Genomic DNA, 57321 nt, shown 5'->3' with positions numbered 1-57321 from the left:
CGGGTAGCTCGCGTAGCGCGCGGGCACCAGTTCACGCAGCCACCTGGCCGCCGAGCGTTCCCAGTCGTAGCTGCCGGGGGCCTTGACCTGGCAGGGCCAGTCGGGACCGAGTCGCGTGGTCGTCAGGGGCATGGTCATCGCTTCCGGGTGTACGGCGTCGTATGGGTCGGACGACGGAGTGGGGCGGCCCCGGCCTAGGGGATGACCGGGGCCGCCCCGAGTGGCCGGGCAGGGGATGCCCGGCCGAACACCCCGGCCGCCGGAGCGGGTAGGTGCCGGCGGCGTGAGGTGTCCGTGCAGGCGCCCCGTGCTGAGCGGCCGGGGCCGTGATCCGTGAGCAGTATTTATATATGCAATCCGGTTTGCAAGACGTATGAAAACATTCATGCGTGCTTTGACGGAGTCGTTCTCCGGCAAGTGGTCTTGGCGGGGTCAGTCCTTGAGGAAGAACTGGTGCTCGTCGGCGACGTGTTCGTACTCGTCGAGCCGGGCCTGCGTCCGCTCCGGATCCGCGTCCGTCATCGCCTGCAGCAGCGCCGCGCACATCACGCCCGGAGCGGCGTAGGAGTCGAACACCAGCCGGGATCCGGTGCCGGTGGCGAAGGTGACGTCGGCCTCGTCCACGATCGGGCCCAGCGCCAGATCGGTGATCAGCGCGACCTTCAGCCCGGCGCTGCGGGCGACCCGTACCGCGGTCAGGGTCTCCTGGGCGTGCCGCGGCATGGAGAACGCCAGCACCCAGCTGCCGCCCGCTTCCCGCGACTGCAGCAGCGCGTCGTAGGCGACGCTGCCGCCCAGCGTCACGAGCCGGACGTCCGGGTGGATACGGCGGGCGGCGTAGGCGAAGTACTCGGCCAGGGAGACGGAGATGCGCAGCCCGAGCACGGTGAGCGGAACGGACGCGGACAGCCGGCGGCCGACCTCGATGAACCGGTCGGCGTCGGCGAAGTCCCGCCGCAGGTTCTCCAGGTTCTCGATCTCGGCGTCCACCGCCGCCTGCAGCTCGTTGCCCCGGACCTCCTCGGCGAGGCCGCCGGAGCGGGTGCCGAGCGTGATCGACTGGAGCCTCTCCCGCAGCGCGGGGTAACCGCTGAAGCCGACCGCCGAGGCGAACCGGGTCACCGAGGGCTGGCTCACCCCCGCCCGCTCCGCGAGATCCGTGATCGACAGGAACGCCGCCTCGGCGATGTGCTCGATCAGGTACTGGGCGATGCGCCGCTGGCCGGGGGAGAGCCGGGGCCGGTCGAACAGCGTGCGGAGCTGGGCCGTCGGGGACACCTCCGGGTCCTGGCCCGCCTTCCCCGAGGTGATCGCGGATGCCTGTGCGCGTGCCTGCTGCGGCGATCGCACCGGTGCGCCTCCTTCGTCTCCCACGGGAGTTCAACATAGCCCACCCACCGTGGTGACCAGGCCGCTCACCGGAGCACACCGGACCTTTCCACCGGGGATACCCGCGCCTCCCGGGGGAACCCGACGGCACAGCGAAGCGCAGACCCCCGACACACCAGGAGCCACCGGACATGACCGTCCCCGAGGAGAACCGGCCGAAGACCCGGGACACCGACGACGTCGTCGAACAGCCGCAGGACAAGGAGACACGCGAGCAGGGCGGCACCGGCCGCACGATGCGCGAGGCACTGGAGGAGGCCGAGATCAAGCCCGACGACTTCCAGGAACGCTAGAGCGCACCCACCGTTCCCCGCCCCGACCACGTCCCGAGCAGGTGAGAGCATGAGCGCCCTGAGCGCGCTGGAAGACGCCCTGGAGAACCGATGGGAGGCGCTGCGGGCGCGACTGTCCGGCCGGGAACCGGTCGAACTCGTCGACGCCCTGCGGCGTGAGTGCGACAGTCACGCCGTGGTGTGCCGGGCGGGCCGGGTGATGGTCCCCAACGCCTACGACGTGGAACTGGCCGCACCCGTGCACGAGGAGCTGACCCGTCGCGGCAGCCGCGTGGGCCAGGCGCTCACCGACCGGCTGGCCCGGCACGCCGCGCGCCACGGCTACGAGTGGGCGGGCCCGCTCGCCGTGCACGTCCGCCGGTCCTCCGAGGTCCCCAACGGCCGCTTCCGCGTGGCGAGCAGCGTCATGCCGCACGTGAGCGCCGCGGGCTTCCGGCGAGCGGGAGACTAGTCCCCGGCCTGGCCCGGCCGACCTCACGCCGGGCCCGGGGCCGGCCGTCGCACAGCGCCCCGGACGGCCGTCGTCCGGCGTGCCGTCCTCCGGGTGTCAGGGCGCCCGGTGCACGACGGCCGGGGCGTGCGCGGCGAGTTCCTCGAGCGGGGTGCCGGTCAGCCGGCACCCCGTCCACTCGTCCAGCAGCTCCGCCCCGAGCGACTCGTAGAACCCGATGGCCGGCTCGTTCCAGTCCAGCACCATCCACTCGAAGCGCTCGAAGCCGTTCTCCCGGCAGATCGCCGCGAGGGCGGCGAGCAGTGCCTTGCCGTGTCCGGAACCCCGGGCGTGCGGACGGACGTAGAGGTCCTCCAGATGGAGGCCGCGCGTGCCGGTCCAGGTCGAGAAGCGCGGGAACCACAGCGCGAACCCGGCGGTCTCGCCGGTGCCGTCGTCCTCCGCGATCAGGACGGACGCGGCGGGGTGCTCCCCGAACAGGGCCCGACGCAGCTGCTCCTCGGTGGCGCGTGCCTGCTCGGCGGCCTTCTCGTAGGCGGCGAGTTCACGGATCATCGCGCGGATGTCGGGAATGTCGTTCACGGTGGCTGTTCTGATCATGCCCCAGAGCCTGCGGCACCGCTCCGGATCGCGTCCAGCCGGTTCCGAGGGCCGGGACGGCCCCGGGCACCGGACGCCCGCCCGTCCTACGCCCCGGCGCCCGCACCCGGCAGGGCGGACCCCGGCACCACGAGGTCGGCCCGGTCCCGTGTCGCGGCCACCAGCGCGGCGTTGCGCTCGTCCGTGCGCAGCACCCACGCCACCGCCTCCTCGTGGCTCTTGCCGAACTCCTCGTGCCGGGCCACCAGTCGCCGCACCCGCTCCTCCCCGTCCAGGTCGCAGAACCACACCTCGTCGAGGTGCGGCCGCACCCGAGCCCAGGCGCCGGTGTCCAGCAGCAGGTAGTTGCCCTCCGTCACCACCAGCCGGGCCGCCGGCGGCACCGGGAGCGCGCCCGCGAGCGGCTGCTCCAGTGTCCGCTCGAAGCCCGGGGCGTACACGACGTCGTCGTCCGTCTCCTCGCGCAGCCGCCGCAGCAGCGCCGCGTACCCGGCCGCGTCGAAGGTGTCCGGGGCGCCCTTGCGGTCGCGGCGGCCGAGGCGGTCGAGTTCGGCGTCGGCGAGATGGAAGCCGTCCATCGGGACGTGCGCGGCCCACGGCTCCCCGGTGCCGTTCAGCTCCCGCACCATCCGCTCCGCGAGCGTGGACTTGCCCGCGCCGGGACTGCCGGCGATGCCGAGGATCGCGCGCCGGCCGCCCCGCGGAAGGGCACGGGCACGGCGGAGGAGGTCGTCGAAGGTCAGTGCCACACGGGAGAGTGTGTCACCCGGGAAGCGGGCGGTCCGCCGCCATGTGGCCCGCGCCACCCACTGTCCGGCCCCGTACCGGGGAACGGTGTCCCGTATGACGGATCCAGGTCTGCCCGATGACATCCTCGCCTGCCTCTTCGACCTCGACGGCGTCGTCACGAAGACGGCCGTCGTCCACGCGGCCGCCTGGAAGGAGATGTTCGACGCCTTCCTCCGCGAACGGGACGGCGACGCCTTCCGGCCCTTCACCGACGCCGACTACGACGAGTACGTCGACGGCCGCCCGCGCGCCGACGGCGTCCGCACCTTCCTCGCCTCCCGAGGCATCGGACTGCCCGACGGCGAACCCGGCGACCCGCCCGACGCCCGCACCGTGCACGGCCTCGGCAACCGCAAGAACGAACTGCTGCTGGAGAGGATCCGCACCGACGGCGTGGAGGCCTACGACGGCACCCTGCGCTACCTCGCCGCGGTCCGCGCCCGCGGGCTGCGCACCGCGATCGTCTCCTCCAGCGCCAACTGCCGTGACGTCCTGCGGTCGATCGGTGCCGAGGACCTCTTCGACGTCCGGATCGACGGTGTGGTCGCCGCCGAACGCGGCCTGCCGGGAAAGCCGAAGCCCGACACCTTCCTCGCCGCCGCGGCGGATCTCGGCGTCGAACCGTCCCGGGCCGCCGTCTTCGAGGACGCGCTGGCCGGCATGGACGCGGGCCGCGCCGGGAACTTCGGATACGTCGTCGGCGTGGACCGGGTGGGCCAGGCCGACGCGCTGTACGCGCACGGCGCCGACCGGGTCGTGACGGACCTCGCCGAACTCGGAGACGACAAGTGATCACACAGCGGGCGTACGCCGTCGAACCGTGGACCGTGCGCGAACACAGCCTGGACCTCGGCGTCCTGGCCCAGAGCGAGTCCGTGTTCGCGCTGTCCAACGGCCACGTCGGCTGGCGCGGCAACCTCGACGAGGGCGAACCGCACGGCCTGCCCGGCTCCTACCTCAACGGCGTCCACGAACTGCACCCCCTGCCCTACGCCGAAGCCGGCTACGGCTACCCGGAGTCGGGCCAGACGGTCATCAACGTCACCAACGGCAAGGTGATCCGGCTGCTGGTCGACGACGAACCGTTCGACCTGCGCTACGGGCGCCTCGTCAGCCACGAGCGGACCCTGGACCTGCGCCGGGGCGTCCTCGAGCGGGTCTGCGAATGGACCTCCCCGGCAGGCTCCACGGTCCGGGTGCGCTCCACCCGGCTGGTCTCCCTCACCCAACGGGCCGTCGCCGCCGTCGCCTACGAGGTCGAGCCCGTCGACAGCCGCACCCGCGTGGTGCTGCAGTCCGAACTCGTCACCAACGAGAGCCTGCCCGGACCGGACGGCGACCCGCGCGCCGCACGCGCCCTGAAGTCCCCGCTGGAACCCGAGGAGGACTTCGCCGAGGACCACCGGCTTCGCCTGGTCCACCGCACCCGGCGCAGCGGCATCAGGGTCGCGGTCGCCGCCGACCACATCGTCGACGGCCCCGAACGCACCACCACCGGCTGCGAGAGCAACACGGACATGGCCCGGCTCACCGTCACCTCCGTCCTGGAGCCGGGACAGCGGCTGCGGGTGGAGAAGCTCGTCGCCCACGGCTGGTCCGGCGCCCGTTCCCGGCCCGCGATGAGCGACCAGGTGGAGGCGGCGCTGGCGGCCGCCGCGCACAGCGGCTGGCAGGGGCTCCTCGACGAACAACGCTCCTACCTCGACGACTTCTGGGCCCGCGCCGACGTCGAGGTCGACGGCGACGAGGAGATCCAGCAGGCCGTCCGCTTCGCCCTCTTCCACGTCCTGCAGGCCGGGGCCCGCGCCGAACGGCGCGCGATACCCGCCAAGGGGCTGACCGGCTCCGGCTACGACGGTCACGCCTTCTGGGACACCGAGGTGTTCGTGCTGCCCCTGCTGATCTGCACCGCGCCGGACGCCGCCGCCGAGGCGCTGCGCTGGCGGCAGACCACCCTTCCCGTCGCCCGCGAGCGCGCCGCCCAACTCGGCCTGCGCGGAGCCGCGTTCCCCTGGCGCACCATCGAGGGCTCGGAGGGCTCCGCATACTGGCCGGCCGGCACCGCCGCCTTCCACGTCAACGCCGACATCGCCGACGCCGTGGTGCGCTACGTCCAGGCCACCGGCGACGAGCGCTTCGAACGCGACACCGGCGTGGAGCTGCTGGTGGAGACCGCCCGCCTCTGGCGCTCCCTCGGCCACCACGACGACCGGGGCGTCTTCCACATCGACGGCGTCACCGGACCGGACGAGTACAGCGCCGTCGCCGACGACAACACGTACACCAACCTCATGGCCCGCGCGAACCTGCTGGCCGCCGCCGACGCCTGCAAACGCCACCCCGACGCCGCGGCGGCCCTCGGCGTCGACGAGGAGGAGAGCGCCGGCTGGCGGGACGCCGCCGAAGCCGTGCACCTCCCTTACAACGACGAACTCGGCGTGCACGAACAGCACGCGGGCTTCACCCGCTACCAGCGCTGGGACTTCGCCGGCACCCGCGCCGACCAGTACCCGCTGATGCTGCACTTCCCCTACTTCGACCTCTACCGCAAACAGGTGATCAAGCAGGCGGACCTGGTGCTGGCGATGCACACCTGCGCCGGCTACTTCGAGGAGGCCTTCGGCGAGGAGCAGATCGCCCGCGACTTCGCCTACTACGAGCCCCTGACCGTACGGGACTCCTCGCTGTCGGCCTGCGTCCAGGCCGTCCTCGCCGCCCGCACCGGCCACCTGGACCTGGCTCACGCCTACACCGCCGAGGCCGCCCTGATGGACCTCGCGGACCTGGAGCACAACACCCGCGACGGACTCCACATCGCCTCCCTGGCCGGCACCTGGACCGCCCTGGTCGCCGGGTTCGGCGGCATGCGCTGGGACGACGGCAGCCTCCGGTTCGCGCCCCGGCCCGCAGGACGGCCGTATCCCGTCCTGCGGGCCCGCCGCACGCGGGTTAGTTTGTCGGTGATCTCCGGAACGCCGGTTTCCCGGAACCCGTCCTTCAGAGCGCAGGGCCCGTGGGACCCGGGACCCGATGACGCGCGGGAATGAGGGACGGACGATGAGCGACGGCACCGGTGCCCTTCTCACCGGCATACGCAAGCGCGAGCGGCGGGCCGGACCGGGCCCGTCACCGCGCGGCGGCACCCGCCCGCTCGCGGTGCTCGCCGTCGTCTTCACCCTCGCCCAACTCGCCCTGGTCCGCCCCGTGCTGGGCCTCGGCTGGGACGAGATCGTCTACACCAGCCAGGTCACCTCCCACCACCCGGCCGCCTTCTTCAGCGCCCCCCGCTCCCGCGGGGTGTCCCTGCTGGTGGCGCCCGTCGCGTCCTGGTCCGAGTCCACCGTCCTGCTGCGCGTCTACCTCGCCCTGCTCTCCGGCCTCGCCCTCTTCCTGGCCCTGCGCTCCTGGCGCGGCCTGTTCCCCGTCCGGGTCCTGGTCACCGCCGGCGCCTTCTTCGCCTCCCTGTGGATCACGCTCTTCTACGGCCCCCAGGCCATGCCCAACTACTGGGTCGCCGTCGGCGCGCTGACCGCCGTCGGCTGCTTCCTGCGCCACCGCGCGGACCCCTCGTCCGGCGCCCCCCTGTGGGGAGTGGCGGCGGGGGCCGCGCTCATGGCCTGGATGCGGCCCACCGACGCCGTCTGGGCGACGCTCCCGCTCCTCCTCCTCGCCCTGGCCGGCCGGCACGGACGGTCCCTGCTCGCCCTCGCCGGCGGTCTGCTGGCGGGAGGGATCCCGTGGGTGGTCGAGGCGTACACCGCGTTCGGCGGCCTGCGGGAGCGGCTCGCCGAGGCCTCCCGCATCCAGGGCGGCCTCGGCCTGGACATCGCCGTCGACGACCAGCTGCGCAGCCTGGGCGGGCGCGCCCTGTGCCGTCCGTGCACGGGCTCGATGCCCCACCCGGTGATCACCCTGTGGTGGTTCGTCCTGCCGCTGCTCGCCGTCCTCGGACTGGTCGTCGCCGTGCGGGCCCGCCGCACCCTGCGGACCGTGGTGCCGCTGGCCTGCGCCACGACCGTCGCCCTGCCCTACCTGTTCATGATCGAGTACGCGGCGCCCCGCTTCCTCCAGCCCGCCTACGCCCTGCTCGCGATCCCGGTCGCCGACGCGCTGTGGTACCTGGTCACGGCACCGCGCGGAAAGTGGCGGCCGGCCGTCAGGACCCTGGTCGCGCTCGGCCTGGCCGGTCACCTCACGGTGCAGCTGACCGTCCTCGTGCACACCGTGGACCGCAATGTCGACAGCCGCCGGGACTGGGCCCGCACGGCCGGTGACCTGCACCGGCTCGGCGTCCGCCCGCCCTGTCTGATCACCGGCCACGAGGCGATCCCCATCGGCTACTACACCGGCTGCTCCTCCGGCGCGACCGCCGGGAACAACGAGAACACCACGGCCGCCGAGATCCTGCGCACCGCCGGCCGCGTTCCGGTCGCCGCCCTCACCGGGCCCGGCGGCACACCGCCCGGCTACGCCCGCTCCTGGCCTGTCCACCGGATCGGCGGCCTGGAGGCCCGTATCGCCCCGGCGCCCGGCCCGCCCGGCTCCGGCTGACGGCGACGGGTTTCCCGCGCACCCGGTCCAGGTAGGAGTCGACTGTCGGTGCGCGAAGAGGCGACGAGGGGGAGGCGGCATGACGCGGAGCGATCACGAAGGGCGGCTGGGGGAGGAGTTCTTCACCCCGGGCGGCTCGTCCTTCACCAAGTTCCTGGCGGCCCACCGCCCCGAACTGCTGAGCACGCCCGCCCTCCCCGAGGGCATTCGTGCCGAGGAGGTCCCGCACGGCACCACGATCCTCGCCCTCACCTACGCCGACGGCGTACTGGTCGCCGGTGACCGCAGGGCCACCATGGGCAACCTGATCGCCCAGCGCGACCTGGAGAAGGTACTGCCCGCCGACGACCACACCGCCGTCGCGATCGCCGGCTCCGTGGGGACCGCCCTCGACATGATGCGGCTCTACCAGGTCGAACTCGCCCACTTCGAGAAGATCGAGGGCGTCCCGATGACCCTCGACGCCAAGGCGACCCGGCTCGCCGCCATGATCCGCCAGAACCTCGCCCAGGCCATGCAGGGCCTGGCCGTTGTCCCGCTGCTCGCCGGCTACGACACCACCGCGCCCGCAGGAGGACGGGGCCGGATCTTCTCCTACGACGTCGCCGGCGGCCGCTACGAGAAGTACGGCTTCCACGCGGAGGGCTCCGGATCCCCGTACGCCAGGGGCGCCCTCAAGAAGCTCCACCGGCCCGGCATGTCCCGCGACGAGGCCGTCCTGGCCGCCCTGGAGGCCCTCTACGACGCCGCCGAGGACGACTCGGCGACCGGCGGCCCCGATCTCTCCCGCCGTATCTTCCCGGTCGTGTCGGTCATCACCGAGGACGGCTACGAACGGCTCGGCGAGACCGGGATCCGACGGCTGAGCCTCGACGTGGTCGAACGGCGTCGCTCCCGCCCGGACGGCCCGAACGCGCCCCTCTGATTCCTCGCGGGGACCCTTCCTGTCATCACACGCACCGAGGTTAGAGATCGCGTCACGGGAAACGCGGATCTGACACCGAGGCGAACGCGCCGACGCAGCACGACAGGGAGGAAACCATGGGCACCGAGCCGATGGGGGACGACGCCTACCAGCCCACCGGGGGCAACGAGGAGCAGGAGGACGCCGCACCGCTCGACATGCAGGACGCCCTCGACGAACGGACCTACGACGACACCCTCGACGAGGGCTACTCCCCGCCGGAGAAACCGCTCGGCGTGACCAAGCACGGCACCACGGCCGCGGAGCAGCACGACGGGGAGAGCCTCGACCAGCGGCTGGCCCAGGAGGTGCCGGAGGCGTCCGAGCCCGTCGGGGACGCGGTGGGCGACCTCCCCGGCGGCGAGGGCGAGCCGGTCGACCCGGAGGCGGGCACCGGCCGCGCCGGACGCCTGGTCGCCCCGGACGAGGGGGTCCGCACGGACACCACCAAGGAGTCCGTCGCCGAGGACGTCGGCGTCGACGCGGGGGCGGCCGGGGCGGAGGAGGCCGCGATGCACGTCGTGGAGGACGGGACGGTGCTCCCGGAGGACCGGGACAGAACCTGACCCAGGCACGCCGTCGCCGGCCCGGTGCGCGAGCGCACCGGGCCGGCGACGGCGTGCCTGTCCGCGCACGGACGTACGCGGGTTCAGGGCAGCATCTTGTCCAGGGCGGCGGGTCCCTCCTCGTCCAGCTTCCGCCTGGCCCACTCGAGGTTGTGCGGGGTGAGGTCCTTGCCCGAGGCGAGGACGATGTCCTCCGCCGACACATCGGTGCCGGTGCGGGCATGGAGCAGGCTGTCCGGGGTAGCGCGGTCCGCGGACCGCCGGGACGCTTCGGGCTGGGACGCGTCGGGCTGGGACGTCGACATCTTCTGGCTCCTCGGGTCCGGATCGCTGGAGCGGCCCCGGTGCTGTCATCGGGTCCGATGTCCACCATTCAACGCGGGAGCCCGCCGTGCATCCGGAACGCTCGCGGCACCGCGGTGAAGGGCCGCTCCTCCTGGCTGCCGGGGTACCTTCCCCGGCCCGCGGGAAACCTGCTCCCCGAGCCGCCTAGAAGGGCGAGAGCGTCAGCCGCAGGCCCGTGGGCGCCGTGTCCTGGATGTACGAGGCGAAGTCGGCCACGTCGTCGAAGGCGAAGCCGTACGCCTTGCCGTCCTCGGTGGCCGTGTGGATCGCCTTGGAGTAGTGGTTGGTGAGCTCGGTCCGGTAGAAGACCGAGGCGTCGGCCGTCGGCTGGTCGGGGTGGCTGAGCAGCGTCGAGCGGTTGAAGCCGGCGCCCAGCACGGCGGCGACCGGGCCGGTCGTGCCGTCGTTGGGGGCGGCGAGGGCGCCGTCGCAGAAGAGGACGTCCCGCGTGGAGGGCTTGCCGAAGGAGACCTGGGCGGGCCCGTCGAAGGTGAACCGCTCGCCGCGCACCCGGCCGGTGAAGGTGCCGGCGTTGGTGGTGACCTTGAGGTCCCGGCCGGTGTAGGTGCTCCACACCTCGTCGATGTACGGGGCGAAGTAGTCCTTGGCGAACAGCCCGGCGTCCAGACCGTGGCCGGGGGCGATGATCCGGGTGTCGTCCACGACGAGCCGGGAGAACGCCTCCACCCGCTTGACGGCGGCGAACGCCGCTGCGCGCCCGCCCTCGCGGACGGTGCCCGTCGTCTGGTCCTTGGCGCCGGTGAGCCGGATGCCCATCGGCACGCTGAACATGTCGACCATGGTCGTGTTGCAGAACATGCCCGAGGAGTTGTACGTGAACTCGGCGCAGTCGTGCAGCACGCCGTAGTTGGGGTCGGAGGTGACCCAGCCGGCCGGGTACTGCAGCGCCGCGTTGCCGTTGCCGTCCGTGACGACCTTGAACTTGAGCTTCGCGCCGAGGGAGACGTAGATCCGGCCGGACATGTACGGCAGGGACAGTTTGGTCTCGCCGCTGCCGGCCAGGTCGATCGCGTAGTCGGTGAAGCCGTCGGGGCCGTTGTCGGAGGCGGCGACCGGGGCGACGGTGCCCTCCGGGGTGACCCTGACCTGACGGCCGTCCACGTTGCCCACGATGTAGAGGTGCACGCTCGCGTTGCCGAAGGAACCGCTGTTGTTGACGATCGTCAGCGGCAGGGCCCCCGCCGCCGCCGTACCGGCCTTCTGCCCGCCGGACTGGTCCGCGAGGGCGTACGGGGCGATCACCGCCGCCGCGGGGATGGCCACGGCGGCTCCGCCGAGGGCGAAGAGGACCTTGCGGCGGCCGAGGTTGCGCTGATGACGGGGGCTCATGTGGGGGATCTCCAGGGTGCTCGTGCGGGTTCCTGACCGCGCCGGCCCGCCGACGTGGGGGAGGAGACCTGGAGAGAGCGCTCTCAGGCGGTACGTCGGGAGCGGCGCGTGCCACCGATGGTAGGGACGGCCGCGGCCCCCGCCAATGGTCCGACTTGTCCATGAAATCGCTCTGACCTGCGGTTACGCAGGGAACTGGCGAGGGCCCCACGATCACTTAACCGGTCTTTAAGGGCCGCTTAAGCCGGCCGGGGCCGAAAGCCACGGAGTGCGTCGGGAGCGCTCCGTTGCGCAGCCGTCCGGCAGGGGTCTGCCGTCAGCGGGCCCCGCCGTCCAGCCGCGCCTCCGCCGCGGCCAGGATCTCCGTCACCCGGAGCGCGAACGCCGCGTCGCAGGGATGGGGGGTGCCGGTACCGGCCGCGGTGAGGAGGGCGTCCGCGGCCCGGGTGAGCGCCGGCACCGCGCCCTCGGAGGCCTCCGGGAGGAAGGTGACGCCCGCCGTGCCCCGGAGCTCGACCATGGCGCCGGCCGCGGCCGGGGGAGCGGTCAGGCTCAGGGTGAGGCTGCTCGACGCGCCGCCCGCGTGGTCGAGGACCAGGTGGACGGTGTCGCCGGGACCGTACGCCGCCGCGGTCACCCGCCGCGGTGCGCCGAGCACCGGGAGCAGGACGGACAGGGCGTGCGGGCCGACGTCCCACAGGGCGCCCTTCTCCCGTCGCCACGCGGAGGCGGCGAAGGGATCGCCGTCGGAGGTGAACACCGCCCCGAGCCACTGCGCGCGCCCGGTGAACCAGCCGCCCACGCGCGCCTGTTCGGCGATCCACGCCTCCGGTTCCGGCTGGAAGCGGGTGGTGAAGAAGACCACGGACGCGACCCCCGCCTCCTCGGCCGCCCCGACCACCGCGCGTCCCTGCGCGACGGTCGGCGCGAGCGGCTTGTCGAGCAGCAGGTGGCACCCGGCCCGCGCCGCGCGCACCGCCAGCTCCGCCTGCACCGCGGGCGGCAGCGCGACGGCGACGGCGTCCACGTCGGCGAAGAGCGCGTCGACGTCGTCGTACGCCCGGGTACCGTGCAGAGCGGCCAGCTCCTCGGCGGCCTCGGGCCGGCGGCCCCACACCCCGGCGAGTTCGAGGTCCGGGTGCCCGCTCAGCGCGGGGGCGTGGGCCGCCCGCGCCCAGGGTCCGGTGCCGAGCAGTCCGATCCGCATCCCGCCGCCTCTCCCGGTGCGGCGACCGCCGCCCGGCCGGTGTCCCGGCGCGCCCCGCCGGCACGCTCCGGTCGGTACGGTGGTCCCCGCCGGAACGTCCTGTCAACGGCCGCTCGCCACGAGGCGCGGGGCTCAGTCCGCGGGCTGGTTGATGTTGACCATCCAGGGGATGCCGAAGCGGTCCGTGCACATCCCGAACACGTCCCCCCACATCTGCTTCTCCAGCGGTACGGCCACCGAGCCGCCGTCGGACAGCTTCTCCCAGTAGCCGCGCAGTTCGGTCTCGTCCTCGCCGCTGACGCTCACGGCGAAGTTGTTCCCCGGGGTGTACGTCATGCCCGGCGGCATGTCGGCGCCCATGAGGGTGAAGCCGGCCGCGCTCGTCAGCATGCCGTGCATGATCTTGTCGGCGTTGTCGGTTCCGGGCCGGCCGAAGTCGCCGTACGTGTTGAGCCGCAGCCGGCCGCCGAAGACCTCCTTGTAGAACTCCAGCGCGTGCCGCGCGTTCCCGTCGAAGCTGAGATACGGGTTGAGGAGCGAGGTCATGATTACCTCCCGGAACGTCCGCGAAGAGCCGGCTGCGCGCAGCGTAACGCCGGGCACCGGCACCCGCGCGGCGGCGGTGCCGAGGGCGGGGCCCCGATTCAGTGCCCCGGCCGCTGAATGCGTTCGCTTTCTTCTATTGGATTTCGGACCGTGCGGGGACCAGGCTGGTACGCGCTTTCCGAGACCGTGAGACGACAGCCGGAAGAGGTCACATGCACACCCGCCGTATCGGTGATGTCGAGGTCGGCGCCGTCGGCCTGGGTGCCATGCCCATGTCGATCGAGGGGCGCCCGGACGAGACCCGCTCCCTGGCCACCCTGCACGCCGCGCTGGACGCCGGCGTCACCCTGATCGACACCGCGGACTCCTATCACCTGCACGCCGGCGAGACCGGCCACAACGAGACCCTGATCGCCAAGGCCCTCGCCTCCCACGACCGGGGCGGCGACGTCCTGGTCGCCACCAAGGGCGGTCATCTGCGCCCCGGCGACGGCAGCTGGACCCAGGACGGCAGCCCCGGGCACCTGAAGCGGGCGTGCGAGGCGTCCCTGCGCCGGCTCGGCGTGGAGGCCATCGGGCTCTACCAGTTCCACCGGCCCGACCCCCGCGTCCCCTACGCCGAGTCCGTCGGCGCGCTGCGCGAACTGCTGGACGAGGGGAAGATCCGCATGGCCGGCATCTCCAACGCCGACCCGGAGCAGATCCGGCAGGCCCGCGAGATCCTCGGCGGCCGGCTGGTCTCCGTGCAGAACAAGTTCTCCCCGGCCTTCCGCTCCAGTGAGCCGGAGCTGCGCCTGTGCGACGAGCTCGGCATCGCGTTCCTGCCCTACAGCCCGTTCGGCGGCATCGCCCGGGCCGGTGAGCTCGCCTCGGCCCACGCCCCGTTCGCACGGGTCGCCCGGGCGCGCGGGGTGAGCGCGTACCAGGTGTGCCTGGCGTGGATGCTCGCCAGGTCGCCGGTCGTCGTCCCCATTCCGGGCGCGAGCCGGCCGGAGTCGGTCCGTGACTCGGCGGGCGCCGCCGACCTCGTCCTGACGGCCGAGGAGATCGCGGAGCTGGACGCCGGCTGAGTCCGCACCCCGCCCGTCCCAGGCGCCGGACGCCGGGGCGGGCACCCGCGCGCCCTGGTGCACTCCTGGCGCACGGGTGTAGAAAGCGCTTGCTGAAGAAAGTCACAGGGGAGGACCACCACCCATGGCGTCGTCGCTGGAAAGACCGCTCGACCACCGCTACCGCGGCGAGCATCCGGTCCGCACCCTCGCCTATCTGTTCCGCGCCGACCGCGGCCGGCTCGCCGCCGCCGTCGGCGTCTTCACGGTCAAGCACAGCCCGGTCTGGCTGCTGCCGCTGATCACCGCGTCCATCATCGACACCGTCGTGCAGCACCAGCCGATATCCCGGCTGTGGACCAGCACCGGCGTCATCATGTTCATCCTGCTGGTCAACTACCCGCTGCACGTGCTGTACGTCCGGCTGCTGTACGGCAGCGTCCGCCGCATGGGCACCGCCCTGCGCTCCGCGCTGTGCACCCGCATGCAGCAGCTCTCCATCGGCTACCACTCCCGCGTCAGCGCCGGCGTGCTCCAGGCCAAGGTCGTCCGGGACGTGGAGACCGTCGAGCAGATGGTGCAGCAGACCGCGGAGAACGGGCTCGGCGCGCTCACCGTCCTCACCGGCGGACTCGTCATCATCGCGGTCCGCACCCCCGAGTTCCTCCCCGTCTTCCTGATCGTCGTGCCCGCCGCCGCCCTGCTCGTCGCCAGGCTGCGGGCCAGACTGCGCACCCACAACGAGCACTTCCGCCACGAGGTGGAGACGCTGTCCTCCCGGGTCACGGAGATGACCCGGCTCATCCCCGTCACCCGCGCCCACGGCCTGGAGGGCAAGGCGCTGCGCCGGATGAACGGCACCCTGAACCGGCTGCTCACCTCCGGGAACCGGCTGGACCTGGTCAACGGCCGGTTCGGCTCGCTGGCCTGGGTCGTCCTCAACGTCGTCGGCGTGAGCGTGCTGGCCGGCGCGGCCCTCATCTCGTACTACGACGTCTGGGGCGTCACCGCCGGCGACGTGGTGATGCTCAGCGCCTTCCTGACCACGCTCACCAACTCCACCACCACGCTCGCGGGACTGGCCCCGGTCATCACCAAGGGCCTGGAGTCCGTCCGCTCGGTCGGCGAGGTCCTCCAGGCCCCCGAACTGGAGGACAACGAGGGCAAGGCGGAGGTCGGCGGAGTGCGCGGCGCGATCACCTTCGAGGGCGTCGGCCACGCGTACGAGAGCGACGGGCGCCCCGCCGTGCGCGACTTCACCCTCGACGTCGCCCCGGGCGAGACCGTCGCGCTCGTCGGCGCCTCCGGGGCGGGCAAGTCCACGGTGCTCAACCTGGTCATCGGCTTCATCCGTCCGACCTCCGGCCGGCTGCTGCTCGACGGCACCGACATGAACGGCCTCGACCTGCGCACCTACCGGCGCTTCCTGTCCGTGGTGCCCCAGGAGTCGATCCTGTTCGACGGCACCGTCCGGGAGAACGTCGCCTACGGCATGGACGACGCCGACGAGGAGACGGTACGGGCCGCGCTGCGCGACGCCAACGCGCTGGAGTTCGTCGACCGGCTGCCCCAGGGCCTCGACACCCTCGTCGGGGAGCGCGGCGCCCGGCTCTCCGGCGGGCAGCGCCAGCGGCTCGCCATCGCCCGCGCGCTGATCCGGGACCCGAAGGTGCTGGTCCTGGACGAGGCGACCTCGGCGCTCGACACCCGCTCGGAGGCGCTGGTGCAGGAAGCCCTCGCCCGGCTGCTGCGCGGACGCACCACGTTCGTCGTGGCGCACCGCCTCTCCACCGTGCGCGGCGCCGACCGGATCGTGGTGATGGCGGACGGCCGCATCCAGGAGATCGGCACCCACGAGGACCTGCTGCGCCGGGGAGGGGCGTACACGGCACTGCACAGCGGCCAGGCGGCCTGACCACCCCGGCACCCACCGCCGGCCGACGGGCTCCGCCACGACCGGGCCCGTGCGGCCTTGGGGGACGGGCGCTTCGCCGTGTCCGGGCCCGTTCGGGTGGCCAGAACCGGAAGGGGGTCCGGGGCGTGGCCCCGGGGACGGGACGGGAAGGGGCGGCGGGGGCGGAAGGCGCTTGGCTTCGTACCGTCGCGGTCAAGATGCGAGTGGTTTCGGTCAATTGTGGCCACATGGGCACATGGGATGAGTGCTTCCGCCTGGTCCGGGCATACGCAGCGAAAACCAGAGAGGGGCGCTTCGTGCTCGGACCGGACCCGAAGGTCGTCAGACGGCTGCTGACGCGGTACGCGACACTGCGGATAGCCCAGGCGGAACGGTATTCGTCGGCGGCGGCGCGCGAACTGGAGGAGGTCGGCGCCACGCTCTGCGGGATGACGGGGGCGTCCCGCGTCCGCGACGCCATCGCGCTGGCGGACGACCTGCTCGACCGGGCGCGGCCCGCGGCCGGCCGGACCCTGGAGGCGGACGGGGAGAGCGGCCTGCCCCTGGCCGTCTGAGCCACCGGCCCGCTCACCCTTTCACCCGCCGCCCGTTGAACGACAAGCGGTACGCGTACGGCGTCGTGCCCACGACCTTGCGGAACCGCTCGCGGAACGCCGTGGGCGAACCGAACCCGGCCTGCCGGGCGATCCGCTCGACCGTGTGGTCGCTGTTCTCCAGCAGGTACTGCGCGCGCCGCACCCGCGCCCGCAGCAGCCACTGCAACGGCGTGGTGCCCGTCTGCTCACGGAACCGGCGGCTGAAGGTGCGCTCGCTCATGCCGGCGCGCGCCGCCATCGCCCCGAGGGTGACCTCGTGCGTCAGGTTGTCCTCGATCCAGTCCAGCAGCGGTTCCAGATCCGACCCACGGGGCACGGGCGGGTGCTCGTGCACGATGAACTGGGCCTGGCCGCCCTCCCGTTCCAGCGGCATCACCGACATCCGGGCGGCGTCCGCGGCCACGGCCGACCCCAGGTCCCGGCGGATCATGTGCAGGCACATGTCCAGCGCCGCGGCGGCGCCGGCCGAGGTGAGGATCTGCCCGTTGTCGACGTAGAGCACGTCCGGCTGCACGTCGACGTCCGGGAAGGCGCGGGCGAGCTGTCCGGCGGCCACCCAGTGCGTGGTGGCGCGCAGCCCGTCCAGCAGCCCGGCCTCCGCCAGCACGAACGCGCCCACGCACACCGAGGCGATCCGGGTGCCCGCCGCGGCCGCCTCGCGCAGCGCCGCGAGCACGGCGGGGGAGGGCGGGGGCGCGCCCTCGGCACGGCCCGGGACGATGATCGTGTCGGCGTCCGCCAGCGCCTGGAGCCCGCGGTCGACGCGCAGGGTGAAACCGCCGTCCGCGAGCACCTCCGGCCGCTCGGCGCACAGCCGGACCCGGTAGGGACGGCGGCCGTCGGGCAGCCGCGTCCAGTCGAAGACCTGCAGGGGCGCCGCCATGTCGAACGGCACCACCCCATCGAGAACCAGGATCGCCACGGAGTGCATGACCGCCACGATAGGCGGATTCCCGCCACCCGCCGGAACCGGGGCGACGGGGAGGTGACGCGGCATGAGCCGAGCTGAGCGGTGTTGGCGGGAACCCGTCGGAACCTGTCGATCCAGCCTCTGGGTGATCACCCGGCGGGCTCCTAACGTGAGCCCGGCACCGCCGATCACACATGGAAAGAGTCCCGGTGACCAAGCTCCTGCTGTCCCTCCACGTCCTGGCCGCCATCGTCGCCGTCGGTCCCGTCACCGTCGCGGCCAGCATGTTCCCGCCGGCCGCGCGCCGCGCCGTCCCGGCGGAGACCGACGGATCCGCCACGGCGGACGTGTCCACCGTCACACTGCTCCACCGTATCTGCGGGGTCTACGCCCGCCTGGGGATCGCGGTGCCCGTCCTCGGCCTCGCCACCGCCCTGGCGATGGGCGTCCTGGACGACGGCTGGCTCGTCACCTCGATCGGCCTCACCGCGGCCGCCGCCGGGGTCCTGCTCGCCTTCGTGCTGCCCCGGCAGGAGGAGATCGTCGAACGGCTGGGCGAGGGCCGGCCCGTCGACCGGCAGGGTACGGTGCGACTCGCCATGTTCACCGGGGTGTTCAACCTGCTGTGGGCGGCCGTCACCGTTCTGATGATCGTCCGCCCCGGCTCCACGACGGGTGCCTGATCGCCCGGTATGCCCGGAGTGTGACGTACTTCCGTAATCCCCGTTCCGTGGTCCGTCGTACCGGGGAATTCCCCCTTGAGGATGGTCGGCCGCCTAGACTCTGCACTCGCGTCCCGCATCGGGGCCGACGAGCAGAAAGGCACGTTGACGGGTGTTCCAGGATTCCCCCATCTACGACCGACTCATCGCGGAGTGCGGCGACGTGCCCGCACAGGTACGCCGCGAGGCCGAACGCGTGAGCAGGGAGCTGGAGCTGGTCATGCGGCCCCTGCAGTCCCCCGGTTACGCCCCCGGCCTCGACCGGCCGCACTCCCCGGGCAACGGCTGGCAGCGCACCGCCCTGCTGCCGGGGCCGCGGCCGCACTGAGCCCCGCGCGGTGACGGTCCCCTCACCGCACCGTGCTGCCCGCCTCGTCGAGCTCGGCGGGTTCGTCGGGAAGGGGGCGGGACAGCCACTCGGCGATGCTCCGGGCGATCGGCTGCCCCGTCTCCACCTCCACGAACCCGAACTGCCCCGACTGGTTGCACTCCAGGAACCACCAGGTCCCGTCGGCGTCCTCGGCGAAGTCGAAAGCGCCGTACGCCAGCTCGGACCGGCGCAGATACGCGCGTACGGCGTCGGCGGTGCGCGCCGGGACCTCGACCGGCTCCCAGGGCGACCCGGGGGCGGCGAAACGCACGTCCACCTCCTCCGGATCCGCGTCCGGCCGCGTCGTCTTGCGGGCCGCCAGCAGCCGCTCGCCCACCGCGGTGAGACGGATGTCGGCCCGCTTGGCGATCCGCCGCTGCAGCAGCGTCGGCCCGAACGCGACCGCGGAGAAGTCCGTGTCCGGCGCCACCCTGCTGGTCGGCACCGCCCGCGGCGGGTCCTGCGGATGCGACCCCGACACCGGCTTGACCACCAGATCCGGGAAGCGCTCGGCGAACTCCCGCGCGGCACGCGGGAACGTGGTGATCAGCGTGGCCGGCACGGGCAGGCCGCAGCGCTGGGCCAGCCGCAGCTGCCACGGCTTGTGGCGGGCCTGCCGGGCCGCGTCCGGATGGTTCATCCAGCGCGCGTCACAGCCGCGCAGCATGCCGTAGAGCGCCTGCGAGGCCTCCTCGGTCAGCCACGCGGACGGCTGCGGCGCGCGCCCGGCCGGCGTGCCGGGCCGGCGCACCCACACGGACCGCAGCCCGCCGATGCTGACCAGTCGCCCGCCGGCGGACAGATGGCCGCGGAAGCGGCCGTGGACGTACTCGCCGGACAGCGAGACACCGTCCGTCAGATCGGCGGGGTCGAGACGCACCACCGGCACACCGGAGCCGTTCAGATGGACGACCACCATGTCGGCGGTCACGTCCTCCTCACCGGTGAGGATCAGCACGGTCATCGTCTACGGTCCGCGTTCAGTCGTCGAAGTGGGTCTTGGAGCCCGCGGTGGACGTCGTCGTCCCCAGCTCGCGCAACAGCGCGTGATCACAGGCTGCGATCCGCCCGTCGCCGAATACGTTCAACTGCAGTCCGGAGTCATACGCGTACGGAGTGGCAACGGCCAACTCCACTGCCGGACGTGCGTAGTTGAGCGCGAACGGTTGCATCGTCTCTCCCTCGTCGGTGCTGCGCCGAGCAGGCAACGGCCCGCTGTGCGCCGTCGCTTGGTCCGCCGACTTCTTTTGGCTTCCAGAGACTTATACGAATCGAACGGGTGGTTGGTTTCCTCACGGAGCGTAATCATCGGCGGGTCGCCCGCGGCCCCGCCGGAGGGGCGCTCCAGGGGCCCGGGCGCCGGAGGAACCCCGCATGGTGCGCAGGGCCAGCAGGAGAACGCCCATGTCGTCCAGCCAGACCGGATCGGGCAGCAGATCGGCCGGCAGCACCAGGTAGAGGACCGCGCCCCAGAACACCCAGCGGGGCCCCGTGGGCAGGCCGGCGTGACGCAACTCACGCCGCGTGCGCACCAGGCGTACCAGGACGGCGACGGCGCCGGCCAGCATCACGGCCGCGAGGGCCGCGGCGACGACGAGCACCACGGTGGTCTTCTCCAACGGACCGCCCTCCTCCTGGGACCCGTGACCCGTGCCGCGGTCTCACCGGCGACACGGCCCGCACTGAGTGGATTCCCGCTCGCGACGCCGGTATGGCGGCCGGGACCGGCCATGCGCGCACACGTCCGATGCCCCGCGAGCTCCGTGCGGAACACCGGATCGCCGCAGGTCACCCCGGTGGCGCAACCGAGTGGCGGTGAAGGACGGGGCGCCCGGAAACGGCCACCGGAGGACGTCACCGCGCTGGAGCGCCCGCCGGACCACCCGCGGGCCGTGGACGAGGCGCCGCGCGCCGCGCGCCACCGGGACCGGCCGGTGGAGGACATCGCCCTCCTTCTTCCGGCCCTCCGCAGCACGCCGAGTGACCTCGCGTCCCGCTCCGACGCGGCGCACCCCATGAACGACGTACCGGAAGCGCCTAGTCGTCCGGCGCGTGCTCCGGCGCCGGCTCCCCGGAGGCGGGGGCGGGACGACGCGCCCTGCCGCCGACCTTGAAGCGCTCCAGAGTACGGATCAGAGGAGACGGCACCCGAGGCGCGGGAGCCTCCCCCGCACCCAGGACCCCGGCGGATTCCCGGTACACGGCCAACGCCTCATGTGCACGCTCCGCCGCCTCCCGGTACAGATCCCGGGACTTCGTCATCGCCTCCAGCGCCTCGGCGTACATCGCCACCAGCGCCCGCTCCCGGACGAGTTCCTCCTCCGTCGTCAGCAGACGCCACTCCTCCCGCAGCGCCGTCAGCGCCTCCTGTGCCCCCTCCGGCAGTACGCGCGGCAGCGCGTCGTACCGGGTCACGGCCTCCACGAGGTCGACCGGTTCCGTGCCGTCCAGGAACACCGCGCGCACGGCGAAGGCACCGGCGTCGTAGCCCTCGGGCGCCGGGCTGCGGGGCAGCACCACCGCGCCCCCGCGCGGAACCTCCACGCCGAACTCCCGCAGCGCCCAGTTCGCCACCCGCAACTGCTGGGGAGCGGCCCGGTGCTCCACCACCCGGTCCCGCAGCCCCGGCGGCAGCCAGCGCGCGAGCGGTACCCGGCCGCGCTCGTCCGTGGTCATCGCCTCATGGACGACGACATGGACGTGCCACGGGTCGCGCACGCAGGCGCGCAGCAGCCGTCGTACGTCCTTGTCGTCCTCGGGCAGCGGATTGATCACGCCCGGCCGCGCTCCCGTCACCGGGTCGGCGTTCCACTCCGGGTCCGGATCCGACGGCCAGAACATGGCGGCCGGGGACGGCCAGGAGGGGTCCCAGGGCTGCTCCGCCTCGGCGACCAGGAGCCAGTCCCGGCCCGCGTCCGTGCCGGGCGCGAGGCACAGCCGGGCGCGCACGGTGACCTCGCCCGCGACGCGCGTCCGGGCTTCGAACACCAGGTCGGGGGCGGTGTCCGGTGCGGGGAGTTCCAGGAAGTCGTCGATGTCCCGGCCGGCCTTGAGCCAGTGCAGGGTGTGCCGGATCGCCGTGTCGGGCGTGGGACCGGCGTGGCGGCCGCGGGCCAGCCAGACGGTGGGAGGCAGGGCGGGGTGGGCTGAGGAGGTCGGCATGGGTCCAGTCGTGAGCGGGGGCACGTGCTTCTGCCAGTATCGTCGTGGCCGGACGGAGGGCCGAGCCGGGGTTCCGCCGGTCGGCGTGTCGTGCGCGGGGTGTGCGCGGCGCGCACCCGGTGACAGCGGTTCACCCGTGGTCCCGGCGGCGGGACCGTGACCATCATGGGTGCCGCGGGCGGGGCCGGCCCGCCATCCGCACCGGGGCCGGCCCCGCCCGCACCCCGCCCCGGCGGTGGTCCGGCGGCAAAAGCCCGGACCCTACCAGCGGCGCACCACCCCTGTCGCATATTCCCCAGGAAAACGCCAAAGCTCTCACCTCGGTCGAGCACACACCGTAGCGTCGACGTCACGTTCGCGGTACAGCCGTGCGAGAAGGGGGATCCGGCGTGCCCGGAATCGACGAGAGCCTGCTGGAAGCCATGCGACTGCCGGGGGTGCGCGGTGCCCTGGTGGTCGACTGGATCAGCGGGCTCGCCCTGGGGGCGGTGGGCGAGGCACCCGGGGAGGACGTGGAGGCCACGGCCGCGGAGACCGCCGAACTGGCCCGCCTGGCCATGGAGAGCGGCACCCTCGCGTCCACCGACGGCGGCGGGGCCGGGACGGGCGGGGAACCGCCCGTCGACGACCTGATCCTCACCACCGCCGACGCGTACCACCTCCTGCGCTTCGTCGTCACGACCTTCGACAGCACGGTGTTCCTGTACCTCTGGCTCGACCGCGCCGACGGCAACCTCGCCCTGGCCCGGATACGGCTGGCCGACATGGCGGACCGGCTGGTGCTCGGATGACCGCGGCGTGCACCGGCGAAACCGCACCGGAACTGCTCGGCACCCTCGCGGCCGACCACGCCACCGGGGCGCTCTCCACGGAGTCCGGGGTCTTCTACCTCTCGGCCGGACGCGTCGTCCACGTCGAGTCCGCGTACAGCCCCGACCTCGGCGACCTGCTCACCCGCAGCGGCGCGGTCGCCCCGGCCGGCTGGTGGGAAGCCGTCGAACGGGCCGGGGCCCGGCACCGCGTCGGCCGCCAGCTGGTCGACAGCGGGCGCCTCACCACCGGCGCGCTGGAACTGTGCCATCTGGGCGCCCTGTTCGACGCGGCGTACTTCGCGCTCGCCCACGACTGCGCCGCGCTCCGCTTCCGCCCCGGAGTCGCGCACTGGTTCGGCGCGGTCCGCCCCGTACCCGTGGCGGCCGTGCTCGGCGAGTCACGGCGCCGCCGCGACCTGCTGCACCGCATCTGGCCCGACCCGGCCGTCGACACCGCCCCGCTCACCCGCGTGCCCGGCACCGACCCCGCCGAACTGCCGCCCCGCCGCGCCCGCACCCTCGCCCAGGTCGACGGCGCCCGCACCGCCGCACAGATCGCCGCGGCCCTCGCCCACCGCACCTTCCACACCCTCGTCGAACTGCGCCGCCTGGCCGCCGGCGGACTGGTCACCCCCGCGCCGCCCCCGCCCGCCACGCCCGTCCACGCCGTCCCCGACGCGGGCGGCGCGGCGTGGGACGAGCCCGACACAGCACTGCTGAGACGGCTCCTGGACGCCTTGGAGGCACTGTGATCCGCGCGCGCCGACAGCGTGCCGAAAGGAGACTGCTCATGGCCGTCGAGACCGACGTGCTGGACGAACTGCGTCGGCTCCGCACCCGTATACCCAAGCTGGCGGGCTCCCTCGCGGCCACCGTCGACGGACTCGTCCTCGCCCACGACGTCCCCGAGACCGAACCGGAGGGGCTGGCCGCGCTCACCGCCGCCGCGCTCGGCGTCGCGTACCGGATGGCGGACGCCGCCGCCCGCGGCGAGTTCCGCGAGCTCCTGGTGCGCGGCAGCCAGGGCTATATCGCCACCTACGCGGCCGGCACCACCGCCGTCCTCACCCTCCTCGCCGACGACCGGGTCAACGTGGGCCGGCTGCACCTGGAGGGCCGGCGCAGCGGCGCCCGGATCGCGGAACTGGTGGACACCCACAGCGGCCCGGGCGGAGGACGGCACGCCGACCGGCTCACGACCCGGGAGACCCCCGCGCCGGCGCCGGACCCGGCCCGGCCCATCGGCACCCTCCCGGTACGGACCCCGCAGCGGCCCGTCCACCGGCCCCGGCCCCAGCCCGGCGGCTGACTCCCGGCTTTCCCCCGGCCGGACGCCTCCGTACGACCCGGCGGCCGGCCCGAATCACCTGTCACGACCGAAAGGACACGTCCCATGGCCAACACCGAGACCTCGCTCAAGGAATGCCTCAGCTCCATCGACGGCGCGACGGCCGCCGCGCTCGTCGACTACACCAGCGGCATGGCCCTCGGCACGCTGGGCGGCGGCAAGGACTTCAACCTGGAGGTCGCCGCCGCCGGCAACACCGACGTCGTGCGGTCCAAGCTGCGCACCATGGAACACCTGGGGCTGAACGAGGAGATCGAGGACATCCTGATCACCCTGAACAGCCAGTACCACCTCATCCGCCTGCTCAAGGGGCGCGGCGGCAACGGCCTCTTCCTGTACCTGGTGCTCGACGGCAGCCGGGCCAACCTGGCCATGGCGCGGCACCAGCTGCGCCGGATCGAGTCCGAGCTCGAGGTCTGATCCGGCAGCCACAGGTCGGGGCCGAAGACCTCGTAGTGGATGGAGCGGGCGGGCACCCCGGCGTCGAGCAGCCCGCCGCGCACGGCGCGCATGAACGGCAGCGGGCCGCACAGGTACACCGTCACGTCCGCCGGGACGTCGATCCCCGCGAGGTCCATCAGGCCGTCGCGGGCGTCGGGCTCCTCCGGGCCGGGACGCTCGTACCAGAAGACCGCCTCCGCGTCGGTCAGCGCGTTCACGGTCTCGCGGGTCTCGGCGCGCAGCGCGTGCTCGGCGGGCGAGCCGTCGGCGTGCAGGACGAGCACCCGCCGGGTGGAGCCGGTGGCGGCCAGCCGGGCGAGCATGCCCAGCATCGGGGTGCAGCCGATGCCCGCCGAGACCAGGACCAGCGGGGTGCCGGCCTCGTCGAGCGCCACGTCGCCGGCGGGTACGGACAGCATCAGCTCGTCCCCGGTGCCGGTCCGTTCGTGCAGCAGGTTGGAGACCTCGCCGTCCGGTGCGCCGTCCGCTCCGGCGACCCGCTTGACGGTGATGCGGCGCAGTTCGTCCCCGGGGTCCGAGGACAGGCTGTACTGGCGGAGCTGGTGCACCCCGTCGGGCATGAGCACCTTCACGCTGACGTACTGGCCCGCGCGGGCCGGCGGGGCGGGCTCGCCGTCGGCGGGGCGCAGCAGGAACGACACCACGTCGTCCGTCTCCTCGTGGCGCTCCACCACCGTCCACGGGCGCCAGATGCCGCCCGCCTCGACACCGGCCTCGTGGTACAGGCGCGCCTCCTGCGCGATGAGGGCGCCGGCCATCAGCCAGTACACCTCGTCCCAGGCGGCGGCGACCTCGGGCGTCACCGCGTCGCCCAGCACCTCGGCGATCGCGCCGAACAGGTACTTGTGCACGATCGTGTACTGGTCGTCGGTGATCCCGACCGCCACGTGCTTGTGGGCGATCCGGGACAGCAGGGCGTCCGGGCGGGTGTCCGGGTCGGCGAGCAGCGCTTGGGCGAAACCGGCTATGGACCCGGCGAGCGCCCGGCGCTGGGCGCCGCTGGCCTGGTTGCCCCGGTTGAACAGGCCGTCCAGCAGTTCGGGCCGGTCACGGAACATCGAGCCGTAGAAACGCGTGGTGATCTCGTCGAGGGCCCCGGCCACGGCGGGCAGGGTGGCCCGCAGTACTGCGGCGGACTCTTCGGACAGCATGAAGTCTCCCAGGGGCGGGACGGGGAAAGCGGGTTGGACCGCGGATCCGGACCGGCGGCAGCACCTGTATAGCAACCCGGCATGCCTGTTTCCCCGGGTAACGGGTCCGCCGGGGGTGACTCGGGACCGTCGTCCCACCGGAAGGGGACCTCCGGCCCCGGAGGGCGACCGGGGACAGGGCCGACCGGCCCGTCCGGCGCGGCGGGCCGCCCGCCCGCCCGCGGTCCCCGCCGGTCCGGCCGCCCGGCCCATGCCGTACCGTCGCCTTTACTGGACCGTTACCGGGGCGCCGGCCGGGTGCGCCGGTCACGGCGTCGGACGAAGGGACGGGAGGCACACGGGTGGCAGGCTCCGAACGGGACGAGGACGCCCGCGTACGGCTACCGCAGCTGAGGCTGGACGAGCTGCTGGAGGAGCTCCAGGCGCGGATCGACGCGGCCCGCGGCACCCGCGACCGGGTGCACAGCCTGCTGGAGGCCGTCCTCTCGGTCGGCCGGGAACTCGACCTGGAGCAGGTGCTGCACAGCATCGTGGAGGCCGCGGCGGCGCTGGTGGACGCGCAGTACGCCGCGCTGGGCGTGATCGGCCCGGACGGCAAGCGGCTGTCCGCCTTCCACACCGTCGGGGTCAGCGAGGAGGAGATCGCCCGCATCGGCCACTACCCCGAGGGCCACGGCATCCTCGGTGAGCTGATCCGCCATCCGGAGCCGCTGCGGGTGGAGAAACTCTCCGACCATCCCGCCTCGTACGGGTTCCCGGCCCACCACCCGCCGATGAACACCTTCCTCGGGGTCCCCATCCGGGTCCGCGACCAGGTCTTCGGCAATCTGTACCTGACCGAGAAGCGGGGCGGGGCGCACTTCGACGAGGAGGACGAGTCGGTCCTGTCCACCCTCGCGGTCGCCGCCGGCGTCGCCATCGACAACGCCCGCCTGTACGAGGAGTCCCGGCTGCGCGAGCGCTGGCTGCGGGCCAACGCCGAGATCACCCACGGCCTGATGTCCGGCAGCGAACGCGGCTCGGCGCTCGCGCTCATCGCGGAACGTGCCCGGGAGATCACCGGGGCCGCCCTCGCCGTGGTCGCGGTGCCCATGGCCGACACCGACTCGCTGACCGTGGAGCTGGCCATCGGGCAGGGCGCGGACACCCACCGCGGGCTCGTCCTGCCCGTCGACGACAGCCTGCTGGGCCGGGCCTTCACCCGTGCCGCCCCCGTCACCAGCGCGGACATCGCGCATGACGACCGGACCTTCCCGGGCCCCCAGCGGTACCCGGCCCTCGGTCCGGCGGTCGCCGTGCCCATCGGGTCGGGCGAGGGGGTGCGGGGCATCGTCCTGCTGGTGCGGGCCGCAGGCCGCAACGCGTTCACGGAGAAGGAGATCGAACCGCTGCAGGGGTTCGCCGCCCAGGCGGCCGTGGCGATGGAGCTGGCGGAACGCCGCCAGGACGCCGAGCAGATCGCCGTGCTCGAGGACCGCGACCGGATCGCCCGCGACCTGCACGACCTGGCGATCCAGCGGCTGTTCGCCACCGGTATGACACTGCAGAGCGCCGGCCGGTTCATCGAGCACAAGGAGGCCTCGGAGCGGGTGCTGCGGGCCGTGGACGACCTGGACGAGACCATCAAGATCATCCGGTCGACCATCTTCGGCCTGCGCTCGCCCGCCGACGAGGGCGCGGGCGGAACCGGCCTGCGGGCCCGCGTCGTACGGGTGGTCGGCGAGGCCGCGTCCGTGCTGGGCTTCCCCCCGAGCGTGCGGATGGAGGGCCTGATCGACACCCACGTCTCCAAGGAGGCCGCCGACCACCTGGTGGCCGTGCTCTCCGAGGCACTGACCAACATCGCCCGGCACGCCCGCGCCGACCGCGCCGAGGTGGTGCTCGAGACCGACGGCCGCGAGGTACGGCTGACGGTCGCGGACAACGGCGTGGGCGTCCCGGCCGGGGGCCGCCGCAGCGGCCTGCGCAACATGGCCGAACGCGCGGAACGGCTGGGCGGCACGTTCGGCATCACCGGCTCCGCCGACGGGGGCACCACACTGCTGTGGCGCGTGCCGGTGGGGGAGCGGTAGGCGGTTCGGGCCCGTCCTCCGGACCGTCCGCTCCGGGGGCGGTGTCCCCCGGCCCGCCACCGTGATGCTCCTTCCGCCGACGGCCGTCCGGGTGTGCCGGGCGTCCGCCGCGGGTACTCCGGTGGTCGGTCGCCGGCCGTGGTGGCCGTCCGTCCACGACCGGTGCGGGTCCCACCGTCGGTGACCGCTCCGGGACGGGCCGCCGCGGCGCGGCACCGCGGCGGCGGCCGCCGGCGGGAGGAGCGTCGCAGTGACGGGCTGGACCTGGGAGCACGAGGGCTACGACCCCGCCGACGAGCGTCTGCGGGAGTCGCTGTGCACCCTGGGCAACGGATACTTCGCGACCCGGGGCGCGCTGCCGGAGTGTTCCGCGGACGAGGTGCACTACCCGGGCACGTACGCGGCCGGCGTCTACAACCGGCTCGTCTCCGAGGTCGCCGGACGGCACGTCGAGAACGAGGACATGGTCAACCTGCCCAACTGGCTGCCGCTGCGCTTCCGGCTCCCCGGCGAGCCCTGGCTCACCCCCGACACCGCCCCCGTGCTCGACCACGGCGAGACCCTGCACCTGTCCTCCGGACTCCTGGAGCGCAGGACGCGGTACGGCCTGGGGGCCGGACGGACGCTCCTGGTGCGCCAGCACCGTTTCGTCCACATGGCCGACCCCCATCTGGCGGGCCTGCGCACCGAGTTCACCGCCGAGGGCTTCTCCGGGCCGCTGGAGACCGAGGCGGCGCTCGACGGCGACGTCACCAACGCCGGGGTGCCACGCTACCGGGATCTGGACGGCCGTCATCTGACCCATGTGCTCACCGGCACGACCTCCGCGGACACGGTGTGGCTGCGCTGCCGCACCCGCACCTCGGACATCCGGATCGCGCTCGCCGCCCGGCTGACGGCACCCGCGCCCGTCACGAACCGGCACGACCGCCCGCGCGCCCTGCAGAGCACCCGGCTGGACCTGGCCGCCGGGGACACCGTCACCGTCGACAAGATCGTCGCCCTGCACACCTCCCGCGACCCCGCGATCAGCGACCCGCTGCACGCCGCCGTCGACCGGGTGGTCCGGGCGGGCGGCTTCGACGAACTGCTCCCGCCGCACCTGACGGCCTGGGCCCAGCTCTGGCGCCGGGCCGAACTGGACGTACCCGGTGAGGCGGGCCGCATCCTGCGGCTGCACCTCTTCCACGTCCTGCAGACCCTCTCCCCGCACACCGCGGACCTGGACGTGGGGGTCCCCGCGCGGGGACTGCACGGCGAGGCGTACCGGGGGCACGTCTTCTGGGACGAGCTGTTCGTCCTGCCGTACCTCAACCTGCACTTCCCCGAGATCTCCCGCGCGCTGCTGCACCACCGCCACCGGCGTCTGGAGCGCGCCCGCACCGCCGCCCGGGACGCCGGGCGCCACGGCGCGATGTACCCCTGGCAGAGCGGCAGCGACGGCCGGGAGGAGACCCAGCAGCTGCACCTCAACCCCCGCTCCGGCCGCTGGCTGCCCGACCACTCCCGCCTCCAGCACCACGTCGGATCGGCGATCGCGTACAACGTCTGGCAGTACTGCGAGGCCAGCGGCGACCAGGAGTTCCTGCACACCAAGGGCGCCGAGATGCTGCTGAACATCTCCCGCTTCTGGGCGGACTCCGCCACCTTCGACGACCGTCTGGGCCGCTACCGCATCAAGGGCGTGGTCGGCCCCGACGAGTACCACGACGCCTACCCGGACGCCACCGAACCGGGCCTCGACGACAACGCGTACACGAATGTCACGGCCGCCTGGGTGCTCGCCCGCACCCTGGACGTGCTGCGCGGCCTGCCCGAGCCGCGCCGCCGCGAACTCGCCGAGCGGACCGGACTGGACGCGAGGGAACTGGAGAAGTGGGAGGAGGTCTCCCGCACCCTCCACGTCCCCCTCCACCACGGCGTCATCAGCCAGTTCGAGGGGTACGGGGAACTCGCCGAACTCGACTGGCGGGGCTACCGGCGCCGCTACGGCGACATCCGGCGCCTGGACCGGCTGCTGGAGGCCGAGGGCGACACCGTCAACCGGTACCAGGCCTCCAAGCAGGCGGACGTCCTGATGCTGGGCTACCTCTTCTCACCCGCCGAACTCCGGGGGATCTTCCGCAGACTGGGGACGATCCTGGACGAACGGACCTGGCGGCGCACGGTCGACCACTACCTGCACCGCACCAGCCACGGCTCCACCCTCAGCGGCCTGGTCCACGGCTGGGTGCTGGCCCGCGCCCGGCGCGCGGACGCCTGGAAGTTCTGCCAGGAGGCCCTCCAGGCGGACATCGCCGACATCCAGGGCGGCACCACCGGGGAGGGCATCCACCTCGGCGCCATGGCCGGCACCCTCGACCTGGTGCAGCGCGGACTGACCGGTCTGGAGACCCGCGGCGGAGCCCTGTGGCTCGACCCGGTACCCCTGCCCGAACTCTCCTCCTACGGCTTCACCCTGCGCTACCACGGCCACTGGGGTGTCCGGCTGCGGCTGGAGCACGGCCTGCTGGAGATCGCCGTGCCCTCCTCCGGCCGCTCCCCGATCGAGGTCCACCTCCCGGACCGCACGGTCCGCCTCCAGCCCGGCGAGACGGAGCGCCTGGCCCTCCCGGACTGACACACGTGCGCCCGTCCGGTCCGGGGAACGGACCGGACGGGCGCACGGGGGATGAGCCCTCGCGGGGCAGGGGGTCAGGCGCCGCTCTCGCGGAGCATGTCCTCGCGCTCCACGATCTTCACGCGCTCACGGCCCTGCGGCTCGCCCAGCGCCTTCTCCGCGGCGTCCAGGCGGTACCAGCCGTCCCAGGTGGTGAAGCGGATGCCGCGCTCGGCGAGGAACGCGTCCACGGCCTCCGGGGCGGGCGAGCCGGGGGTCTGGAGCCGGCCGGCCGCGTGGTCCGCCAGCAGATTGCCCACCGTCTCGTTGGCGTCGCCCTTGGTGTGGCCGATCAGGCCCACCGGACCGCGCCGGATCCAGCCGGTGACGTACGTGGAGTCCAGGTGCTCGCCGGTCTCCTGGATGACGCGGCCGCCCTCGTCCGGGACCGTGCCGGAGCCGAGGTCCCACGGCAGCTTGGGGAGCTTGTCGGAGAGGTAGCCCACCGCCCGGTAGACCGCGCTGACGTCCCAGTCCTTGAACTCGCCGGTCCCCCTGACGTTGCCGGTCCCGTCGAGTTCGGTGCGCTCGGTGCGCAGACCGACGACCTTGCCGTCCTCACCGAGGATCTCGGTGGGCGACTCGAAGAAGTGCAGGAACAGCTTGTGCGGACGGTCGCCGACATCGCGGATCGCCCAGTTCTCCAGGGTCTTGGCGACCATGTCGGCCTGCTTGTTGCCGCGCCGGGTGGCGATCGAGCCCTCGTCGTAGTCGATGTCCTCGGGGTCGACGATCACCTCGATGTTGGGGGAGTGGTCCAGCTCCCGCAGCTCCATCGGGCTGAACTTCGCCTGCGCCGGGCCGCGGCGGCCGAAGACGTGGACCTCCAGCGCCTTGTTGGCCTTCAGACCCTCGTACACGTTCGCCGGGATCTCGGTGGGCAGCAGCTCGTCGGCCGTCTTGGCCAGGATGCGGGCCACGTCGAGGGCGACGTTGCCGACGCCGAGCACGGCGACCTTCTCGGCGTCGAGGGGCCAGGTGCGCGGCACGTCCGGGTGGCCGTCGTACCAGGAGACGAAGTCGGCGGCGCCGTAGGAGCCGTCGAGGTCGATGCCCGGCACGTCCAGCGCACGGTCGGCCATGGCGCCGGTGGCGAAGATCACACCGTCGTAGAACGCGCGCAGATCGTCGAGGTGGAGGTCGGTGCCGTAGTCGACGTTGCCGAACAGACGGATCTGCGGCTTGTCGAGCACCTGGTGCAGGGCCGTGATGATGCCCTTGATCCGCGGGTGGTCGGGGGCGACGCCGTACCGGATCAGTCCGAACGGCGCGGGCATCCGCTCGAAGATGTCGATGGACACGCCCGGTTCGGCGGCCACGTCGGACTTGAGCAGGGCGTCGGCGGCGTAGATCCCGGCGGGGCCGGATCCGACGATGGCTACCCGCAGGGGGCGGGGCATGGTCAGGTTCCCTTCGAGCGATGACAGGCGACTCGGTCGGAAGCCTAGACTGAGGCATGCCTTACCTGGTACGCGGGTCCGGTCTATGGGCTCATAAGCCTCTCTTATGAGGTTTCCCCGCATATCCTTATGGCTTACGGGACGGGCTGTTCCGTCCAGATGACCTTGCCGGCGGGAAGGTAGCGGGTGCCCCAGCGTTCGGCGAGCTGGGCCACCAGGAACAGGCCGCGCCCACCCTCGTCCGTCATGGCCGCGTACCGCAGATGGGGCGAGGTGCTGCTGCTGTCGTACACCTCACAGATCAGGTTGCGGTCGTACAGCATCCGCACCTGGATGGGGGTGCCGCCGTGGCGGAGCGCGTTGGTGACCAGCTCGCTCAGGATCAGCTCCGTGCCGAACGTCAGCTCGTCCAGCCCCCACTCGGCCAGCTTCCGGGTGACCGCCGCCCGCACCTCGCCGACGGCCGCCGGGTCCGGCGGCACCGGCCACTGGGCGATCCGGCCGGCGGGCAGCGCCCGCGTCCGCGCCACGAGCAGCGCGATGTCGTCACCGGCCCGCGCCGGACGCCGGGACTCCAGTACGACCCTGCAGGTGTCCTCGGGGGAGCCGCCGGACCGGGACAGCGCCTCGCGCAGCCGCTCCAGGCCGACGTCGATGTCGTGCCCGCGGTCCTCGACCAGCCCGTCGGTGTACAGGACGAGCCGGCTGCCCTCCGGCAGTTCCAGCTCGGCCGACTCGAACGGCAGACCGCCCAGCCCCAGCGGGGGACCGGCGGGCACGTCCCAGAACTCCACCCCGCCGTCCGGGCGGACCACGGCCGGCGGCGGATGGCCCGCCCGGGCCACGGTGCAGCGCCGGGAGACCGGGTCGTAGACCGCGTACAGACAGGTCGCCCCCGTCACCGGCGCACTCTGCTCGTCCTGCGCCTCGTCCTGGTCGATGCGCCCGACCAGCTCGTCGAGCAGGGCCAGGAGCTCGTCGGGCGGGAGGTCGAGGGCGGAGAAGTTGTGCACCGCCGTGCGCAGCCGCCCCATCGTGGCCGCCGCGTGCAGGCCGTGGCCGACGACGTCGCCGACCACGAGCGCCACCCGGGCACCGGACAGCGGCAGCACGTCGAACCAGTCCCCGCCCACCCCGGCCTGCGCGGGAAGGTAGCGGTAGGCGATCTCCAGGGCGTTCTGCTCGGGCAGGGTGCGCGGCAGCAGACTCCGCTGGAGCGTCACCGCCATGCTGTGCTCACGCGTGTAACGGCGGGCGTTGTCGATGGAGACCGCGGCCCGCGCGACCAGCTCCTCCGCGAGCGCCAGCTCCTCGGTGTCGAACGGCTCCGCCTTCCGCGAACGCCAGAAGCTGACCACCCCGAGCACCAGCGCCCCGGCCCGCAGCGGCACGGTGATCAGCGAATGGATGCCGTACTCCATGACCTGCCCGGAGCGCTCCACGTCCTGTGCGTGCCAGCCGGGCGCCTCGACGAGCCGGGGCTCCAGGACCGGCCGGCCGGTGGCGAGGCTGACGCCCTGCGGGGACGACGCGACGAACCGGATCTGCGCGCCCTTGGCGTAGAGCGGGGCGTCCGCGCCGATTCCCGCCGACGCCGCGCGGCGCAGTACGCCGGCCGCGTCGGGGTGGCCGCCGGCCAGCACCGACTCGAACAGGTCCACCGTGGCGAAGTCGGCGAACCGCGGCACGGCCAGCTCGGCGAGCTCCTCGGCCGTGCGGGTGACGTCCAGGCTCGTCCCGATGCCCACTCCCGCGTCGTACAGCATGTTGAGCCGCTCGCGTGACTCCTCCGCCCGGCCGGACAGGGCGCGCAGCTCGGTGGAGTCGCGGACCGTGGCCACGCTGCCGGGCGGGCCGCCCGCCCGGTCGGTGGGACGCTGGTTGACCGCCAGCAGCCGGTCGGCCACCAGGTGCACCTCGTCCGTGGCGACGCGGCCCGAGGACAGCAGCTCGGCGGTGCCGGGGTCCAGGCCGATGTCCGGTACGGGCCGGCCCTCGGCGTCCTCGGGCAGGCCGAGCAGCCGGCGCGCCTCGTCGTTGGCGAGCATGAGCGTCCCGTCCCCGTCGACGATGATCACCCCTTCGCGCACCGCGTGCAGCACCGCGTCGTGGTGTTCGTACATCCGGGTCATCTCGCGCGGGCCCAGGCCATGGGTCTGGCGCAGCAGCCGTCTGCTCACCAGGGCCGCGCCGCCGGTCGCCAGGGCGAGCGCGGCGAGCGCCGCGCTCAGGACGAGGGGAAGCTGGTCCTCCGCGGCCCCGCCGACGTGCTCGGTCGTGATGCCGGCCGACACCAGGCCCACCACCTCGCCGTCGGCGTCCTCCACCGGCACCACCGCCTGCACCAGCTGTCCGATGGTGCCCTCGATCTCCTCCACCACCGGCTCGCCGGCCAGCGCGGGCCCGGTGGTGCCGACGAACTTCTCGCCGATGCGGTCCGGTCTGGGATGCGTGTAGCGGATGCCGTCGGTGTTCATGACGACGATGAAGTCGACGTTCGCCTGTTCGCGGGCCGCCTCGGCACGCGGCTGGAGCACGGCCGTGGGGTCGGGGGAGTCCAGCGCCTCGGTCAGGCCCGGCGCGTTCGCGAAGGTCTCCGCGACGGCGAGCGAGCGGTTGCGGGCCTCCTGCGTGCTGTCCCGCCGCACCTGGAGCACCAGCGCCACGACGGCGGCCACCACCAGCAGCAGCACGATCACCAGGTACAGCACGAACACCTGTCCGGCGACGCTGCGCCCGCTCAGCACCGACCGCAGTCCCGCCGCCGGATGCCACCGGGAGCGGCCGTCTGCGTCCCGCCGGCGCCGGACGGACGCCGCGGCACCGGGCCGCAGGGACGACCGGGGCCGGGAGCGACCCATGAGTCGGACCATGTGCCATGTCTACACTGCCGCGCCACGCGAGGCGAGGGGCGGCACCCGCCCGACCGGCGGGTCGTCACCTTTCCGTCACGGCTTCCCCGGGTCGCGCGCGGCCGTCCCCCGGTGACCGCGCGCGACCCTCCCCCGGCGCGCGACTCGTCCCCCGAAGGTCGCGCGCGTTCTTCGGCCGGGCCACCCGGGGCCGCCCGGCCTCGCCGGCTCAGTCGGCCAGGGCGCGGGCCAGTTCCGTGGTGGCACGGGCGATCTCGGTGTCCGGCTCGGCCAGCAGCCGGTTCAGGTCGCCGCGCCGGGCGCGCACCGCCTGCCGGGCGGCCCGCTCCCACACCACCGGGTTCTCCCGGCGGCTGAGCAGCTTGGGGTACGCGGCGGCGGTGCTCTCCCACTGCCGGGCGTCGGCGATGGCCTTGAGCAGCTGGATGATCCCGGCCCGGCAGGTGACGTGCGGAAGCTGGGCCAGCTCCCAGAGGAAGGGGACCGTGGCGGCGGTCGCCTGTTCCGTGACGAAGCCGTACTGGCAGATCCGTTTCCGCAGATCCTCCAGGGCGGCGCGGGCGGTGCCGGCGTCCCCCCAGGCGATGCCGTTCAGCAGCAGGGGGATGGCCGCCGCCGAGCCGGTGGAGTCCTGCATGTCGGCCCACGGCACGCGGGACAGTGCGGTGAGGGGCGTGGTTCGTGCCACTTTGGTGGGGGACGTGTGGCGCACAGGGCGCTCGCTGCTCGGCTGTTCCGTAGAAGCGCTGCGCATGGCGTGGGTGCCTTTCCGCGGCAGTCGTGTCGGATGGGAGGTCGGGCCGGCGGCCGGGCCCGTGCCGTTCTGCCCGCCGCAGAGGCGGGGGCGGCGCCGGGGCCGGAGACGGTGAGCGGCGGGTGGGCGGGACCCGGGCCGGGCGTCCGGCGCATCCGCGCGCCGCGGTGCCGCGTGCGTCACGGCGGTGGTGGCCGGGTGGGTCGCACGGGCCGGGTCGTGGGGAATCCGGGGCGCCTCATGGGCGCCGGCGGGCGGGGCCCGGTGCGTGCGGCCGTCCGGCGGCCTCGGAGACGAGCCGGTCGCGGACGCCGGCGGCGACGCGGCCGGGGAAGTGCGTACCGGGTCCCGGGTCCGCGGCGTGGTCCGTACGGCGCTCCCCGGCCCGGTGTCCACGAGGACGGCGTCGCGGCGGTGGCGGCCGGGCGGCCGGGTGTGCGGGGAGTCCCGGGTGGAGGACCGTGTCCGCGCGAGCCCCTTCCGGCCGCGCGCGAGGCGCGGCGCGCCCGGGGCGGACGCGGGGCGGGCCGTCTCCGGTGCCGGGGGCGGCTGTCCGTACGGTGCCGCCGGGAGCGGCCGGTGCGGACCTGCCGTCACCGTGCCGCGGCCACTCGTCGGTAACACGGTGGCGGCCGGCGGCCGGCGTAACGGATGCGCAGGTGATGACACGGCATCTCCCCGATGCGACGTCAGGACGGGGCGCCAGCACAGGGGTTGACGCCGCAGCTATTATCCACGCTGACGGCGCTCGCGTGCAATTGCACGAGAAATTGCGCGAGATTTTTCCCGGCGCGCGGTCCGGCCCCCGGAACCGCGCGCCGGGAGACACGGGAACAGCGAGGAGACAGCGGTGCCAGGAGTGCGCAACGGAGTGCGGGCCAGCCAGTTGGACGCCCGCTGGATCAAGAGCCGGCACAGCAACGCCGAGGGCAACTGCGTCGAGGTGGCCCCGCTGGCCGACGGGGGGATCGCGATGCGCAACTCCCGTGACCCCGACGGCCCCGCCCTCGTCTACACGGCCGCGGAGCTGGCGGCGTTCCTGGCCGGCGCGAAGGACGGCGAGTTCGACCACCTGGTCTGAACACCCGCGACGCACCGGCACCGGCCGTCCGGACCGGTGCCGGTGAAGCGGAGCCCGACTCGCCACTTCCCCGGGGCTTTCGCACGCGGATGCGGTGAGGGGAAGTCAGATGCGATAATGTAAAGCGCCCTTGTGCCGGTCTGCTGGGAGTCAGGATGTCCGCCGCGTCGCATCGAATCTCCCGTCTGGAACCCTATCTGGACAGGCCCGAGCCCGCCCCGACCCTGCTGAAGATGCTGGTCGGCGTGCAACTGGCGGGCTTCCGCGACGACGCCGGACTGTCCCAGGACCAGGCGGCGCGCTCCGTCGGCTTCAGCCCGGCGAAGCTGTCCCGCATCGAGTCCGGCAAGGGCCGCCGCCCGCCGACCGAGGGTGACGTCCGGGCCCTGCTGACGCTGTACGGCACCGACGAGTACGAGGCCTCGGTGCTGCTCAAGCTGCTCCGGCGGGCCGGGGAACCGGGCTGGTGGCAGCGGTACGACAAGCGACTGATGCCCGAGTGGTTCGACCGTCTGGTCGGGCTCCAGGAGGCCGCCGCCACCATTCGCACCTTCGAGATCCAGTACGTCCCCGGACTGCTGCAGACCGCCGCCTACACCCGCGCGGTGGTCGAGCGCGGGCTGCCGAACGCCCCGGCCGGCGAGGTGGGGCGCCGGGTCGAACTGCGCATGCGCCGCGCCGAACTGCTGATGCGCGAGGCCGCGCCGCAGCTCTGGGCCGTCATCGACGAGTCGGTCCTGCTGCGTGTCCTGGGCAGTCCCGCGGTGATGCGCGAGCAGCTCGAGCACCTGGTGACGATGGCCGAGCGGCCCAACGTGACGGTGCAGATCGTTCCGCTGGACGTGACGAACGCGTCGGCGCCCGCCATCCCCGTGACCTATCTGCGCTTCGGCGGGCTCGACCTGCCTGACGTGGTCTACCTGGAGCACATCAGGAGCGCCAACTTCCTGGAGGACCGCGACGAGACGGAGGAGTACCGGATCGCGCTGGACCGCCTCGCCGACGAGGCGCTCAAACCGCGCGACTCGGTGGAACTGCTCCGCAGGACGATCGGGGAGCGCTACGCCGCGGTGTAGCGGCGGGCCCGGACACGCCGACGCCCCCGTGGGACCCGAGCGGTCCGGCGGGGGCGTCGCGGCGTCGGGGGGTTACCGCGGGATCCGGCCCACACCGCCGAACTCGACCCACTCCTGGGTGAGCTGGCGGGGCGCCACCTCGGTGTCCGGGCGCCAGGTGGACACCTCCACCAGGCCCGGCTCCAGGATCTCCAGGCCCTCGAAGTACGACTCGACGTCCTTCTCCTCGCGCACCCGGCCCCAGTTCCCGTGGGTCGCCCGGTCCATGAAGTCGGTGACGGACGCGCGGACCTCCGGGTCCTCGCTGACGAGCTGGCACATCACCATGAAGCTGCCCGGCGCCAGCCGTTCGCGCACCCGGCGGGCCAGGGCGAGCGGGCCGTCGGTGTCACTGTCCGGGATGCAGTGGAAGACCGAGTTGAACAGCACGCACACCGGCTCCGAGAAGTCGATCAGCCGCCGGGTCTCCGGGTGACCGAATATCCCGTCGGTGTCGCGCATGTCGGCCTGGATGACCACGGTGCGCTCGTCCTGCTCCAGCAGGGCGCGGCCGTGCACCAGGACCATCGGGTCGTTGTCGGTGTACACCACGTGGGTGGTCGGGTCGACGCGCTGTGCGACCTGGTGGACGTTCTCCTGGGTGGGCAGGCCGGAACCGTGGTCGATGTACTGCCGTATCCCGTACTCCTGGGTGAGGGTACGGACCACCCGCTGGAGGAAGCGCCGGTTGTTCAGCGCCAGACGCCGGGTGCTGGGCACCACCTTGTCGAGTTCCTCGACCGCGGCGCGGTCCGCCGCGTAGTTGTCCTTGCCGCCCAGGTAGTAGTCGTACATGCGCGCTGCCGTCGGCACGGTCGCGTCGATCTCGGTGGACAGCTGCTTACCGGTGTGCATCGTTCCCCCTGCGGGCGTGCCAACTGGACTGGCTGGACAGGGAGTACATCCTAGGGAGCCGCGGAGGGGCGGTGCCAGCCCGTCGGCGGACGTCACCGGAGGGAATGAGGCGACGCCCGCCCGGAATGACCCTGAGTATCCTGTTGGGTGCCCGGGGTGAGGGCTTGAGCTCCGGGGACGGGGTACTCGCGGAGCGTCGCCGTTTCCCCGTGGAGGTCGGACCTTGGACAGCTCGACGGACCGGATCACCGACCCCTGGGGTCCGCGCACCCCTTACGCGCCCGGCACCCCCTGGCCGGTCCGCACCGACACGCACCTGGCGGAGGGGCTCACGGAGGAGGACGTGGAGCGGTGGGTGCGCTCCGCCTCCCTCCTGCACTCCAACGGCGACGCGCTGGACATCGCGGTGCGCGAGGGGCGCATCGTGGGCGTGCGGGGCCGCGCGGCCGACCGGGTGAACCGCGGCCGGGTCGGCCCCAAGGACCTCTACGGCTGGCAGGCCAACCACTCACCGGACCGGCTGACCAGGCCGCTCGTGCGGGAGAACGGACGGCTGGTGGAGTCGGACTGGGACACCGCCATGGACCGGATCACGGCCCGCACGAAGCACCTGCTGGACGAACGCGGTCCGGGCGCCGTCGGCTTCTACACCACCGGACAGCTCTTCCTGGAGGAGTACTACACCCTCGCCCTCATCGCCCACGCCGGCATCCGCACCAACCACCTCGACGGCAACACCCGCCTGTGCACGGCGACGGCCGCCGAGGCCCTCAAGGAGACCTTCGGCTCCGACGGCCAGCCCGGCTCGTACGAGGACGTCGACCACGCCGACACCATCGCCCTGTTCGGGCACAACGTGGCGGAGACCCAGACCGTGCTGTGGATGCGGATGCTGGACCGGCTGGAGGGATCCGACCCGCCCCGGCTGCTGTGCGTCGACCCCCGGTACACCCCCGTCGCCCGCCGCGCCGACGTCCACCTGGCGCCGCGCCCCGGCACCAACGTCGCGCTGCTCAACGCCCTGCTGCACGAGATCATCCGCACCGGCCGGACCGACCGCGCCTACATCGACGCGCACACCGTCGGCTTCGACGAGCTCGCCGCCCGCGTCGAGGAGTGCACCCCGAAGTGGGCGGCGGGCATCTGCGACGTCCCCGCCGCGCAGATCGAACGGGCGGCGGAGCTCCTCGGCGACGCGCGGCGGCTGCTGTCCACCGTCCTGCAGGGCGTCTACCAGTCCCACCAGGCCTCCGCCGCCGCCGTCCAGGTCAACAACCTGCACCTGATCCGGGGCATGCTGGGCCGCCCCGGCTGCGGCCTGCTGCAGATGAACGGCCAGCCCACCGCCGAGAACACCCGCGAATGCGGCGCCGACGGCGACCTGCCGGGCTTCCGCAACTGGCAGAACGACCAGCACGTGGCGGAGCTCGCCGAGATCTGGAACGTCGAGCCGGACGCCATCCCGCACTACGGCCCGCCCACCCACGCCATGCAGATCTTCCGCTACGCCGAGCAGGGCTCGCTGGGCATGCTGTGGATCACCGGCACCAACCCGGCCGTCTCCCTGCCCGAGCTCGCCAGGATCCGCTCGATCCTCGCCCAGGAGCGGCTGTTCGTGGTGGTGCAGGACCTGTTCCTCACCGAGACCGCCCAGCTCGCCGACGTCGTCCTGCCGGCCGCGACCTGGGGCGAGAAGACCGGCACCTTCACCAACACCGACCGCACCGTGCACCTGTCGGAGAAGGCCGTCGAACCGCCCGGCGAGGCCCGGGCCGACCTCGACATCTTCCTCGACTTCGCCGCCCGCATGGACTTCCGCGACAAGGACGGCGGCCCGCTGATCGGCTGGCGGGACCCGCAGGGCGCGTTCGCCGCCTGGCAGCGGTGCAGCGCCGGGCGCCCCTGCGACTACACCGGACTCGGCTACGACAGGCTGCGGCACGGCAGCGGCATCCAGTGGCCCTGCACAAAGGACGCCCCCGACGGCACCGCCCGCCTCTACACCGACGGCTTCGACCACGCCCACCCCGACCGGTGCGAGAGCTACGGCAAGGACATGGTCACCGGTGCGCCCGTCACCCCGGTCGAGTACCGCTCCCTCAACCCGGACGGCAAGGCGGTGATCAAGGCCGCCGAGTACCTCCCGCCGCACGAGGACGCCTCACCCGAGTACCCCCTCCGGCTGATCACCGGCCGCACCGTGTACCACTTCCACACCCGCACCAAGACCGGCCGCGCGCCCGAGCTGAACGCCGCCGCGCCGGACGTGTGGGCGGAGATCTCCCCCGCGGAGGCCGCAGCACAGGGCCTGTGCGACGGCGACCTGGTCCAGGTCACCACTCCGCGCGGGGCGATCCGGGCCCGGCTGCGGACCACCGCGATCCGCGACGGCGTGGTGTTCGTGCCCTTCCACTACGGCTACTGGGACACCCCACAGGGCCACCGGCCGCCCGACGACACCCCCGGCCGGGCCGCCAACGAGACCACCATCACCGACTGGGACCCGCTCTCCAAACAGCCCCTGTTCAAGACGGCCGCGGCCCGCGTCACGCTGGTCGCCCGGCGGGGCACGGACACCGGGACGGCGGGGAGCGGATCATGAACGGCATCGGCATCACACTCCGCCTCCTGCACGACGACGAACGGGACCTGGAACAGGACCTGCTGGCCGCCGCCGAACGTCATCGCACCGAGCACGAGTTCCACCACGTCGCCACCGACGTCGCCCGCTGGTCCCGGGAACACGCCACGCGGCTCGCCGCCCTCGGCCCCGGCCGCGGCGTCCGTCTCTCCGGCCCCCGCGCCCATCCCTCACCCGGGCCGCTCGCCACCTTGCGGGAGAAGGCCTCGGAGGCCCTCGGGCGCCGCCCGGAGACGGGGCTGCTGCTCCTGCACGACCTGTGCGACCTGCATCTGGCGGCCTCGCGGAACTCGCTCCACTGGGAGATGCTCGCCCAGGCGGCACAGGCCACCCGGGACCAGGAACTGCTGGAGCTGGTCTCCTCCTGCCATCCGCAGACCCTCCGCCAGATGCGCTGGACCAACACGATGATCAAGGTGCTGTCGCCGCAGCTCCTCGTCAGCGTGTGACCGGCACGGGTGGGCGGCCCGGAGAGGCCTGCGCCGGCGTGTGTGCCCCGCTATCGTCGGTTTCGTCCCTACCGGACGCCCGCTGCCCCGGGAGGCACGCATGGACGACTACTACGACCTCGGCGACCACCACCGGCCCGTGACGACCTCCTCCGCCGACGCCCAACTCTGGTTCGACCGCGGGCTGGCGTGGACGTACGCGTTCCACCACGAGGAGGCGGTCGCCTGTTTCGAGAAGGCGGCCGAGGCCGACCCGGACTGCGCCATGGCCCATTGGGGCATCGCCTACGCCCTCGGCCCCAACTACAACAAACCCTGGGAGGCCTTCGACGGCGACGAACTCGCCGGCACCGTCGCGCGCACCCACCGGGCGGTGGAGCGGGCGCACGAGAGGGCCGTCCACGCCACCCCCGTCGAGCGGGCCCTCGTCGAGGCCCTGCGCGCCCGCTACCCGCAGGCGGAGGCCGTCGAGGACTGCTCGGTGTGGAACGAGCCCTACGCGGACCGGATGCTCGCCGTGTACGAGAACGCCCCCGGCGACCCGGACGTGGCCGCGCTCTGCGCCGACGCCCTGATGAACCTCACCCCCTGGCAGCTGTGGGACCTCAGGACCGGCCGCCCGGCCGAGGGCGCCCGCACCCTGGAGGCCAAGGCCGTCCTCGACGGCGCCCTCACCACCGCCGCGGGCGCCCGGCACCCCGGCGTCCTCCACCTGTACGTCCACCTGATGGAGATGTCCCCCACGCCGGAAGCGGCCCTCACCGTCGCCGACCGGCTGCGCGGCGCCGTGCCCGACGCCGGGCACCTGCTCCACATGCCCTCGCACCTGGAAGTGCTGTGCGGTGACTACCGCCGGGTCGTCTCGGACAACACCGCCGCCGTCGCCGCCGACGAGAAGTACCTCGAGCGGGCCGGCGCCATGAACTTCTACACGCTCTACCGCGCCCACAACCACCACTTCCGGATCTACGGCGCCATGTTCGCCGGTCAGTCGGAGGTGGCCCTGGACGCCGCCGCGCGGCTCGAGGCCGCCGTCCCCGAGGAACTCCTCCGGGTGCAGAGCCCGCCCATGGCCGACTGGCTGGAGGGGTTCCTGGCGATGCGCGTCCACGTCCTGATCCGCTTCGGGCGCTGGGACGACATCCTGGCGCTGCCGTTCCCCGCCGACCCGGAGCTGTACTGCGTGACCACCGCCATGCTCCACTACGCACGGGGCGTCGCCCTCTCCGCGACCGGCGCCACCGACGGGGCCGAGGCGGAGCGGGCCGCCTTCCGGGCGGCCGTGCGCCGCGTCCCCGGGACCCGGATGCTGTTCAACAACACCTGCCACGACGTCCTCGCCATCGCGTCGGCGATGCTGGACGGCGAACTCGCCTACCGCAAGGGCGAGTACGACACCGCCTTTGCCGCGCTGGAACGCTCGGTCGAGCTGGACGACACCCTGCCCTACGACGAGCCCTGGGGCTGGATGCAGCCCACTCGGCACGCCTACGGGGCGCTGCTGCTGGAGCGGGGCCGCATCGAGGAGGCCGAAGCCGTGTACCGGGCCGACCTCGGCCTCGACGCCACCCTGCCCCGGCCCCTGCAGCACCCGGGCAACGTCTGGGCGCTGCACGGGTTCCACGAGTGCCTGCTGCGCACCGGCAGGACCGGGGAGGCGGCGATCGTCGCCCAGCAGCTCAAGCGGGCGGCCGCGCTGGCGGACGTACCCGTCGAGTCGTCCTGCTTCTGCCGGCTGGAGACCCACCACCCCTGCCACTGAACCGGCCCGGGCGGGTGCCCGGGCCGGTTCGGTGAGCCGGACGCCGTCCGGTCTCAGCTCGCCTCGACGACGTCCTGGAACGTCTTCATGCAGGAGAAGCAGTGCCGGTCCGTCATGTGCCGACGAGTCGACTCGTCCTGCTTCTCCACTCCGCAGAGCGTGGATGACTTGTCCGACGTGAGGACATGCCACACCAGCTCCCCCGAAGTGTCTGCACCGCACCACATCTCGTGCATTCCCAGCTCCCTCCGGGTAGGCATGGAGGCCGCTTCCATACGAGCACGGCCCGGGCCCGGACGGCTCGTCCGGCGGGGCAGTCGGGTGATGTGCGGGGCCGGAACGCATACCGGCGGTGCCGGCCGGGTCCACGTCCACGACGCGGCGCGAGGGATTCCGCACGACCGCCGCGGGGCGCTCCCCACGCACCGCGGTCACCGTCGGCACCGACTCCGACGGTGACCGCGCCTGCCCGTGTACCCCCACGTCACACCGTCATGCCGTGCGCGCGGACACGGCTGCCTGCGGGCGCCCGGGCCCGTCGCGGAGCCCGCGACCCGGCACCCGGGACGCCCGGCGCGGCGCACGAGACCGGTGAGATTGCCGGTCCGCGCCGGCCCCCTCCTCTCCGACAGTGGCACCCCCAGTCAATCGGCGGCGCTCCCGGCCGGTGCACGGCCCCCACCACGCCGTGATCCCCGTGCACCGGACGGACGGGCGGCCCGCCGCGGCAGAGAGGACCACTCGCCGTGCAGCAGCACCCCCACACCAGCAGGCGCAAAACCGGCAGATTCGCCGCACTGACCGCGGCGGTCGCCGCCGTCGTCGGCCTCACCACCCTCAACGGCCCCGGCGCCCAGGCGGCCGACAACCCCTACGAGCGCGGCCCGGCACCGACCGAATCGAGCATCGAGGCGCTGCGCGGCCCCTACGCCGTGTCGGACATCTCCGTCTCCTCGCTGTCCGTCACCGGCTTCGGCGGAGGCACCATCTACTACCCGACCAGCACCGCCGACGGCACCTTCGGGGCGATCGCGATCTCGCCCGGCTTCACCGCCTACCAGTCCTCCATCGCCTGGCTGGGCCCGCGCCTGGCCTCCCAGGGCTTCGTGGTCTTCACCATCGACACCAACACCACCCTGGACCAGCCCGCCTCCCGCGGCGACCAGTTGCTCGCCGCACTGGACTACCTCACCCAGCGCAGCGCGGTCCGCGGCCGCGTCGACAGCAGCCGGCTCGGCGTCATGGGCCACTCGATGGGCGGCGGCGGAAGCCTCGAAGCCGCCAAGGACCGGCCCTCGCTCCAGGCGGCGATCCCGCTGACGCCCTGGAACCTCGACAAGACCTGGTCCGAGGTCAGGACCCCCACCCTCCTCTTCGGCGCCGACGGCGACACCATCGCCCCCGTCTCCAGCCACGCCGAGCCCTTCTACAGCGGCCTGCCGTCCTCCCTGGACCGGGCCTACATCGAGCTGAACGGTGCCACCCACTTCACGCCCAACTCGTCGAACACGACGATCGCCAAGTACAGCGTCTCCTGGCTGAAGCGGTTCATCGACAACGACACCCGCTACGAGCAGTTCCTGTGCCCGCTGCCCCGGCCGAGCCTGACCGTCGAGGAGTCCCGGGGCAACTGCCCGCACACCTCCTGACGTTCCGAGCCGGTGGCGGTCCGCGTACGACGCGGGCCGCCACCGGCGTTGTGCGCGCGCACCACCGGGCGCCGGCCTCTCTGGGCCCCCGCACACTCGTGGACGCACCCCCTCCGCCCGACCTTACGCGCGAGTAACGTCGAGTGCATGACCGTACAGACGACCCCGCGACGGCAGGCGGCGGACCGGCTGCTGGACGGGCTGCGCACCGACGGCGGCGTCCACGTCGTGACCGGTGAACCCGGTTGCGGCCGTACGGCGTTCCTGGAGTACGCCGCCCGTTCCTTCCACGCCGGACCGGTGTGGCACGTACGCGCCGACCCCGACCCCGGCCGCGGCGCACCGCCGCTCGGCGGCCTGCGCACCCTGCTGCGTGCCGCCGGCCGCACCGCGCGGGCCGCGGGGGACGGTACGGCGGGGGAGGCGCTGTTCGACGTCCTGCGCGCGGCGTCCGGCGCGTCGCCGCTCCTGGTGTGCGTGGACGACGCCCACCTGTGGGACGCCGCGTCGCGTGCCGCGCTGGGGCACGCCGCCGCACGGGTGCGGGCGGCGGGGGTCCGGGCGGGGCTGCTCCTCACGGTTCCCGGGCACCGGCCCGTGGATCGGGAGCTGGCGGCACTGCCCGTGCTGCGGCTGGACCCGCTGGCACCCGGGGACGCGGCCCGCGTGGTCGACGACATGACCGGCGGCGCCGTCGACCCCGGCGTGCGCGAGGAACTGGTGACGGCGGCGGAGGGCAACCCCGCACTGCTGCTGGCGCTGATCCGCCGGCTGTCGCCCGCCCAGCTCGGCGGGCACCGGGCGCTGCCCCGGCCGCTGGCCGACGGGGAGACGCTCGGCGGGGTGACCGACGGCTGTCTGACCGGCGTACCGCCGGACCGGGTCGGCCTGCTGCTGACGACGGCGGCCGCCGTACGCGGGACGGGGGAACCGGACGCCGACGCCGGCCTCGTACGGCGAGCGGCCGGGGCCGGCGCGGCGGGGCCGCTGCCCGAGGTGCTGGTCCTGGCCGAGGGCCGCCTGCGGTTCCGCAGCGCGCTGCTGGGGAGGGCGGTGTACGCCGGTGCGCCGCCCGAACGACGCCGTGCCGCGCACCGCGCGCTGGCCGCGTGCCTGGCGGGCACCGGTGCGGACGGTGTCCTCGCGCTGCTGCACCGCTCCTGGAGCGTCATGGGCCCCGCCCCCGGCCTCGCGGCCGGACTCGCGGCGGCGGCGGCCTCCGCGCCGCTGCCGGACCTGCGCCGCAGGGCGCTCACCCGGGCCGCCGAACTGACGGCGGACGGGGCGGAGCGGGCTCACCGTTACACCGCCGCCGCGGCACAGGCCCTGCTCGCCGGGCACTCGTCCGAGGCGCTGCGCCTGCTCGACGCCGCCCGGAGCCACCCGGCCCCCGCCTCCGCACGCGGCGGCGCCGAATTCCTGCGGGGCACGGTGCTCCTCGCCGACGGGCCGGTGGACGACGCCCGCGAGTCCTTCCTGCTGGCCGCGGGCCTGCTCGCCGGGGCCGGCCACGAGGCCGCCGGTGCGGCGGCCCTGGCGGCGGCGGACGCGGCCTGGGCCGCCGGCGACCCCGTCTCCTGCCTCCACGCCCTCACCGCCCCCCTGCCGGCCTCGAAGTCCCTGGCCGCCGCCCCCGCGGAGACACCGTCCGCCGGGCCCCCGGTCCACGCCGTCGCCGTCGACGCCGCACCCGCGACCGGGCCCTCCGCTTGTACCGGCCCCGGGACCGGGGGCCGGGCGGGCGCCGGGGACGCCCTCGGCGGGGTGGCGGTGTCCGGTTCGGGTGGTTCCGTGGTGGGGGTGCCGGATGGCGGCTCACCGGGTGGCGGGAGGCCGGGGCAGGTCGTCGATGGGGTGGCGGTGTCGGGTTCGGGTGGTTCCGGGACGGGAAGTGGCTCACCGGGTGGCGTACCGCCGGGGCGGGCCGTCGGTGGGACGGAGGTGTCCGGGCCAGGTGGCGGCCGGGGCGGCTCCGGGGCGGGAGTGCCGGGTGACGGATGGGCTGTCGGTGGTGACACGCCCGGTGCCGTCCCCGCGGGTTCCGGGCCGCTCCGGGACCACCGGGACGGGATGCGGGCCGTGCTGCTGGGACGGTTCGACCGTGCCGCCGGCCCGCTGCGGCGGGTGGTCGAGCACGGGCTGTCCGGCGACGACCCCGAGCCGCTCCTGCGGTCCGCCTCCGCCGCGCTCATGCTCGGTGACGTGACCGCCGCCCGCCGCGCCGGCGCACGGGCACTCGCCGCGGCTCGCACCCTCGGCAGTGCCGCCCTCGAACCGAGGGCGCTGGAGTACCTGGCCTACGCCGAACTGCGGGCCGGACGCCACCAGCTCGCCCGGACCCACGCCGAGGAGGGGCTGCGCACCGCGTCACGGACCGGACAGCGCAACACGGCCGCCCACCACCACGCGGTCCTGGCGCTCGCCGCGTCCATCGAGGGAGAGCGGGAGATCGTCGCCGAGCACGTCGCGGAGGCCCTGCGCACCGCCCGCCGGCACGGACTCGCGCAGGCCGCGACGCTCGCCCAGTGGGCCGTGGCCCGCGCCGACCTCGGAGCCGGACGCCCCCGCGAGGCCGCGGACCGGCTGGGCCCCCTGGTCCGCCCCGGTGCCCGCCGCGGCCACTTCGCGGTGTGGATGCTCGCCGTCCCCTGCTTCGTGGAGGCCACCGCACTCGCCGGACGTCCCGAGCACGCGGCCGCGGCCGTCGAGGACTTCGCCCTGTGGGCCGCCTGCGGAGCCGACCCGCAGGCCCCCGCCCAACTCCTGCGCTGCCGCGCCCTCCTGGCCACCCCGGACGCGGCCGACACCCTGTACCTGCGCGCCTTGGACCGCCACGAGGAGACGGCCGGGGACTTCGAGCGGGCCCGCACGGAACTGCTCTACGGCAAATGGCTGCGGCGCAGACGCCGGCTGCGCGAGGCGCGCAGCCGCCTCGGGGAGGCCCTGATGGGCTTCGAGCGCTGCGGTGCGCACCTGTGGGCGCAGCAGGCCGCCGCCGAGTCGCGGGCGGGCGGCGCGGCCCCCGGCCGGCCGGGGACCGGGGAACTGCCCCGGCTGACCCCGCAGCAACTGCGTATCGCGCGGCGCGTCGCCGAGGGCGCCACCAACCGGGAGGTGGCCCTGAGCCTGTCCGTCAGCACCCGCACCGTCGACTACCACCTGCGGAACATCTTCGCCACCCTGGGGGTCCGTTCCCGCGTCGAGCTGGTCCGCCTCGTCGGCCAGGCGGAAAAGACCGGTGCACAACCCTAGGGACCGACCGGACGGTATGTCATCCTTCGGGCAGGACGAGTCCGACGGCGGCCGGCCCACGGGCTCCCCCGTACCGGCCGGGCGCCGGTACGGGGACCGCCGCCGCACGGACGCCGCCGGGAAGCCGACCCTGGGGGAGATGCGCGATGCAACACGCCGTACGGCCACGTACCCTGCCGCGTTCCGGACCCGCGCCCGCCGCGCGGCCCCGGACACCGCGCGTACGGTCGCTGATCGACGCCGACGCGCTGCGCGTGCTGCACCGGGCCGCCCGTGTCCTGCTGGACGACCTGCCCCAGCTCACCGACGGGCTGGTCGCCGTCCTGCAGGAGCAGGAACCCGCCTACCGGGCCGCCGTGGAGGGCGACGCCGCCACGACCTGGCAGGAGGTGCACCGCTCGCTGCGGCACAGCATCTCCTCCCTGCTCGATCCGCGGGGCGCCCGTGACGCGGCGCGGCGCTGCACCTGGAAGATCGGCGCCGCGCGCGCCGAACAGGGGCTGCCGCTGGACGCCCTGCTGCACGCCTTCCGGCTGGGCGGCTCGCTGGTGTGGCAGGGCCTGGTCGACGAGACCTCCCGGACGGCGCCCGAGGACGTACGGCTGCTGGTGCACGTGGCGTCCGACGTGTGGAACTTCGTCGACGAGCACTGCACCCTCGTCGCGGACGCCTACCGGCAGACCGAGCGACAGCTCGCGTGGCGGAGGGAGAACAGGGTGCGTCTGCTGGCCGCGGCCCTGCTGGACGGCACGAGCAGGATCGCCGACCTGCCCGAGGCCGCGCGGGCGCTGGAGCTGCCCGAGCACGGGCGGTACATGGTCGTCGCGGTCGCCGGCGACCGGTCCTCCGGTTGTCCCGGTGCCCAAGCGGCCCTCGCTCCGGGTGTGCGCGCGCACTGGCACACGGGCGTGGACGCCGACTACGGCATCGTCCTGGTCGAGGACGGCGCGGAGCCCGTCGTGACGGAGGAACAGGCGGCCGGTGCGCGGGTCGGCGTCAGCAGCGTGGTCGAGGGGCTGGCCGCGGTGGGGGAGGCGCGGCGGCTGGCGGACACCGCGCTGAGCCTGTGCCCCGGACAGGGCGGCACGGTCCATCTCACCGAGCACCTGCCGGCGGCGCTGGTGGTGTCGGCTCCCGAACTCGGCGCCGCGCTGGCCGAACGGCTGCTCGGCCCGCTGGCCCACCTCGAACCCGCCGACGCGGAGGTCCTGCTGGACACCCTGGCCACCTGGCTGGCCTGCGACGGTTCGGCCCAGCGGGCGAGCCGCCGCCTCTACTGCCACCGCAACACGGTCCTCAACCGCCTCCGCCGCTACGAACAGCTCACCGGCCGCTCCCTCTCCCGCCCCACCGACCTGATCGAGGTCAGCCTGGCCCTGACGGCCCGCACCCTCCTCACCTGACAACAACCGGCCACACCACCCCCCTGCCGACGCCCAACCACGCCACCCACCCACAGGTAACCGCGCCGCCCACCCAGCTGCGGGCAACCGCGCCGCACCCCACCCACCCAGCTGCGGGCAGCCGTGCCTCCCCCAGTGCCTCAAGGGCCTGGGAGGTACCCCCAGGGCGATGGGGGTCCCCCCGCTCGAGCGCAGCCGAGAGTGGGGAGGGTGGGCGCGGCGGCACCATGCCGGAGGCGGCGAGCGACACCCCGGCCCGTGCGCCACGGCTCCGGTGCCACGGGGCCCGGCCCCGGCCTGGGCACCCGCACAACCCCCACCCGCCCCCATTGGTACGCCGCAGCGTACGGGCGCCGGAACCTGTACCACCCGCCCGCCCCCGTGCTGTCGTGAGCACCCCTTCCCCCGAAGCCGCCGCCGCGCCCCGCGGCCCGGCCCCGAGGAGCCGTGATGCCCGAAGCACCACCGGACAGCCCACCCGCCCTCCACGTCGAGAACGTCGACGTGACCTACGGCCGCGCCCTGTCCGCCCTCCGCTCCGTGTCCCTGACCGTGCCGCCCGGCGCCGTCGTCGCCCTGCTCGGCGCCAACGGCGCCGGCAAGACGACCCTGCTGCGCGCCGTCTCCGGCACGCTGCGCCTGCACCGCGGCGCGATCACGGCCGGCCGCATCCGCTACGGCGACACGGTGCTCGACGGCAAGGACCCCGTCGCGGCGGTACGCGCCGGAGTCGTCCAGGTCCCCGAGGGGCGACGGGTCTTCGCCGGACTCTCCGTCGACGAGAACCTGCGCTCCGGCGGCCTCGGTCTCGGCCGGCGCGGCCGCGCCCAGGTCCAGGAGGCCCGCGACCGGGTCCTCACCCTCTTCCCCCGCCTCGCCGAACGCACCCACCAGGCCGCCGGCCTGCTCTCCGGCGGCGAACAGCAGATGCTCGCCATCGGCCGCGCCCTGATGGCCGCCCCGCGCCTGCTGCTCCTCGACGAACCCTCCCTCGGCCTCGCCCCGCGGATGGTGTACCGCATCGCCGAGGTGATCCGCGAGATCAACACCCAGGGCACCGCCGTCCTCCTCGTCGAGCAGAACGCCGGCATGGCGCTCTCCCTCGCCGACCACGCACACGTCCTGGAGGTCGGCGAGACCCGCCTGTCAGGACCCGCCGACGAACTCGCCCGCACCGACGCCGTACGCCGCCTCTACCTGGGCGAGCCGGCCGAGGACCAGGGGGCGGCGTGACCGGCCGCACCACCACCGCGCCGCCGCCCGTGCTCGACGTACGGGACGTCACCGTGCGCTTCGCCGGACTCACCGCCCTCGACGGCGTCTCCTTCACCGTCACCCCGGGCTCGGTGCACGCGCTCATCGGACCCAACGGCGCCGGCAAGTCGACCTGCTTCAACGTGCTGTCCGGCCTGTGCCGCCCGGCCGCCGGCACGGTGACCCTCGGCGGCACCGAGCTGACCCGCCTCGCCCCGCACCGCATCGCCGCGCTCGGCGTGGCCCGCACCTTCCAGAACATCGTCACCACCCACGGCACCGTCGCCGACAACCTGATGCTCGGCCGCCACGCCCTGTCCCGCGCCGGGTTCGCCGCGAGCGCGCTGCGCCTGCCGGGCGCCGTGCGGGAACAGCGCGAACACCTCGCCAGAGCACGCGAGATCGCCGAACTCACCGGCCTCGGCGGCCACTTCGACAGCCCCGTCGCCCTGCTGCCGTACGGCGACCGCAAGCGCGTCGAACTCGCCCGCGCCCTCTGCCTGGAGCCCCGTGTGCTGCTCCTCGACGAACCCGTGGCCGGCATGAACGCCGCCGAACGCGCCCGCACCGCCGAGGTGGTGGGCGAACTCCGCGCCGAACTCGGCCTGTCCGTCGTCCTCGTCGAGCACGACATGGGCCTCGTCATGCGCCTCGCCGACGACGTCACGGTGCTCGACTTCGGCCGGCCCATCGCCCACGGCACCCCCGACGAGGTCCGCCGGGACCCCGAGGTGCTGCGCGCCTACCTCGGCACCGACGCGACCGGGGAGGACGCGGCATGACGGCATTCCTCGACAACATCCTCGGCGGACTGGCGCTCGGCGCGGTCTACGCGCTGGTCGCCCTCGGCTTCGTCGTCATCTTCAAGGCCTCCGGCGTCCTCAACTTCGCCCATGGCTCCCTGCTCCTGCTCGGCGGCTACCTCACCGCCGTCCTCCACGACGACCTGGGCTTCGCCGGAGCGCTCGCCCTGGCGGTCCTCACCACGGCCGCCCTCGCCGGCGCGCTCGACCGGTTCCTGCTGCAACGCGGCGGCCAGGACGCCCACTCCGCCCACGTCCAGACCATCGTCACCATCGGCATCGACATCGTCCTGCTCACCGACCTCTCCCGGCGCATCGGCGGCGACCTGCTGTCCCTGGGCGACCCGTGGGGTGACGCGGTGACCGAACTGGGCCCGGTGACCGTCGCCGACAGCCGGCTCGCCGCGATCGTGGTGTCGGCCGTGGTCATCGGCGGGGTGTTCGCGCTCTTCCGGTTCACCTCCTGGGGACTGTCCCTGCGGGCGGCGGCCGAGGACCTGGAGGCCGCCGCGCTCATGGGCGTACGGCTCGGCCGGGTCCGCGCGGGCGCCTGGTGCCTGGCGGGCGCGCTCGCCGCGCTGGCCGCCGTGTTCCTCGCCGCGTTCCCCGCGCCCGGACTGGAGCGCACCACCGGCCAGATCGCCCTCAACGCCTTCCCGGCCGCGATCCTCGGCGGCCTCGCCTCCCCGGCCGGCGCCCTCGCGGGCAGCCTGATCATCGGCCTGACCGAGGCGCTCGTCGTCGGCTACCAGTCCGATCTGCACGTCCTCGGCGAGGGGTTCGGCGACGTCGCCCCGTACGCGGTGATGCTGCTCGTCCTTCTCGTACGGCCCACCGGACTGTTCGGCGCGAAGGGAACGGCCCGTGTCTGACCGACTCCTCGCCGCCCTCACCCGCCGCCGGGCCGCGCTCCTGCTGCTCGCCGTCCTCCTGTGCCTGCCGCCGTTCTACCTGGACGCCTTCTGGCTGCGCATCGGCCTGTTCTCCATGGCCGCGGCCATCGGCGCCACCGGCCTCGCCCTGCTCAGCGGCACCGCCGGGCAGCTCTCCCTCGGCCACGCCTTCTTCCTCGCCGTCGGCGCCTACGGCTACACCTGGCTGGCCGGTGAACCCGGCCCCGGACTGCCCCCGGTCCTCGCCGCGCTCCTCGCGGTCCTGCTCGCGGGAGCGGCCGGCGGGCTGTTCAGCCCCGTGGCCGCCCGGGTCAAGGGCATCTATCTGGGCATCGCCACCCTCGCGCTGGTCTTCCTCGGTCACCACGTCCTGCTGACCGCCGACTCCGTCACCGGCGGCTTCAACGGCCGCTCCGTGCCCCCGCTGACCCTCGGCGGGTTCACCTTCGCGGAGAGCGACCCCGAACTGACCGTCCTCGGTGTGCCGTTCGGCGCGGAGGAACGGCTGTGGTTCCTGGGCCTGGCCTTGTTCGCGTTCACCTGGTTCACCGCCCGCGGCCTGCTGCGCTCACGCCCCGGCCGGGCGCTGGCCGCCCTGCGCGACAGCGAGACCGCGGCCGCCGTGATGGGCGTCGACGTCGCCCGGCACCGCTCGGCGGCCTTCGTGGTGTCGTCGATGTACGCGGGCCTCGCGGGAGTGCTCCTGGCGCTCGCCTTCCGCCGCGTCGTCCCGGACTACTTCTCCCTCGCGCTCTCCGTCGACTACCTCGCCATGATCGTCATCGGCGGCCTCGGGTCCGTGGCCGGAGCCACCGCCGGCGCCGTCTTCGTCACCGCCCTGCCGCTGCTGATGACCCGGTACGCCGACCAGCTCCCGCTGGTGACCGCCCCGGGCACCACCGAGGGCGCCGTGGGTCCCACCGAGGCGGCCCGCTACCTCTACGGCGCGGCGATCGTCCTGGTCCTGCTGTACGCCCCCGACGGCCTGCACGGCCTGGCACGCCGGGTCCGGGACCGGGTACGACGCCGCCGGTCCCGTACCCCCGCCCCGGAAACCGTCGTCCCCTCGCCTCCGCAACCGGCCGCACGACCCAAGGAGCACACTCCGTGAACACCACGCACCGCACCCGCCGCGACCGGCACCGCACCGCCGGGACCGTCCTCGCCGGCGCCCTCGCCCTGCTGCTCGCGGCCACCGGATGCAGCTCCAAGGCGGACGACGGCGACAAGGGCGGCGAGGCCGCCGACGGCGTCCGCACCGGACCCGGCGTCGGCGCCGACACCATCAGACTGGGCGCCCTCACCGACCTGACCGGCCCCTACGCCACCCTCGGCAAGAGCATCGTGCAGGCCCAGCAGATGTGGGCCGACGAGACCAACGCCAAGGGCGGCATCTGCGACCGCAAGGTGGAGATCGTCGTCAAGGACCACGGCTACGACGTGCAGAAGGCGGTCACCGCCTACGCCGACATCGCCCCGGACGTCGTGGCGCTGCCCCAGGTCATCGGCTCCCCGGTGGTCGCCGCGCTGCTCGACGACATCGAGCGGGACAAGATGCTCACCTTCCCGCAGGCCTGGGCGGCCTCCCTGCTCGGCAAGGACGCCGTCCAGGTCCTCGGCACCACCTATGACGTCGACATGATCGCCGCCGTCGAGTTCCTCACCCGCGCCAAGGGCCTGAAGAAGGGCGACACCATCGGCCACGTCTACTTCGAGGGCGACTACGGCGCCAACGCGCTGGAAGGGTCCACCTGGGCAGCGGAGAAGGCCGGACTGAAGGTGGCCGGGCAGAAGATCAAGGCCACGGACACCGACCTGTCCGCCCAGGTCTCGGCCCTGCGCGAGGAGGGCGTGAAGGCCGTCCTGATCAGCGCCGGACCCGCGCAGACGGCCTCCCTCGTCGGCGTCGCCGCCTCCCGCGGTCTGAAGGTCCCCGTCGTCAGCAGCGCCCCCGGCTTCGCGCCCCAGCTGATGAAGACCCCCGCCGCACCCGCCCTGGCGGCCATGCTCAGCATCGTGAGCGCCGCGCCCGCGGTCAGCTCCGACCTGCCCGGCGTGAAGAACATGGTGGCGTCGTACCGGAAGAAGTACCCGGACTCGCCGGTCGACTCCGGCGTGCTGTCCGGGTACAACGCCGCCCAGCTCATGGGCGCCGACCTGAAGAAGGCCTGCGAGGCGGGCGGCCTCACCCGTGAGGACGTCGTCAAGGCGCACCGCGCGCAGACGAACGCCGACACCGGCCTCGGCACCCCGCAGGACTTCTCCGACGTCGACCGCCCCGCGAGCGTTGAGACATATGTGCTCAAGCCCGATGCCGAGGCGGTCGGCGGCGTGGTGAACGCGGAGGACGCGCACGCGGCACCGGGAGTCGAGGAGTACCTGTCTGCGCACTGACGGCCCGCACCGCACGGTGCCCCGGCGGACCCCGGAAGGGGGCGCCGGGGCATCCGGGCGATGCGGACCCGCGGTCCGTACGGGCGGTCCGTGCGCCGCTCGGACCCTCCGCGTACGCGGTGCGGTCGCGGCCCGTCCGCAAGGCCACGGGAAAGCGAGGACCCCCGCCCGACGCGGGCGGATCAGCCGGTGGCCGCCTCCGGATCACGGTCGGACGACGGCCAGACGTACGGCAGGTCGTCCGGCTCCCCGGGGAAGAGCTCCGCGTAGACGGCCGGGTCCTTGCGGACCAGCGCCGAGCGGTGGCTGCGGTGCACGGCGTCGTCCCCCAGCCAGGGCGGCAGCTCACCGGCCCCGGCCAGCTCCCGCTGACCGCGCACCGGCGCCCCGGGCCGCACCTTGGCCAGGTCGGCGACGAGGGTGGCGGCGCAGCTGTCCTGGTGGCCCCGGTCGCGCCAGACCCGGCAGATCTCCAGGCCGTACCGCACCAGCGCCTCCTCGTAGCCGGTCCACATACGGACCGCGGGATGGCGGCGCCACCCGTAGCCCGGCACGGTCAGGCCGCGCAGCACCTGGAGCGCCTCGACCCGCTGTTTGCCGAGCCTGCGCCGGTCGAGCACCAGCGCCGACGCGCAGAAGTCGGGGTACGGCAGAAAGGTCTGCATACGGCCGTCCGAACGGTGAGGGGGCCAAAGGGCTCACCGCACCGCAGTTCCCCCGTCGCGGCGGCGCACACCTCACGGCGCTCCCGAAAGCTCAGCCCAGCGTGCCCAGCCGGGCCTCGCGCCACAGGTCGACACCGCCGTCGGTGGCGTACTCGTCGATCTCGGCCAGCTCCTCGGCGTCGAAGCCGAGGTTCTCCAGCGCGGCGACGTTCTGCTCCAGCTGCTCGGTGCGGGAGGCGCCGATGACCAGCGAGGTGACCCGCGGGTCCCGCAGCGCCCAGGCCAGCGCCATCTGCGCGAGGGTCTGCCCGCGCCGGGCCGCGATGTCGTTCAGGGCGCGCAGCCGGTGCCGCATGCCGTCGGTCAGCCATCCGGCGTCGAACGACGTGCCGGCCGCCGCCCGCGAGTCCCGCGGGACGCCGTCCAGATAGCGCCCGGTCAGCATCCCCTGCGCGAGCGCGGTGAAGCCGATGACCCCGAAGCCCTCCTCCTGGGCCACGTCCAGCAGGCCGTCCGTCTCGATCCAGCGGTTCAGCATGTTGTACGACGGCTGGTGGATCAGCAGCGGGGTCCCGAGGTCCCGGAGGATCGCCGCGGCCTCACGGGTGCGCTCGGCGTCGTACGAGGAGATGCCGACGTAGAGCGCCTTGCCCTGGCGGACCGCCGTGTCGAGGGCGCCCATCGTCTCCTCGAGCGGAGTGGTGGCGTCCAGCCGGTGCGAGTAGAAGATGTCCACGTACTCCAGGCCCATGCGCTTCAGCGACTGGTCCAGCGAGGCCAGCAGGTACTTGCGGGAGCCGCCGCCCTGGCCGTACGGACCGGGCCACATGTCCCAGCCGGCCTTGGTGGAGACCACCAGCTCGTCCCGGTACGGCGCGAGGTCCCGCTTCATCAGCCGGCCGAAGTTGATCTCGGCGGAGCCGTAGGGCGGGCCGTAGTTGTTCGCCAGGTCGTGGTGGGTGATGCCCAGGTCGAAGGCGCGCAGGGCGATCTCGCGCTGCGTCTCGAACGGCCTGTCGTCGCCGAAGTTGTGCCAGTAGCCCAGGGACAGCAGGGGGAGGTCGAGTCCCGAGCGGCCGGTGCGCCGGTAGCGCATGGTGCCGTCGTAACGCTCGGGGCGGGCGATGTGGTTCATCGGCGGTTCTCCGGTGATGCGAGCGGGGGTGTCCCGTGGGATGGTGTTGATCCTTGCCACAGTGCCCCCCGCCCGGCCGGGAAGTCCAACCGGTCCCTTCCATGGAATTCAGCAGCGCTGCTTCTGAATCGGCGGCCGGCCGTGACGCCGGATTGGAGTCCGTGCCGACGGGCAGACGAAGGCGGAAGCGGAAGCGGCATGAGCACGACCGCCCGCCCCCACCAGGAGGTCGACCATGAGGGTCCGTACGCTGACCGGCGGCCTGGCCGCGATATTCGTGCTGTCCGGCCCGCTGCTGAACGGTCCGGCCGCGGCCGTCCCGACCGTCGGCACGGCCCAGCGTCAGGTGGCCGACGACGTGGTCACCTACGACGCGAGCGGCGCCGCGGAGTTCAAGGCCGCGGTCGAGAGGGGAGCGGCGATCTGGAACGAGAGCGTCGAGACCGTCGAGCTGCGTCAGGCCGCGTCCGGGCAGCGCGCCGACGTGCGGATCGTGGCGGACAACGGCTGGCCCCGCTCCGTCCCCACGTCGATGGGCAACGGCACCGTCTACATCGGGCGCCAGGCCGTGGACCAGGGCTACTCCACGATCCGTATCGCGGCCCACGAACTCGGCCACATGCTGGGCCTGCCGGACCGCAAGCCCGGCCCCTGCTCCAGCCTG

51 protein-coding genes and 1 pseudogene (2 of these 52 running past the window's edge) are annotated in these 57321 nt (G+C 73.6%); 32 read left to right on the top strand and 20 right to left on the bottom strand.

The features are described from left to right. Both IH50_RS0119805 and IH50_RS0119800 read right to left on the bottom strand, forming a co-directional pair. Positions 1-138, bottom strand: partial view of a hypothetical protein gene (locus tag IH50_RS0119805; protein WP_030863701.1) — the beginning only. It extends 237 nt beyond the left edge of the window; only the first 138 of its 375 coding nucleotides appear in the window; the start codon lies at positions 136-138; its stop codon lies off the left edge, out of view. A gap of 294 nt (positions 139-432) precedes the next feature. Continuing rightward, on the bottom strand, positions 433-1350 hold the full coding sequence (locus IH50_RS0119800) for a MurR/RpiR family transcriptional regulator (RefSeq protein ID WP_030863699.1): 918 nt from the start codon (positions 1348-1350) through the stop codon (positions 433-435). 170 nt (positions 1351-1520) lie between these two features. Between IH50_RS0119800 and IH50_RS42065 the strand changes: the two genes are divergently transcribed. Together IH50_RS42065 and IH50_RS0119790 are read left to right on the top strand one after the other, a co-directional pair. Then, positions 1521-1682: a hypothetical protein gene (locus tag IH50_RS42065; protein ID WP_199822108.1), complete on the top strand. Its 162-nt coding sequence runs from the start codon at positions 1521-1523 to the stop codon at positions 1680-1682. 49 nt (positions 1683-1731) lie between these two features. After that, positions 1732-2133, top strand: coding sequence for a DUF3662 domain-containing protein (locus IH50_RS0119790; RefSeq protein ID WP_030863696.1), 402 nt, complete (start codon positions 1732-1734; stop codon positions 2131-2133). Positions 2134-2229: 96 nt separating this feature from the next. On the opposite strand, the gene IH50_RS0119785 is transcribed toward IH50_RS0119790, so the two are convergent. Both IH50_RS0119785 and IH50_RS0119780 read right to left on the bottom strand, forming a co-directional pair. Further along, complete coding sequence (locus tag IH50_RS0119785) at positions 2230-2733, bottom strand: GNAT family N-acetyltransferase (RefSeq protein ID WP_030863693.1); 504 nt, start codon at positions 2731-2733, stop codon at positions 2230-2232. An 86-nt stretch (positions 2734-2819) separates the two neighbouring features. Then, complete coding sequence (locus IH50_RS0119780; protein ID WP_030863690.1) at positions 2820-3482, bottom strand: nucleoside/nucleotide kinase family protein; 663 nt, start codon at positions 3480-3482, stop codon at positions 2820-2822. A 94-nt stretch (positions 3483-3576) separates the two neighbouring features. On the opposite strand from IH50_RS0119780, the gene IH50_RS0119775 reads away from it, so the two are divergent. From IH50_RS0119775 to IH50_RS0119755, 5 genes are all read left to right on the top strand, one after another. Next, positions 3577-4314: a beta-phosphoglucomutase family hydrolase gene (locus tag IH50_RS0119775; protein WP_030863688.1), complete on the top strand. Its 738-nt coding sequence runs from the start codon at positions 3577-3579 to the stop codon at positions 4312-4314. Then, on the top strand, positions 4311-6569 hold the full coding sequence (locus IH50_RS0119770; protein WP_234328204.1) for a glycoside hydrolase family 65 protein: 2259 nt from the start codon (positions 4311-4313) through the stop codon (positions 6567-6569). Before IH50_RS0119775 ends, IH50_RS0119770 begins: the two co-directional genes overlap by 4 nt. A gap of 10 nt (positions 6570-6579) precedes the next feature. After that, the gene (locus IH50_RS0119765) at positions 6580-8073 is read left to right on the top strand and encodes a hypothetical protein (protein WP_030863683.1); all 1494 of its coding nucleotides are present in this window, start codon (positions 6580-6582) and stop codon (positions 8071-8073) included. Positions 8074-8152: 79 nt separating this feature from the next. Next, the gene (prcB, locus tag IH50_RS0119760) at positions 8153-8998 is read left to right on the top strand and encodes a proteasome subunit beta (protein ID WP_030863679.1); all 846 of its coding nucleotides are present in this window, start codon (positions 8153-8155) and stop codon (positions 8996-8998) included. 116 nt (positions 8999-9114) lie between these two features. Continuing rightward, the gene (locus tag IH50_RS0119755) at positions 9115-9603 is read left to right on the top strand and encodes a DUF5709 domain-containing protein (RefSeq protein ID WP_030863672.1); all 489 of its coding nucleotides are present in this window, start codon (positions 9115-9117) and stop codon (positions 9601-9603) included. An 83-nt stretch (positions 9604-9686) separates the two neighbouring features. Here IH50_RS0119755 and IH50_RS0119750 read toward each other — a convergent pair whose 3' ends face one another. The 4 genes from IH50_RS0119750 to IH50_RS0119735 all read right to left on the bottom strand — a co-directional run bounded on the left by IH50_RS0119750 (position 9687) and on the right by IH50_RS0119735 (position 13051). Further along, the gene (locus IH50_RS0119750) at positions 9687-9908 is read right to left on the bottom strand and encodes a hypothetical protein (RefSeq protein WP_030863665.1); all 222 of its coding nucleotides are present in this window, start codon (positions 9906-9908) and stop codon (positions 9687-9689) included. A 184-nt stretch (positions 9909-10092) separates the two neighbouring features. Next, positions 10093-11298 (bottom strand): glycoside hydrolase family 64 protein, encoded by a 1206-nt coding sequence (locus tag IH50_RS0119745; RefSeq protein ID WP_030863663.1) that lies wholly within the window; start codon positions 11296-11298, stop codon positions 10093-10095. 316 nt (positions 11299-11614) lie between these two features. Continuing rightward, entirely contained in the window at positions 11615-12505 is an 891-nt protein-coding gene (locus IH50_RS0119740; RefSeq protein ID WP_030863661.1) for a Gfo/Idh/MocA family protein, read from the bottom strand. A 132-nt stretch (positions 12506-12637) separates the two neighbouring features. After that, positions 12638-13051, bottom strand: a complete 414-nt coding sequence (locus IH50_RS0119735; protein ID WP_030863659.1) for a VOC family protein — start codon at positions 13049-13051, stop codon at positions 12638-12640. A gap of 212 nt (positions 13052-13263) precedes the next feature. Between IH50_RS0119735 and IH50_RS0119730 the strand changes: the two genes are divergently transcribed. From IH50_RS0119730 to IH50_RS0119720, 3 genes are all read left to right on the top strand, one after another. Continuing rightward, positions 13264-14121 (top strand): aldo/keto reductase, encoded by an 858-nt coding sequence (locus IH50_RS0119730; RefSeq protein WP_030863657.1) that lies wholly within the window; start codon positions 13264-13266, stop codon positions 14119-14121. 124 nt (positions 14122-14245) lie between these two features. Beyond that, positions 14246-16015, top strand: coding sequence for an ABC transporter ATP-binding protein (locus IH50_RS0119725; protein ID WP_030863655.1), 1770 nt, complete (start codon positions 14246-14248; stop codon positions 16013-16015). 296 nt (positions 16016-16311) lie between these two features. After that, on the top strand, positions 16312-16569 hold the full coding sequence (locus tag IH50_RS0119720; protein WP_030863653.1) for a DUF5133 domain-containing protein: 258 nt from the start codon (positions 16312-16314) through the stop codon (positions 16567-16569). 13 nt (positions 16570-16582) lie between these two features. Here the strand turns inward: IH50_RS0119720 and IH50_RS0119715 are convergent, their stop codons facing one another. After that, on the bottom strand, positions 16583-17542 hold the full coding sequence (locus IH50_RS0119715; protein WP_037872596.1) for a GlxA family transcriptional regulator: 960 nt from the start codon (positions 17540-17542) through the stop codon (positions 16583-16585). 188 nt (positions 17543-17730) lie between these two features. On the opposite strand from IH50_RS0119715, the gene IH50_RS0119710 reads away from it, so the two are divergent. Together IH50_RS0119710 and IH50_RS0119705 are read left to right on the top strand one after the other, a co-directional pair. Continuing rightward, positions 17731-18204, top strand: coding sequence for a DUF2269 family protein (locus IH50_RS0119710; protein WP_030863648.1), 474 nt, complete (start codon positions 17731-17733; stop codon positions 18202-18204). 151 nt (positions 18205-18355) lie between these two features. Then, complete coding sequence (locus IH50_RS0119705; protein WP_030863645.1) at positions 18356-18571, top strand: hypothetical protein; 216 nt, start codon at positions 18356-18358, stop codon at positions 18569-18571. A 22-nt stretch (positions 18572-18593) separates the two neighbouring features. On the opposite strand, the gene tgmB is transcribed toward IH50_RS0119705, so the two are convergent. The 4 genes from tgmB to IH50_RS0119685 all read right to left on the bottom strand — a co-directional run bounded on the left by tgmB (position 18594) and on the right by IH50_RS0119685 (position 21775). Next, entirely contained in the window at positions 18594-19577 is a 984-nt protein-coding gene (tgmB, locus tag IH50_RS0119700) for an ATP-grasp ribosomal peptide maturase (protein WP_030863644.1), read from the bottom strand. Positions 19578-19593: 16 nt separating this feature from the next. Next, complete coding sequence (gene tgmA / locus IH50_RS0119695) at positions 19594-19785, bottom strand: putative ATP-grasp-modified RiPP (protein ID WP_030863642.1); 192 nt, start codon at positions 19783-19785, stop codon at positions 19594-19596. A gap of 120 nt (positions 19786-19905) precedes the next feature. After that, positions 19906-20232 (bottom strand): YkvA family protein, encoded by a 327-nt coding sequence (locus IH50_RS0119690; protein ID WP_030863638.1) that lies wholly within the window; start codon positions 20230-20232, stop codon positions 19906-19908. 418 nt (positions 20233-20650) lie between these two features. After that, entirely contained in the window at positions 20651-21775 is a 1125-nt protein-coding gene (locus IH50_RS0119685; protein ID WP_030863636.1) for a hypothetical protein, read from the bottom strand. Positions 21776-22164: 389 nt separating this feature from the next. Between IH50_RS0119685 and IH50_RS0119680 the strand changes: the two genes are divergently transcribed. The 4 genes from IH50_RS0119680 to IH50_RS39930 all read left to right on the top strand — a co-directional run bounded on the left by IH50_RS0119680 (position 22165) and on the right by IH50_RS39930 (position 24355). Beyond that, positions 22165-22566, top strand: coding sequence for a hypothetical protein (locus tag IH50_RS0119680; RefSeq protein ID WP_030863631.1), 402 nt, complete (start codon positions 22165-22167; stop codon positions 22564-22566). Beyond that, on the top strand, positions 22563-23339 hold the full coding sequence (locus IH50_RS0119675; protein ID WP_030863628.1) for a hypothetical protein: 777 nt from the start codon (positions 22563-22565) through the stop codon (positions 23337-23339). Before IH50_RS0119680 ends, IH50_RS0119675 begins: the two co-directional genes overlap by 4 nt. A gap of 38 nt (positions 23340-23377) precedes the next feature. Continuing rightward, positions 23378-23896 (top strand): roadblock/LC7 domain-containing protein, encoded by a 519-nt coding sequence (locus IH50_RS0119670; RefSeq protein ID WP_030863626.1) that lies wholly within the window; start codon positions 23378-23380, stop codon positions 23894-23896. An 84-nt stretch (positions 23897-23980) separates the two neighbouring features. Continuing rightward, positions 23981-24355: a hypothetical protein gene (locus IH50_RS39930; protein ID WP_078914037.1), complete on the top strand. Its 375-nt coding sequence runs from the start codon at positions 23981-23983 to the stop codon at positions 24353-24355. A 5-nt stretch (positions 24356-24360) separates the two neighbouring features. On the opposite strand, the pseudogene IH50_RS0119665 reads toward IH50_RS39930, so the two are convergent. Then, positions 24361-25548, bottom strand: a pseudogene (locus IH50_RS0119665) (globin domain-containing protein); the annotation flags it as partial. 341 nt (positions 25549-25889) lie between these two features. On the opposite strand from IH50_RS0119665, the gene IH50_RS0119660 reads away from it, so the two are divergent. Together IH50_RS0119660 and IH50_RS0119655 are read left to right on the top strand one after the other, a co-directional pair. Further along, the gene (locus tag IH50_RS0119660; protein ID WP_030863618.1) at positions 25890-27620 is read left to right on the top strand and encodes a GAF domain-containing sensor histidine kinase; all 1731 of its coding nucleotides are present in this window, start codon (positions 25890-25892) and stop codon (positions 27618-27620) included. Between the two features lie 250 nt (positions 27621-27870). Continuing rightward, positions 27871-30240 (top strand): glycoside hydrolase family 65 protein, encoded by a 2370-nt coding sequence (locus tag IH50_RS0119655; RefSeq protein WP_030863615.1) that lies wholly within the window; start codon positions 27871-27873, stop codon positions 30238-30240. A gap of 74 nt (positions 30241-30314) precedes the next feature. Here the strand turns inward: IH50_RS0119655 and IH50_RS0119650 are convergent, their stop codons facing one another. The 3 genes from IH50_RS0119650 to IH50_RS0119640 all read right to left on the bottom strand — a co-directional run bounded on the left by IH50_RS0119650 (position 30315) and on the right by IH50_RS0119640 (position 35306). After that, complete coding sequence (locus IH50_RS0119650) at positions 30315-31679, bottom strand: FAD-dependent oxidoreductase (protein WP_030863612.1); 1365 nt, start codon at positions 31677-31679, stop codon at positions 30315-30317. A 134-nt stretch (positions 31680-31813) separates the two neighbouring features. After that, the gene (locus IH50_RS0119645) at positions 31814-34552 is read right to left on the bottom strand and encodes a SpoIIE family protein phosphatase/ATP-binding protein (protein ID WP_199822107.1); all 2739 of its coding nucleotides are present in this window, start codon (positions 34550-34552) and stop codon (positions 31814-31816) included. A 208-nt stretch (positions 34553-34760) separates the two neighbouring features. Beyond that, positions 34761-35306, bottom strand: coding sequence for a hypothetical protein (locus IH50_RS0119640; RefSeq protein ID WP_030863606.1), 546 nt, complete (start codon positions 35304-35306; stop codon positions 34761-34763). A gap of 850 nt (positions 35307-36156) precedes the next feature. Here IH50_RS0119640 and IH50_RS0119635 point away from each other — a divergent pair. Next, a complete protein-coding gene (locus tag IH50_RS0119635; protein WP_030863603.1) occupies positions 36157-36387 on the top strand; it encodes a DUF397 domain-containing protein in 231 nt (76 codons plus the stop codon). A 155-nt stretch (positions 36388-36542) separates the two neighbouring features. Beyond that, on the top strand, positions 36543-37463 hold the full coding sequence (locus IH50_RS0119630; protein ID WP_030863601.1) for a helix-turn-helix domain-containing protein: 921 nt from the start codon (positions 36543-36545) through the stop codon (positions 37461-37463). 72 nt (positions 37464-37535) lie between these two features. On the opposite strand, the gene IH50_RS0119625 is transcribed toward IH50_RS0119630, so the two are convergent. After that, the gene (locus tag IH50_RS0119625; protein ID WP_030863598.1) at positions 37536-38357 is read right to left on the bottom strand and encodes an SAM-dependent methyltransferase; all 822 of its coding nucleotides are present in this window, start codon (positions 38355-38357) and stop codon (positions 37536-37538) included. 223 nt (positions 38358-38580) lie between these two features. Here IH50_RS0119625 and IH50_RS0119620 point away from each other — a divergent pair, with 223 nt between their 5' ends. From IH50_RS0119620 to IH50_RS0119560, 11 genes are all read left to right on the top strand, one after another. Continuing rightward, a complete protein-coding gene (locus IH50_RS0119620; RefSeq protein WP_030863595.1) occupies positions 38581-40959 on the top strand; it encodes a molybdopterin oxidoreductase family protein in 2379 nt (792 codons plus the stop codon). Next, positions 40956-41447, top strand: a complete 492-nt coding sequence (locus IH50_RS0119615; protein WP_030863592.1) for a hypothetical protein — start codon at positions 40956-40958, stop codon at positions 41445-41447. Before IH50_RS0119620 ends, IH50_RS0119615 begins: the two co-directional genes overlap by 4 nt. A gap of 100 nt (positions 41448-41547) precedes the next feature. Beyond that, entirely contained in the window at positions 41548-43209 is a 1662-nt protein-coding gene (locus IH50_RS0119610) for a tetratricopeptide repeat protein (protein WP_030863589.1), read from the top strand. 746 nt (positions 43210-43955) lie between these two features. Continuing rightward, positions 43956-44858: a lipase gene (locus IH50_RS0119595; RefSeq protein WP_030863584.1), complete on the top strand. Its 903-nt coding sequence runs from the start codon at positions 43956-43958 to the stop codon at positions 44856-44858. Positions 44859-45005: 147 nt separating this feature from the next. Next, positions 45006-48110, top strand: a complete 3105-nt coding sequence (locus IH50_RS0119590) for a helix-turn-helix domain-containing protein (RefSeq protein WP_030863581.1) — start codon at positions 45006-45008, stop codon at positions 48108-48110. 146 nt (positions 48111-48256) lie between these two features. Then, positions 48257-49513: a helix-turn-helix domain-containing protein gene (locus IH50_RS0119585; protein ID WP_030863579.1), complete on the top strand. Its 1257-nt coding sequence runs from the start codon at positions 48257-48259 to the stop codon at positions 49511-49513. Between the two features lie 450 nt (positions 49514-49963). Beyond that, a complete protein-coding gene (locus tag IH50_RS0119580; protein WP_030863576.1) occupies positions 49964-50746 on the top strand; it encodes an ABC transporter ATP-binding protein in 783 nt (260 codons plus the stop codon). Further along, the gene (locus tag IH50_RS0119575; RefSeq protein ID WP_030863573.1) at positions 50743-51549 is read left to right on the top strand and encodes an ABC transporter ATP-binding protein; all 807 of its coding nucleotides are present in this window, start codon (positions 50743-50745) and stop codon (positions 51547-51549) included. Before IH50_RS0119580 ends, IH50_RS0119575 begins: the two co-directional genes overlap by 4 nt. Further along, entirely contained in the window at positions 51546-52442 is an 897-nt protein-coding gene (locus IH50_RS0119570) for a branched-chain amino acid ABC transporter permease (RefSeq protein WP_030863571.1), read from the top strand. Before IH50_RS0119575 ends, IH50_RS0119570 begins: the two co-directional genes overlap by 4 nt. Then, positions 52435-53574, top strand: a complete 1140-nt coding sequence (locus tag IH50_RS0119565) for a branched-chain amino acid ABC transporter permease (protein WP_030863567.1) — start codon at positions 52435-52437, stop codon at positions 53572-53574. The genes IH50_RS0119570 and IH50_RS0119565 overlap by 8 nt, the downstream gene beginning before the upstream one ends. After that, complete coding sequence (locus tag IH50_RS0119560) at positions 53571-54857, top strand: ABC transporter substrate-binding protein (protein WP_030863566.1); 1287 nt, start codon at positions 53571-53573, stop codon at positions 54855-54857. The genes IH50_RS0119565 and IH50_RS0119560 overlap by 4 nt, the downstream gene beginning before the upstream one ends. A 182-nt stretch (positions 54858-55039) precedes the next feature. Here IH50_RS0119560 and IH50_RS0119555 read toward each other — a convergent pair whose 3' ends face one another. Next, positions 55040-55522, bottom strand: a complete 483-nt coding sequence (locus IH50_RS0119555; RefSeq protein ID WP_030863563.1) for an MSMEG_6728 family protein — start codon at positions 55520-55522, stop codon at positions 55040-55042. Positions 55523-55613: 91 nt separating this feature from the next. After that, the gene (gene mgrA, locus IH50_RS0119550; protein ID WP_030863560.1) at positions 55614-56657 is read right to left on the bottom strand and encodes an L-glyceraldehyde 3-phosphate reductase; all 1044 of its coding nucleotides are present in this window, start codon (positions 56655-56657) and stop codon (positions 55614-55616) included. Between the two features lie 235 nt (positions 56658-56892). Between mgrA and IH50_RS0119545 the strand changes: the two genes are divergently transcribed. Next, positions 56893-57321 carry the 5' portion of a snapalysin family zinc-dependent metalloprotease gene (locus IH50_RS0119545; RefSeq protein ID WP_030863557.1) on the top strand. It continues 120 nt past the right edge of the window, so the window shows 429 of its 549 coding nt (coding positions 1-429); the start codon lies at positions 56893-56895; its stop codon lies off the right edge, out of view.

This window comes from Streptomyces sp. NRRL S-37, assembly GCF_000721605.1.
Lineage (GTDB): Bacteria > Actinomycetota > Actinomycetes > Streptomycetales > Streptomycetaceae > Streptomyces.
This window is presented reverse-complemented; position numbering and strand designations above follow the sequence as displayed.

What these genes read in the sequence shown, in the direction of transcription:
- IH50_RS42065 (WP_199822108.1), top strand. Translation starts at nt 1,521, where the DNA reads ATGACCGTCCCCGAGGAGAACCGGCCGAAGACCCGGGACACCGACGAC.
- IH50_RS0119790 (WP_030863696.1), top strand. Translation starts at nt 1,732, where the DNA reads ATGAGCGCCCTGAGCGCGCTGGAAGACGCCCTGGAGAACCGATGGGAG.
- IH50_RS0119785 (WP_030863693.1), bottom strand. Translation starts at nt 2,733, where the DNA reads ATGATCAGAACAGCCACCGTGAACGACATTCCCGACATCCGCGCGATG.
- IH50_RS0119775 (WP_030863688.1), top strand. Translation starts at nt 3,577, where the DNA reads ATGACGGATCCAGGTCTGCCCGATGACATCCTCGCCTGCCTCTTCGAC.
- IH50_RS0119765 (WP_030863683.1), top strand. Translation starts at nt 6,580, where the DNA reads ATGAGCGACGGCACCGGTGCCCTTCTCACCGGCATACGCAAGCGCGAG.
- prcB (WP_030863679.1), top strand. Translation starts at nt 8,153, where the DNA reads ATGACGCGGAGCGATCACGAAGGGCGGCTGGGGGAGGAGTTCTTCACC.
- IH50_RS0119755 (WP_030863672.1), top strand. Translation starts at nt 9,115, where the DNA reads ATGGGCACCGAGCCGATGGGGGACGACGCCTACCAGCCCACCGGGGGC.
- IH50_RS0119750 (WP_030863665.1), bottom strand. Translation starts at nt 9,908, where the DNA reads ATGTCGACGTCCCAGCCCGACGCGTCCCAGCCCGAAGCGTCCCGGCGG.
- IH50_RS0119745 (WP_030863663.1), bottom strand. Translation starts at nt 11,298, where the DNA reads ATGAGCCCCCGTCATCAGCGCAACCTCGGCCGCCGCAAGGTCCTCTTC.
- IH50_RS0119740 (WP_030863661.1), bottom strand. Translation starts at nt 12,505, where the DNA reads ATGCGGATCGGACTGCTCGGCACCGGACCCTGGGCGCGGGCGGCCCAC.
- IH50_RS0119735 (WP_030863659.1), bottom strand. Translation starts at nt 13,051, where the DNA reads ATGACCTCGCTCCTCAACCCGTATCTCAGCTTCGACGGGAACGCGCGG.
- IH50_RS0119730 (WP_030863657.1), top strand. Translation starts at nt 13,264, where the DNA reads ATGCACACCCGCCGTATCGGTGATGTCGAGGTCGGCGCCGTCGGCCTG.
- IH50_RS0119725 (WP_030863655.1), top strand. Translation starts at nt 14,246, where the DNA reads ATGGCGTCGTCGCTGGAAAGACCGCTCGACCACCGCTACCGCGGCGAG.
- IH50_RS0119715 (WP_037872596.1), bottom strand. Translation starts at nt 17,542, where the DNA reads ATGCACTCCGTGGCGATCCTGGTTCTCGATGGGGTGGTGCCGTTCGAC.
- tgmB (WP_030863644.1), bottom strand. Translation starts at nt 19,577, where the DNA reads ATGACCGTGCTGATCCTCACCGGTGAGGAGGACGTGACCGCCGACATG.
- tgmA (WP_030863642.1), bottom strand. Translation starts at nt 19,785, where the DNA reads ATGCAACCGTTCGCGCTCAACTACGCACGTCCGGCAGTGGAGTTGGCC.
- IH50_RS0119685 (WP_030863636.1), bottom strand. Translation starts at nt 21,775, where the DNA reads ATGCCGACCTCCTCAGCCCACCCCGCCCTGCCTCCCACCGTCTGGCTG.
- IH50_RS0119675 (WP_030863628.1), top strand. Translation starts at nt 22,563, where the DNA reads ATGACCGCGGCGTGCACCGGCGAAACCGCACCGGAACTGCTCGGCACC.
- IH50_RS0119670 (WP_030863626.1), top strand. Translation starts at nt 23,378, where the DNA reads ATGGCCGTCGAGACCGACGTGCTGGACGAACTGCGTCGGCTCCGCACC.
- IH50_RS39930 (WP_078914037.1), top strand. Translation starts at nt 23,981, where the DNA reads ATGGCCAACACCGAGACCTCGCTCAAGGAATGCCTCAGCTCCATCGAC.
- IH50_RS0119650 (WP_030863612.1), bottom strand. Translation starts at nt 31,679, where the DNA reads ATGCCCCGCCCCCTGCGGGTAGCCATCGTCGGATCCGGCCCCGCCGGG.
- IH50_RS0119645 (WP_199822107.1), bottom strand. Translation starts at nt 34,552, where the DNA reads ATGGTCCGACTCATGGGTCGCTCCCGGCCCCGGTCGTCCCTGCGGCCC.
- IH50_RS0119640 (WP_030863606.1), bottom strand. Translation starts at nt 35,306, where the DNA reads ATGCGCAGCGCTTCTACGGAACAGCCGAGCAGCGAGCGCCCTGTGCGC.
- IH50_RS0119630 (WP_030863601.1), top strand. Translation starts at nt 36,543, where the DNA reads ATGTCCGCCGCGTCGCATCGAATCTCCCGTCTGGAACCCTATCTGGAC.
- IH50_RS0119625 (WP_030863598.1), bottom strand. Translation starts at nt 38,357, where the DNA reads ATGCACACCGGTAAGCAGCTGTCCACCGAGATCGACGCGACCGTGCCG.
- IH50_RS0119615 (WP_030863592.1), top strand. Translation starts at nt 40,956, where the DNA reads ATGAACGGCATCGGCATCACACTCCGCCTCCTGCACGACGACGAACGG.
- IH50_RS0119610 (WP_030863589.1), top strand. Translation starts at nt 41,548, where the DNA reads ATGGACGACTACTACGACCTCGGCGACCACCACCGGCCCGTGACGACC.
- IH50_RS0119590 (WP_030863581.1), top strand. Translation starts at nt 45,006, where the DNA reads ATGACCGTACAGACGACCCCGCGACGGCAGGCGGCGGACCGGCTGCTG.
- IH50_RS0119585 (WP_030863579.1), top strand. Translation starts at nt 48,257, where the DNA reads ATGCAACACGCCGTACGGCCACGTACCCTGCCGCGTTCCGGACCCGCG.
- IH50_RS0119580 (WP_030863576.1), top strand. Translation starts at nt 49,964, where the DNA reads ATGCCCGAAGCACCACCGGACAGCCCACCCGCCCTCCACGTCGAGAAC.
- IH50_RS0119570 (WP_030863571.1), top strand. Translation starts at nt 51,546, where the DNA reads ATGACGGCATTCCTCGACAACATCCTCGGCGGACTGGCGCTCGGCGCG.
- IH50_RS0119555 (WP_030863563.1), bottom strand. Translation starts at nt 55,522, where the DNA reads ATGCAGACCTTTCTGCCGTACCCCGACTTCTGCGCGTCGGCGCTGGTG.
- mgrA (WP_030863560.1), bottom strand. Translation starts at nt 56,657, where the DNA reads ATGAACCACATCGCCCGCCCCGAGCGTTACGACGGCACCATGCGCTAC.